The organism is Psychrobacter sp. Pi2-1, from assembly GCF_904846645.1.
In the GTDB taxonomy this organism is placed as follows: Bacteria; Pseudomonadota; Gammaproteobacteria; order Pseudomonadales; family Moraxellaceae; genus Psychrobacter.
In genome coordinates this window covers 57,672-115,342 of record NZ_CAJHBO010000008.1, presented here as the reverse complement: position 1 = coordinate 115,342, position 57,671 = coordinate 57,672, and the positions used below count along the sequence as shown (strand labels likewise).

The 57,671-nt window shown below is 43.1% G+C and carries 50 protein-coding genes and 1 tRNA gene (2 of these 51 cut by a window edge); 23 read left to right on the top strand and 28 right to left on the bottom strand.

Going from position 1 to position 57,671, the window contains the following annotated elements; all coding sequences use genetic code 11:
- Nucleotides 1–1,145, top strand: the 3' portion of a protein-coding gene (locus JMX91_RS06725) for an isocitrate lyase (RefSeq protein ID WP_201548219.1). The gene continues 442 nt to the left of window position 1, outside the view; 1,145 of the gene's 1,587 nt are visible here — the last part of the coding sequence; its start codon lies beyond the left edge, outside the window; the stop codon is at nucleotides 1,143–1,145.
- Between the two features lie 149 nt (nucleotides 1,146–1,294).
- A complete protein-coding gene (locus tag JMX91_RS06720; protein ID WP_201548218.1) occupies nucleotides 1,295–2,893 on the top strand; it encodes a CYTH and CHAD domain-containing protein in 1,599 nt (532 codons plus the stop codon).
- Between the two features lie 146 nt (nucleotides 2,894–3,039).
- On the opposite strand, the gene JMX91_RS06715 is transcribed toward JMX91_RS06720, so the two are convergent.
- Nucleotides 3,040–3,552, bottom strand: a complete 513-nt coding sequence (locus tag JMX91_RS06715) for a L,D-transpeptidase (protein ID WP_201548217.1) — start codon at nucleotides 3,550–3,552, stop codon at nucleotides 3,040–3,042.
- A 140-nt stretch (nucleotides 3,553–3,692) separates the two neighbouring features.
- Between JMX91_RS06715 and JMX91_RS06710 the strand changes: the two genes are divergently transcribed.
- Nucleotides 3,693–4,961: a hypothetical protein gene (locus JMX91_RS06710; protein ID WP_201548216.1), complete on the top strand. Its 1,269-nt coding sequence runs from the start codon at nucleotides 3,693–3,695 to the stop codon at nucleotides 4,959–4,961.
- A gap of 144 nt (nucleotides 4,962–5,105) precedes the next feature.
- Here the strand turns inward: JMX91_RS06710 and JMX91_RS06705 are convergent, their stop codons facing one another.
- Complete coding sequence (locus JMX91_RS06705) at nucleotides 5,106–6,344, bottom strand: argininosuccinate synthase (RefSeq protein WP_057761167.1); 1,239 nt, start codon at nucleotides 6,342–6,344, stop codon at nucleotides 5,106–5,108.
- 335 nt (nucleotides 6,345–6,679) lie between these two features.
- On the opposite strand from JMX91_RS06705, the gene pyrC reads away from it, so the two are divergent.
- The 4 genes from pyrC to JMX91_RS06685 all read left to right on the top strand — a co-directional run bounded on the left by pyrC (nucleotide 6,680) and on the right by JMX91_RS06685 (nucleotide 9,308).
- On the top strand, nucleotides 6,680–7,750 hold the full coding sequence (gene pyrC / locus JMX91_RS06700; RefSeq protein ID WP_201548215.1) for a dihydroorotase: 1,071 nt from the start codon (nucleotides 6,680–6,682) through the stop codon (nucleotides 7,748–7,750).
- 291 nt (nucleotides 7,751–8,041) lie between these two features.
- Nucleotides 8,042–8,701, top strand: a complete 660-nt coding sequence (gene rnt / locus JMX91_RS06695) for a ribonuclease T (RefSeq protein ID WP_227679316.1) — start codon at nucleotides 8,042–8,044, stop codon at nucleotides 8,699–8,701.
- Nucleotides 8,702–8,982: 281 nt separating this feature from the next.
- Nucleotides 8,983–9,180: a hypothetical protein gene (locus JMX91_RS06690; protein WP_134292217.1), complete on the top strand. Its 198-nt coding sequence runs from the start codon at nucleotides 8,983–8,985 to the stop codon at nucleotides 9,178–9,180.
- 52 nt (nucleotides 9,181–9,232) lie between these two features.
- A tRNA-Glu gene (locus JMX91_RS06685) sits at nucleotides 9,233–9,308 on the top strand.
- 240 nt (nucleotides 9,309–9,548) lie between these two features.
- Here the strand turns inward: JMX91_RS06685 and JMX91_RS06680 are convergent.
- The 11 genes from JMX91_RS06680 to JMX91_RS06630 all read right to left on the bottom strand — a co-directional run bounded on the left by JMX91_RS06680 (nucleotide 9,549) and on the right by JMX91_RS06630 (nucleotide 23,709).
- Nucleotides 9,549–10,157 carry a BLUF domain-containing protein gene (locus JMX91_RS06680; RefSeq protein WP_201548214.1) on the bottom strand — a complete coding sequence of 203 codons (609 nt, stop codon included), beginning with the start codon at nucleotides 10,155–10,157 and terminating at the stop codon, nucleotides 9,549–9,551.
- 431 nt (nucleotides 10,158–10,588) lie between these two features.
- Nucleotides 10,589–11,317, bottom strand: a complete 729-nt coding sequence (gene ispD / locus JMX91_RS06675; protein WP_227679312.1) for a 2-C-methyl-D-erythritol 4-phosphate cytidylyltransferase — start codon at nucleotides 11,315–11,317, stop codon at nucleotides 10,589–10,591.
- A 167-nt stretch (nucleotides 11,318–11,484) separates the two neighbouring features.
- Nucleotides 11,485–11,793, bottom strand: coding sequence for an FtsB family cell division protein (locus tag JMX91_RS06670; RefSeq protein ID WP_201548212.1), 309 nt, complete (start codon nucleotides 11,791–11,793; stop codon nucleotides 11,485–11,487).
- Between the two features lie 152 nt (nucleotides 11,794–11,945).
- On the bottom strand, nucleotides 11,946–13,262 hold the full coding sequence (gene eno / locus JMX91_RS06665) for a phosphopyruvate hydratase (RefSeq protein ID WP_201548211.1): 1,317 nt from the start codon (nucleotides 13,260–13,262) through the stop codon (nucleotides 11,946–11,948).
- A 326-nt stretch (nucleotides 13,263–13,588) separates the two neighbouring features.
- The gene (locus JMX91_RS06660) at nucleotides 13,589–15,946 is read right to left on the bottom strand and encodes a heavy metal translocating P-type ATPase (RefSeq protein WP_201548210.1); all 2,358 of its coding nucleotides are present in this window, start codon (nucleotides 15,944–15,946) and stop codon (nucleotides 13,589–13,591) included.
- A 236-nt stretch (nucleotides 15,947–16,182) separates the two neighbouring features.
- Entirely contained in the window at nucleotides 16,183–16,407 is a 225-nt protein-coding gene (locus JMX91_RS06655; protein WP_201548209.1) for a heavy-metal-associated domain-containing protein, read from the bottom strand.
- Between the two features lie 254 nt (nucleotides 16,408–16,661).
- Complete coding sequence (locus JMX91_RS06650; RefSeq protein WP_201548208.1) at nucleotides 16,662–16,919, bottom strand: heavy-metal-associated domain-containing protein; 258 nt, start codon at nucleotides 16,917–16,919, stop codon at nucleotides 16,662–16,664.
- A gap of 27 nt (nucleotides 16,920–16,946) precedes the next feature.
- Entirely contained in the window at nucleotides 16,947–17,822 is an 876-nt protein-coding gene (gene kdsA, locus JMX91_RS06645) for a 3-deoxy-8-phosphooctulonate synthase (RefSeq protein WP_201548207.1), read from the bottom strand.
- A 213-nt stretch (nucleotides 17,823–18,035) separates the two neighbouring features.
- Entirely contained in the window at nucleotides 18,036–19,670 is a 1,635-nt protein-coding gene (locus JMX91_RS06640) for a CTP synthase (RefSeq protein ID WP_201548206.1), read from the bottom strand.
- Nucleotides 19,671–19,856: 186 nt separating this feature from the next.
- The gene (locus JMX91_RS06635) at nucleotides 19,857–20,900 is read right to left on the bottom strand and encodes a porin (protein ID WP_201548205.1); all 1,044 of its coding nucleotides are present in this window, start codon (nucleotides 20,898–20,900) and stop codon (nucleotides 19,857–19,859) included.
- A gap of 610 nt (nucleotides 20,901–21,510) precedes the next feature.
- On the bottom strand, nucleotides 21,511–23,709 hold the full coding sequence (locus tag JMX91_RS06630) for a malate synthase G (protein WP_201548204.1): 2,199 nt from the start codon (nucleotides 23,707–23,709) through the stop codon (nucleotides 21,511–21,513).
- Between the two features lie 551 nt (nucleotides 23,710–24,260).
- On the opposite strand from JMX91_RS06630, the gene JMX91_RS06625 reads away from it, so the two are divergent.
- Entirely contained in the window at nucleotides 24,261–25,058 is a 798-nt protein-coding gene (locus tag JMX91_RS06625) for a tRNA-(ms[2]io[6]A)-hydroxylase (RefSeq protein ID WP_227679311.1), read from the top strand.
- 176 nt (nucleotides 25,059–25,234) lie between these two features.
- Here the strand turns inward: JMX91_RS06625 and JMX91_RS06620 are convergent, their stop codons facing one another.
- The 6 genes from JMX91_RS06620 to mtgA form a co-directional block, all read right to left on the bottom strand.
- Nucleotides 25,235–25,435, bottom strand: coding sequence for a hypothetical protein (locus tag JMX91_RS06620; RefSeq protein ID WP_057761189.1), 201 nt, complete (start codon nucleotides 25,433–25,435; stop codon nucleotides 25,235–25,237).
- 72 nt (nucleotides 25,436–25,507) lie between these two features.
- Nucleotides 25,508–25,834, bottom strand: a complete 327-nt coding sequence (locus JMX91_RS06615) for a hypothetical protein (protein WP_227679310.1) — start codon at nucleotides 25,832–25,834, stop codon at nucleotides 25,508–25,510.
- 65 nt (nucleotides 25,835–25,899) lie between these two features.
- The gene (locus JMX91_RS06610) at nucleotides 25,900–26,157 is read right to left on the bottom strand and encodes a hypothetical protein (protein ID WP_227677011.1); all 258 of its coding nucleotides are present in this window, start codon (nucleotides 26,155–26,157) and stop codon (nucleotides 25,900–25,902) included.
- 63 nt (nucleotides 26,158–26,220) lie between these two features.
- The gene (locus tag JMX91_RS06605) at nucleotides 26,221–26,391 is read right to left on the bottom strand and encodes a hypothetical protein (protein WP_185156594.1); all 171 of its coding nucleotides are present in this window, start codon (nucleotides 26,389–26,391) and stop codon (nucleotides 26,221–26,223) included.
- A gap of 299 nt (nucleotides 26,392–26,690) precedes the next feature.
- Nucleotides 26,691–28,889 (bottom strand): polyphosphate kinase 1, encoded by a 2,199-nt coding sequence (gene ppk1, locus JMX91_RS06600; RefSeq protein WP_413786781.1) that lies wholly within the window; start codon nucleotides 28,887–28,889, stop codon nucleotides 26,691–26,693.
- A 181-nt stretch (nucleotides 28,890–29,070) separates the two neighbouring features.
- Entirely contained in the window at nucleotides 29,071–29,760 is a 690-nt protein-coding gene (gene mtgA / locus JMX91_RS06595; RefSeq protein ID WP_201548202.1) for a monofunctional biosynthetic peptidoglycan transglycosylase, read from the bottom strand.
- Nucleotides 29,761–30,057: 297 nt separating this feature from the next.
- On the opposite strand from mtgA, the gene JMX91_RS06590 reads away from it, so the two are divergent.
- From JMX91_RS06590 to JMX91_RS06570, 5 genes are all read left to right on the top strand, one after another.
- Entirely contained in the window at nucleotides 30,058–30,366 is a 309-nt protein-coding gene (locus JMX91_RS06590) for a glutaredoxin family protein (RefSeq protein WP_201548201.1), read from the top strand.
- 56 nt (nucleotides 30,367–30,422) lie between these two features.
- Nucleotides 30,423–31,622, top strand: coding sequence for an alpha-hydroxy acid oxidase (locus tag JMX91_RS06585; protein WP_201548200.1), 1,200 nt, complete (start codon nucleotides 30,423–30,425; stop codon nucleotides 31,620–31,622).
- 167 nt (nucleotides 31,623–31,789) lie between these two features.
- Nucleotides 31,790–32,878, top strand: a complete 1,089-nt coding sequence (locus JMX91_RS06580; RefSeq protein ID WP_201548199.1) for a rhomboid family intramembrane serine protease — start codon at nucleotides 31,790–31,792, stop codon at nucleotides 32,876–32,878.
- A gap of 147 nt (nucleotides 32,879–33,025) precedes the next feature.
- Nucleotides 33,026–33,838: a MipA/OmpV family protein gene (locus JMX91_RS06575; RefSeq protein ID WP_201548198.1), complete on the top strand. Its 813-nt coding sequence runs from the start codon at nucleotides 33,026–33,028 to the stop codon at nucleotides 33,836–33,838.
- Between the two features lie 203 nt (nucleotides 33,839–34,041).
- Nucleotides 34,042–34,587, top strand: a complete 546-nt coding sequence (locus JMX91_RS06570; RefSeq protein ID WP_102093056.1) for a hypothetical protein — start codon at nucleotides 34,042–34,044, stop codon at nucleotides 34,585–34,587.
- 110 nt (nucleotides 34,588–34,697) lie between these two features.
- Here JMX91_RS06570 and fumC read toward each other — a convergent pair whose 3' ends face one another.
- Nucleotides 34,698–36,101 carry a class II fumarate hydratase gene (gene fumC, locus JMX91_RS06565; protein ID WP_102092240.1) on the bottom strand — a complete coding sequence of 468 codons (1,404 nt, stop codon included), beginning with the start codon at nucleotides 36,099–36,101 and terminating at the stop codon, nucleotides 34,698–34,700.
- A gap of 212 nt (nucleotides 36,102–36,313) precedes the next feature.
- Here fumC and JMX91_RS06560 point away from each other — a divergent pair, with 212 nt between their 5' ends.
- The 3 genes from JMX91_RS06560 (at nucleotide 36,314) to JMX91_RS06550 (ending at nucleotide 37,879) form a co-directional block, all read left to right on the top strand.
- Nucleotides 36,314–37,054 (top strand): 5-formyltetrahydrofolate cyclo-ligase, encoded by a 741-nt coding sequence (locus JMX91_RS06560; RefSeq protein ID WP_227679308.1) that lies wholly within the window; start codon nucleotides 36,314–36,316, stop codon nucleotides 37,052–37,054.
- The gene (locus tag JMX91_RS06555; protein WP_201548197.1) at nucleotides 37,054–37,305 is read left to right on the top strand and encodes a hypothetical protein; all 252 of its coding nucleotides are present in this window, start codon (nucleotides 37,054–37,056) and stop codon (nucleotides 37,303–37,305) included. Before JMX91_RS06560 ends, JMX91_RS06555 begins: the two co-directional genes overlap by 1 nt.
- Nucleotides 37,306–37,462: 157 nt before the next feature.
- Nucleotides 37,463–37,879, top strand: coding sequence for a hypothetical protein (locus JMX91_RS06550; RefSeq protein WP_201548196.1), 417 nt, complete (start codon nucleotides 37,463–37,465; stop codon nucleotides 37,877–37,879).
- Between the two features lie 119 nt (nucleotides 37,880–37,998).
- On the opposite strand, the gene JMX91_RS06545 is transcribed toward JMX91_RS06550, so the two are convergent.
- Nucleotides 37,999–39,360 (bottom strand): Na+/H+ antiporter family protein, encoded by a 1,362-nt coding sequence (locus JMX91_RS06545; protein ID WP_101205176.1) that lies wholly within the window; start codon nucleotides 39,358–39,360, stop codon nucleotides 37,999–38,001.
- A gap of 434 nt (nucleotides 39,361–39,794) precedes the next feature.
- Between JMX91_RS06545 and lon the strand changes: the two genes are divergently transcribed.
- Both lon and JMX91_RS06535 read left to right on the top strand, forming a co-directional pair.
- Nucleotides 39,795–42,398 carry an endopeptidase La gene (lon, locus tag JMX91_RS06540; RefSeq protein WP_227679307.1) on the top strand — a complete coding sequence of 868 codons (2,604 nt, stop codon included), beginning with the start codon at nucleotides 39,795–39,797 and terminating at the stop codon, nucleotides 42,396–42,398.
- A gap of 361 nt (nucleotides 42,399–42,759) precedes the next feature.
- The gene (locus tag JMX91_RS06535) at nucleotides 42,760–43,317 is read left to right on the top strand and encodes a superoxide dismutase family protein (protein WP_201548195.1); all 558 of its coding nucleotides are present in this window, start codon (nucleotides 42,760–42,762) and stop codon (nucleotides 43,315–43,317) included.
- 225 nt (nucleotides 43,318–43,542) lie between these two features.
- Here JMX91_RS06535 and topA read toward each other — a convergent pair whose 3' ends face one another.
- On the bottom strand, nucleotides 43,543–46,197 hold the full coding sequence (topA, locus tag JMX91_RS06530; RefSeq protein ID WP_201548194.1) for a type I DNA topoisomerase: 2,655 nt from the start codon (nucleotides 46,195–46,197) through the stop codon (nucleotides 43,543–43,545).
- Between the two features lie 283 nt (nucleotides 46,198–46,480).
- Nucleotides 46,481–47,077, bottom strand: a complete 597-nt coding sequence (locus tag JMX91_RS06525) for a hypothetical protein (RefSeq protein ID WP_165598520.1) — start codon at nucleotides 47,075–47,077, stop codon at nucleotides 46,481–46,483.
- A 357-nt stretch (nucleotides 47,078–47,434) separates the two neighbouring features.
- Between JMX91_RS06525 and JMX91_RS06520 the strand changes: the two genes are divergently transcribed.
- Nucleotides 47,435–47,974 carry a DUF2799 domain-containing protein gene (locus JMX91_RS06520; RefSeq protein ID WP_227679306.1) on the top strand — a complete coding sequence of 180 codons (540 nt, stop codon included), beginning with the start codon at nucleotides 47,435–47,437 and terminating at the stop codon, nucleotides 47,972–47,974.
- A 225-nt stretch (nucleotides 47,975–48,199) separates the two neighbouring features.
- Here JMX91_RS06520 and JMX91_RS06515 read toward each other — a convergent pair whose 3' ends face one another.
- The 3 genes from JMX91_RS06515 to JMX91_RS06505 all read right to left on the bottom strand — a co-directional run bounded on the left by JMX91_RS06515 (nucleotide 48,200) and on the right by JMX91_RS06505 (nucleotide 50,474).
- Complete coding sequence (locus tag JMX91_RS06515) at nucleotides 48,200–48,601, bottom strand: ExbD/TolR family protein (RefSeq protein ID WP_201548193.1); 402 nt, start codon at nucleotides 48,599–48,601, stop codon at nucleotides 48,200–48,202.
- Nucleotides 48,602–48,716: 115 nt separating this feature from the next.
- The gene (locus JMX91_RS06510) at nucleotides 48,717–49,406 is read right to left on the bottom strand and encodes a MotA/TolQ/ExbB proton channel family protein (RefSeq protein WP_057761226.1); all 690 of its coding nucleotides are present in this window, start codon (nucleotides 49,404–49,406) and stop codon (nucleotides 48,717–48,719) included.
- A 108-nt stretch (nucleotides 49,407–49,514) separates the two neighbouring features.
- A complete protein-coding gene (locus JMX91_RS06505) occupies nucleotides 49,515–50,474 on the bottom strand; it encodes an energy transducer TonB (RefSeq protein ID WP_201548192.1) in 960 nt (319 codons plus the stop codon).
- Nucleotides 50,475–50,960: 486 nt separating this feature from the next.
- Here JMX91_RS06505 and JMX91_RS06500 point away from each other — a divergent pair, with 486 nt between their 5' ends.
- From JMX91_RS06500 to JMX91_RS06485, 4 genes are all read left to right on the top strand, one after another.
- Entirely contained in the window at nucleotides 50,961–52,013 is a 1,053-nt protein-coding gene (locus tag JMX91_RS06500; protein WP_201548191.1) for a siderophore ABC transporter substrate-binding protein, read from the top strand.
- A 112-nt stretch (nucleotides 52,014–52,125) separates the two neighbouring features.
- On the top strand, nucleotides 52,126–53,220 hold the full coding sequence (locus JMX91_RS06495; protein ID WP_201548190.1) for an ABC transporter permease: 1,095 nt from the start codon (nucleotides 52,126–52,128) through the stop codon (nucleotides 53,218–53,220).
- A 93-nt stretch (nucleotides 53,221–53,313) separates the two neighbouring features.
- Nucleotides 53,314–54,399 carry an iron chelate uptake ABC transporter family permease subunit gene (locus tag JMX91_RS06490; protein WP_102090504.1) on the top strand — a complete coding sequence of 362 codons (1,086 nt, stop codon included), beginning with the start codon at nucleotides 53,314–53,316 and terminating at the stop codon, nucleotides 54,397–54,399.
- 76 nt (nucleotides 54,400–54,475) lie between these two features.
- On the top strand, nucleotides 54,476–55,246 hold the full coding sequence (locus JMX91_RS06485; RefSeq protein WP_201548189.1) for an ABC transporter ATP-binding protein: 771 nt from the start codon (nucleotides 54,476–54,478) through the stop codon (nucleotides 55,244–55,246).
- 99 nt (nucleotides 55,247–55,345) lie between these two features.
- Here JMX91_RS06485 and JMX91_RS06480 read toward each other — a convergent pair whose 3' ends face one another.
- Both JMX91_RS06480 and JMX91_RS06475 read right to left on the bottom strand, forming a co-directional pair.
- The gene (locus tag JMX91_RS06480) at nucleotides 55,346–56,620 is read right to left on the bottom strand and encodes a PepSY-associated TM helix domain-containing protein (protein WP_413786779.1); all 1,275 of its coding nucleotides are present in this window, start codon (nucleotides 56,618–56,620) and stop codon (nucleotides 55,346–55,348) included.
- A 220-nt stretch (nucleotides 56,621–56,840) separates the two neighbouring features.
- Nucleotides 56,841–57,671 carry the final stretch of a FepA family TonB-dependent siderophore receptor gene (locus JMX91_RS06475; RefSeq protein WP_201548187.1) on the bottom strand. The gene runs 1,467 nt beyond the window's last position, so 831 of the gene's 2,298 nt are visible here — the last part of the coding sequence; the start codon falls outside the window, past its right edge — the gene reads right to left on this strand; its stop codon occupies nucleotides 56,841–56,843.

Genomic DNA, 57,671 nt, shown 5'->3' with positions numbered 1-57,671 from the left:
ACTTCCGTGAGCTAAACGCTGCTGAAGAAGCTGGCCAAGACACTTCAGCTATCTTAGAAAAAATCGAAAACTTTGATTCACATGTTGTGCCAATCATCGCTGATATCGATGCAGGTTTCGGTAACGAAGAAGCTACTTACCTATTGACTAAGCAAATGATCGAAGCTGGTGCTTGTGCCATTCAGGTTGAAAACCAAGTATCTGATGCTAAGCAATGTGGTCACCAGGCTGGTAAAGTAACTGTACCGCATGAAGACTTCATCTCTAAGCTAAACGCTATCCGTTATGCATTCCTAGAGCTTGGTGTTGAAGACGGCGTTATCGTTGCTCGTACTGACTCTGAAGGCGCATCATTAACGCAAAAAATTCCAGTATCAAATGAGCCAGGCGATCTTGCTTCTAAATACATCGATTTCATCGAAATGGAAGAAGTAACGCTAGAAAATGCTCAAGAAAATGACAGCCTACTTAAGCACAACGGCAAACTAGTACGCCCAGTTCGTCTACCTAACGGTCTATATCAGTTCCGTGAAGAGACTAACATCGACCGTGTTGTACTTGACTGTGTAACTGCTCTAGAAAACGGCGCTGACCTACTATGGATCGAAACACCAACTCCAGACGTAGAACACATCAAAATGATGGTTGACCGTATTAAAGAGCAACAGCCTAAAGCCAAGCTTGTATACAACAACAGCCCATCATTCAACTGGACGCTTAACTTCCGTAAGCAAGTTATCGCTCAGTGGGAAACCGAGGGTAAAGACATCTCTGCATACAATAAAGATGACTTGATGAGTGCTGATTACGACGGTACTGAGCTTGATGCTGCCGCTGACGTAGCTGCTAAGAACTTCCAACGTGATGCGTCACGTGAAGCTGGTGTATTCCATCACTTAATCACGCTACCGACTTACCACACGACTGCTCTTAGCGTTCATGAACTTGCTAAAGGCTACTTCGGTGAAGAAGGCATGCTTGCTTATGCAGCTGGCGTACAGCGTAAAGAAATCCGCGAAGGCATCTCTTGTGTTAAACACCAAGCAATGGCTGGTTCTGACCTTGGCGATGACCACAAAGAAATCTTCTCAGGCGATAACGCTCTGAAAGCTGGCGGCGGCAAGAACACGATGAACCAGTTCTAATAACCGACAGATTAGCAGTATTTATCAAAAAACCGCCCTACATCATGTAGGGCGGTTTTTTTATTGCAGTTTAAATAATCAGAGAATGGTAGACTTATAGTAATAAAACCATCAATCAGAGCCGTCAGTCAGAATTATTAGGAGCTAATATGCAAGAGATAGAGCTGAAGTTTTTGGTACCAGAGTCGCGACTAAAGGGATTAATGCGTCAAGCAAAAGTTAAATCCTCACAAGTGACGCAACTGGCTGCACACTACTATGATACGCCTGACCAACAGCTTGCACAGGCAGGTATCGGTCTGCGTATTCGCAAAGAAGGTGATACATGGGTACAAACTATTAAAGCTGGTGGTGATGGTATCGCGGCACGCTTAGAGCACAATGCTGTACTCGATAATGAGCAAGTACAAGCGATGCTCGATAATAATGAGCTGATACCTGATTTAACGATATATGAAGACACTTCAGTCGCTGCAGCATTGGTTGACTTTAAACTCAAAAAGCTAGCAAAGACGCTAACACGACTTTATGTGACTGACGTCGAGCGCACTACGCGGTTGCTAACAGAAAGTAATGAGGATGAAACCGATAACTGTATCGAAATGGCTTATGATCAGGGAGAGATTATTCATGGTACTGATGACTCACTACGCAAGGCCATTCAAGAGATAGAGTTTGAACTGGTGTCAGGAGATTTAGATTTTCTATTTACGACTGCCAAAACATGGTGCAAGCGCTATAAGCTGTGTCTATCTACCGTTACCAAAGCTGAAAACGGTGGCCTACTTATTAACGGACAAAGTCACAGTCCAGCAGTCAACGCAAACCTAAGTCAATTGCAAATAGATAAAGACAGTAGTGCGCCTGCCTTTATACGTGCGGTCGTACACAATTGCTTATTACAGATACTACCAAATAGCAGTGCTATCGTCGCTGGCAGTATAGATGACGATCATATTCTACAGTTACGAATTGGTATTGATCGCTTGCGTACTGCGTTGAAAGCATTTGCTGACTTCTCTGATGAGATCAACCCTGAATGGCTGCCGATACTAAAGCAAACTGCAACTTTGCTTAGCGACTACTATCAACTTGCTTATATCAATGCACAAATCGAACCTGAGCTACAAGCATGTGGCGCGCCTGCCGTTGACTGGACGACAGATATCGAAAATATAAAAATCACACCTATCAATACGCTGCAAGCCAATGACTTTCAGATAACCTTGCTGGAGCTGATTGCCTTTACTATGAGCGACCCAAGCATTGAACCTCAGACTGATCAGCTTGCCCGCGATAAGCTAACGAAAGTCCTTTCTAAACAATATAAGAAATGTATTAAAACAAATAAAAAAGCTGACGAAGTAAATGACGAAATAAATGATAACGAGCTTGTGAACGATGACATAAATGTAAGCACAGACATTGCTGATAATGACCAATCTGAAAGCGAGCTGCTCAATCAGTTAAGAGATTTGCGTTACATCAGTGAATTTTCTACGCCTTTACTAAGTAAGAAAAAAGCTAAAAAGAAAACCAAACGTTGGCTAAAAAAGCTGACAAAAGCGCAAAAAGCGTTAGAACAACTGAACGATGATAATCAATATCAGCAGTTTTATGAATTGAAGTCAAAGACAAATGCTAATGCTTTATATGGTGCAGGTTGGTTTACGGCCATACTGACTGATGACCAGAGTCATATTGATGCACGTTTAGCAAAATTTGCGGACAGCTCAACGTTTTGGTAGAAGTAGGAATATTATGTTTATGACGGATACTGCTTTCATAAAGTAAAGCCACTCCATAAAAAAGACAGCTTGTTATATAACCAGCTGTCTTTTTTATTGTGTTCAAATAGTTTCCGTCAGCGCCATGGCTAAATGTGCAACATGTCCTAATTAGCCACAATCGTAACAGGCATACCCTCTTCTACTTGCTCAAATAATTCTACAATATCTTCATTACGCATACGGATACAGCCATGTGATAACGGGATACTCATTGGTTCAGTATCTGGTGTACCGTGAATATAGATATAGCGCTCATAAGTATCGCAACCACCTTGGCAATTGCTACCTTTGTTTAACCCTTCTTCAAGACCGCTTAACCAAAGAATACGGCTCAATATCCAGTCACGCTTGGGATGTAGTTCACCAAGATTTGCATCATATATCTCACCTGTCGGTACACGCCCAACAAATACCGCATTCATAGGCTCACTACCACCTATTTTTTGTTCAATGACATGCCTACCGAGCGGTGTGCAACCACTATCCTGCTGACTACCAATACCATTCTTTGCAGTGGAGACTACGTATCTAACCTCAGTTTGCTGCTGGTACATCGTTAATGTTTGCTCAGCGATATTAATCACGAGTTGTTTATCAAGCGTCTTATTATTGGTCATAAATGCTTCCGACTATTAGTCATTCATCAGATTACTATTAAGGTTATTAGTAAAATGATTGAAAATTTCTATTATCAAGGGATTGTATCAAGACATTTGGCACCGTAATATAGGGGCACACTTTTTGATGCTAGCAGATTATGACGACTATTTCACCGACACGTGTGTCGATGTATGATTTTTTATATCATGATACCCAGCCTATGCTGTCACTTTTGGCCGATGCGGCACAGCTCTCTCTACCGCAAGCTCGCTTAGGAATGGATGCCAGTCTACAAGCCATCGTAAGTGCGCTGCTCGCCTATCAGCAGCGTCATCAGGGACAGGCAGTCAGCAAAAAGCTGTTTAGTCGTAGTGCTGTCAAAGAGTTACGACAGTATAATTCAATGAACTTTGCCACCATTAGCGCCACACTCTACCATCGTCACGATGCAGCAGATGCTGTATTTAGCGATAATGCCCGTGTTATAAAGGCAAGCGAACATATCGCTGAGAAGATTGATGCAACGACGCAGCAGGCTCAAACTCTACTCACCTCTTTGTGCGTGATTGTGCTGCGTGAATTGGCTATTTTGACAGAATACAGTCAACTAGACAGTGATGAGATCAATAAATGGTTTGCACTACAACCACAGTTTTTATCAGCGGCCCGATTTAGCCCAGAGCACACGCATACCTTATCTGCTGAGACAGAAAGCAATAGTGACCTGCCCGAATCAACTACTGAAGCTGTTGAAGCGATAGAGAACAGCTCAGAGAATAATGCGGAGCGTACGTTATTAAATGCTGCTCAGTTATCAAGCACTCCACCTCCTTTTGATTCTTACTGGTATGAGCTGACCGGATTCAAACCTGAAAACTATGAACCTGTGCAAGATATGCAAATGGCAACAGGCAATTATCTAAAGGCCATTGGGCGTTCACCTGACAATCTACAGCAGGGTCGTCACAACGATATGTTGGTATTTACCGAGATGCATGCCGTTGCCTTACCACATCAACGCTGGCTGCTACAATTAGCCAAAATCTCAGATATCTATCTTAGCCGAAATCGACTGCGCGTTAACTCTGAACCAGCCAATCCGCCTAAACCGCCTTTAGTAAGTTTGGGGTTAATCGGCGGCAACAATGATAATACACCGACCACCACTAGTGAAAAGCCCATCGAATATGAGGCTTCCACACCGCTATGGAAAAACCCTGTCATTCTTATCATTATACTTGTCGTTGGTGTCCTTGGTGCACTCGCTACCTTAAAATACCAATCGCAAAAATCTGACGGTGCGATCCTGGCAACTGAAGAAGTATTAGAACAAGATGCCATTGATGAGCGTCAACAGCAAGATGTGGCCATTGTAATGGTAGACGAAGATGAATCTAACGTTGCAGAGACAGAAAAAGCTGAGTAAAGCGTTTTACTTTTGAAACAAATATTTTCGAAGCAACCGTTTGGCAATCATTTATTAACCATAAAAAAAGAGACCCTATCAACATAGAGTCTCTTTTTTGTTGTGCGATCTAGGTTACGAATTGGCTATAAGCAGCTCAAAAACTTACTTAGATAAATCACGACCACGGCTAGCTTCGATAGCTAGACGTAAGCCATTTAGACGGATAAAGCCTTCTGCGTCTTTTTGATCATAAGCGCCCGCATCATCTTCGAAAGTGGCGATTTTTTCATCAAACAATGAATCGTCAGACTTACGACCAACAACGCTCACGCTACCTTTATACAGTTTTACACGTACGGTACCGTTGACATACTCTTGTGATTTGTCAATCAATGCTTGTAGCATCATACGCTCAGGGCTGAACCAATAGCCATTGTAGATGATTTTTGCGTAGCGTGGCATTAGCTCATCTTTTAAATGGGCAGCTTCACGATCAAGCGTTAGCGACTCGATACCGCGATGCGCTTTTAGCATAATCGTGCCCGCTGGCGTCTCGTAGCAACCACGTGATTTCATACCGACGTAACGGTTTTCAACGATATCTAAACGGCCGATACCATGTTTGCCGCCGATTTCGTTCAGCTTAATCATGACTTCATAAGGCTTCAGCGCTTCGCCATCGATAGCAACGATGTCGCCTTTTTCGTATTCTAGTTCTAGATATTGCGCTTCATCAGGTGCTTCTTCTGGGCTGACAGACCAGCGCCACATGTCATCTTCTGCTTCAGTATACGGTTCTTCTAGGACACCGCCTTCATAAGAGATATGCAGTAAGTTTGCATCCATTGAGTAAGGAGATTTTTTCTTGTTGCCCGCATAATCAATGGCGATATCATGCTCTTCAGCATACTTCATCAGGCTTTCACGGCTTGATAGATCCCACTCGCGCCAAGGAGCAATGGTGACTACGTCTGGTGACAAAGCGACTGCACCTAGCTCAAAACGAACTTGGTCATTGCCTTTACCAGTCGCACCATGGCTGATAGCATCGGCGTTATGCTCTTTAGCAATCTCAACCAAGCGCTTGGCAATCAATGGACGAGCAATAGACGTACCTAGCAAGTACTCACCTTCGTAAATGGCGTTAGCACGGAACATAGGGAATACATAATCACGAGCGAACTCTTCGCGCAAATCTTCGATATGAATATGCTTGATACCCATTGCTTGAGCTTTGGCTCGTGCTGGCTCAACTTCTTCGCCTTGACCGATATCAGCGGTAAAGGTGATTACTTCCGCATCATAAGTTTCTTGTAGCCATTTAGCGATGATTGAGGTATCAAGACCACCTGAATAAGCCAAGACGATTTTATTGATATTTTTTGGATCAAGTTGAGCCATGAAGAACTCCCATTATGAAATATAGTTTTAGAAAAGGCGACGATCAAATCGAAAGCAAGTCGAACGATAATTACCTGCTCAGTGTACATCATATTTACTATGGGCAAAAGTCTAACTGCCATAAGGCGTGCGCTTTTGACTTAAATTGTAATCAACCTCATTTTTGCCACCAGAATTTAAACGTCATTTAACGACAAGATATTAATCTTAGCTCGATGAATTATGTACAGATATCTAGCCTTATATTTAGTCAAGTGGGCAAATCTGTTATGATAGTCCCACAATATCACTCCCTTTTGTTTCCTTTATTTGACGATATAGAGCGCTTTGACACTATGACTGATTCGATTAGAGAATTGACCATCCTTCAGCCAGATGACTGGCATATTCATTTGCGTGACGATCTAGCCTTGAGCACGACCGTCCCTCATGCAGCAAGCAGCTTCAACCGTGTCATCTGTATGCCAAACCTTGTGCCTCCAGTCAAAAATGCGCAGGATGCTATTGCCTACCGCGCACGTATCATGGAGCAATTAGCAGCAAGTAACTTAAGTCTTGAGCGCAAGTCAGCTTTTGATCCGCGTATGACTCTATATTTAACAGATAATACCACTGCCCAAGATATCGAGTTGGCAGCGCAGTCAGGTATCGTACAAGCTGTCAAACTCTACCCTGCAGGAGCAACTACCAATTCTGCAGATGGTGTCACCAATATTAATGCCTGCGTCGATGTCTTTGAAGCATTAGAGAAGTACAATTTGCCATTGCTAATTCATGGTGAAGTGACCCAAGACCATATAGATATTTTTGATCGCGAAAAGCGTTTCTTAGATGAAGTGTTGGCACAAATTATCGTGAAATTCCCTACATTAAAAATAGTGGTAGAGCACATCACTACCAGCGATGCGGCAGATTTTGTATTGTCACAAGGTAACCATGTTGCTGCGACTATTACGCCGCAGCATTTGATGTTTAACCGCAATCATCTATTGGTTGGTGGTATCAAACCGCATTTTTATTGCCTACCTATCTTAAAGCGTGAAAGCCACCAAAAAGTGCTATTAGATGTGGCCACTAGTGGTAATCCAAAGTTCTTCTTAGGTACTGACTCTGCGCCACATGCGACAGACAAAAAAGAAGCCGCTTGTGGCTGTGCAGGTTGCTATAGTGCAGCCACGGCGTTGCCTTTGTATGCGACCGCCTTTGACAGTGTTGGAAAGATAGATAAGTTAGAGGGTTTTGCCAGTCGTTTTGGCGCTCAGTTCTATGGCTTACCTCTCAATGAAAGCACTATCACGCTTGTCAACACGCCTATGCAAGTACCGACTGACTATCCTTATTTTGATGGTGCTTCATTGACCCCCTTAATGGCAGGTGAGACGCTACCTTGGTCAATTAAGGCTTAACGCCCGCAAAGCTTAACATTCAATAAACGACCTATTATTTTATCCTATGATATTAATGATACCTTTGTAGTAGATTTCTTTGTACTAAAGGTGCAGTTAGTATCATAGGATGCTTATTTCTTATTCAATATATTAGTACGACTGATAAAAGTGATTTAACTTTATATGACCAATCAAAACATAGCGACCTTGCCTGACGAAGACTTATCAAACCCTAAATCTGCTAGTCTTGATGCTACTCTAAGCACTTCCCCGAAAGATGCAGCTTCAGTGACAGATGAGCAAGCACCTATGGCCTTAAAAGACCGCTTTCGCAAGTTCTTGCCTGTCGTTGTCGACGTGGAAACAGCAGGCTTCAATGCCCAGACCGATGCCCTGTTAGAAATTGCCTGTATTCCCGTCTTACTGAATGAGCAAGGTGTATTTTATCCAGGTGAAGCTTTTAATGCTCATATCGAGCCTTTTGAAGGCGCAAACTTAGAGCCAAGTGCGCTTGCATTTACCGGCATTGACCCTAAAAATCCAATGCGTAAAGCCATTGCTGAAGATGAAAAAACAGCATTGCGCCGCATCTTTAAAGGGTTAAAAGACGTACGCCGTGACGAAGAATGTCGTCAATGTGTCTTAATTGGGCACAATGCCCATTTTGACTTGGCTTTTTTGAATGCAGCTGTGCTACGAACCAATAGCAAAAACCACAATCCATTTCATAACTTTTCAGTATTCGATACCGTAACCTTATCAGCATTGGCATTTGGTCAAACCGTCCTAGCACGCGCTTGTAAAGCAGCAGGATTGGAGTTTGATGGCAAGAATGCTCACTCAGCTTTGTATGACACTCAAAAGACTGCTGAACTATTCTGTCATATACTAAATAACTACCCTATGTTGGCCAATGCGCTGCATGATGAAGAGGCGAAAGAAGAGTCAGCTGATAGCGACAGTCAATAAATCACATATCCTATATTGCCAATCATACATAATAGTGCTATTTGTAATACTTGATGACTTTAACATCTTGATTTGGCAATCAATAGGGATATGATTGATATCACAATATATAGACGGAACTATTTTCATGATTACAGACATAGTTATTCTATTGGATATGAATAACTGTCTGATGATAAAATATCACTCTTAAGCGATGTAATTATATCCTATAGATGGTTTAAGTTGCTCACACTGTCTTGATAGTAAGCATTATCAAGATTAATAGGAGGGACTTTATTATGGATCCACAGCTCAAGTTATGGGGCACCATTCTCGGCTATATGCTACTCGCATTGACGATTAGTGCCTGTACTTCTTTATGGATTCGCTATCATTTAAAGCGAAATGACCTGCATCCACGTCGCGCAATTAAAAAAAGATATTTAATTTTAAAAAGACGTAGAAAAAGGCTTGACAGGAAGCGCCGACGCTATTAAAATACGCACCACTTCAGCATAAATGGTGAAAGCAGTTGAAGTGTTGTTACTAGTCCCCATCGTCTAGAGGCCTAGGACACCGCCCTTTCACGGCGGTAACGGGGGTTCGAATCCCCCTGGGGACGCCACTATTTGGCGTCACTTATTAGCACTTTTGCTTAGCATTAGATTAGACTAACAAGCGTACCACCAAAACCCAGTTCATAATTTATTATGAACTGGGTTTTTTTATGTCTCTCATTAAGAGCCAACTTATTCTTTCAAATAAAAAAGCCAGCATTCAATTGAATGCTGGCTTTTTCTATTTGGCTGTCTTATTAAGTATAAATATAACTTGGCTCAATGGGAACTTTATTCATATCTATCGATTACAGCAGTAACCATAGCAACGTAGCCACTATCATCAATCCCAATATCGTCTGGATTAAAAAGAACGCCTGATGCTGCCCTACAACTTTACTTAAAGTCACCCCTAGCGTACTGTATTTGACAGGAGGCGTATCGACGTTACCTGTTCTCGTTTGCTCTTCATAGTAGCCCTGCAACACGTCCAAGAACTTCTGCCACTCATTAGAATCCCACTCATACGGCTTAAATGGCATTAACTTTTTAAGCTCAGGCTCTTTAATCATCCAACGCTCAAGGGTAATCGAACGTAATGACCAACTGGCAAAACGACGTTTGGTAATTTCAGAAAAATCTAAAATCTTTAATTCTTTATGTCGATCATCTACCAACAAACGATTTTTTAGATTAGTTAGTGCCTGCTCTGAGCCTTCGACACACTGTAAAAAGTAGCCATTGCCATAGCAAAGAATACCCGTGACATTATCTATTTGATTGCGTTCAACCGCGGTCTCTGAGATATCATTAAGCGTACTAGGACTTGAAAGACCAGTAGAGGTAATCCGGCTTATATATACAAGCTGGCAGAGATCTGGCGTTACTGGATTTGTTGAATCGTTGATTGTTGACAATCAGCTTCTCCCTATTATCAGGTAAATGTCGCTAAAACAATCATACTAACTTCAGAAAAAATATAGAGACAACATAACTAAGCGTAATGAATCGGTCTGATATATTATTGATTTTATAAGTTTTTATATTAATTGTATTAAGTTAGTTACATCATAGGTTAGTTTGGTCATTAAAGCAACCTATTACTGGACATAGGCCCGCTCAGACACAAAAAACATATGTAATAACCATATTATATTCCAAAGTAGATTATATATATCCTCGGTATAGGTTTTAGTAATAGATTATTTTTGAATTCATTAATTTTTAAGAATAGTACAGAAAATTTTAACGAGGATATAGTGATTACTGAAGCCATAATTCTTATCATGGCCACCATTAAATATAAAAGGAGTAAAACTGATGCTCGTTAGCAGAAGCAGAGTTAAGGCTAAGACTGAAGCGCCATAATCGCTGTTAACAGTACCGCATCATCAGGATAGGTAAGTTTTATATTCTGGCGACTACCAGAGACTAAGCGTATTGGTAAACCTAGTTGTTCAAAAGCACTGGCTTCATCTGTGATGCTTAGCTGATGTTCAAACACATGATTTAGGACTTTTTTTAATTGACCTAAGCGGAATACTTGCGGGGTTTGTGCTTGCCACATGTTGCTACGATCAATGGTAGATTTGGCATAAGAGTGTGCACGACTCTCTTCTGTAGTTGTAGCTTGCTGATAAGAAGCTTTTAACGTATCGGCTACTGGTGTCGCTAGAATAGCGCCGTAAGGCTCCAGCATCGCGGCTTCAATCACTTGATCGATATCTGAACTTGGTACAGCGGGACGTGCTGCATCGTGAATAAGCACCAAATCTGAATCATCAGCACCTGTCTTACTAATTGCTTCAACGCCTGCTTGTACTGACTGCCAACGCTCTGCTCCGCCGACTGCATAGTGTACACGAAGGGCAAACTCTAATTGTTGAGCCGTGCTGTCATCGGCTGATATGACCAATAGACACCTATCGATGTAATCGCTACAAGCAAGTCGTGCCACGCTATGCTGCAATAGCGTCTGACCTTCTAGCATTGTATATTGCTTGGCGATAGACGCACCAAAACGGCTGCCGCGACCAGCTGCGACGATCATGGCATGTATATTAGGGGTTGTATTCATAGTAGTGTACTCATGGTTTGAGCCCATGACAGTATATGTAAAGAGGAATAAAGCAGGTGTTAAGTGTGATGAATGGTGTCAAATAACAACATTATGATGCTGCATCATGAAAATTAATTCATGTCGTAAAAATTAGTGTATTCGTGAAAGCTAGTGTATTTATAAAGCTAATAGTTGCTGTGCGTGGTTGGTGCGGTAGATACTTGGACAAAAGTCTCATTGGGTTTGATTAAACCCAAATCTAAGCGAGCATGCTCTTCTACGGCCTCAAGCCCCGTTTTTAAATCTTGAACATCGGTGCGTAATAGATTATTTGCCCCAACTTGATTGTCATTCAAGCGTTGTTGCTCTTCGATTTGAGCCGTCAACTTATTGTGTTCAAAACGGCCATTTTCACCCAACCAATACTGATATTGTAATCCTAAAAGCACTGCAACGGCTAAAGCAAGTAGTATAAATTGGCTAAAATATTTCATAAGATGATAACGCCAAACGGTATAAAAAAAGATAGTAAAATTTAAGCTGATTAGGCGATATACAAATGATTATATATCGCCCAAATATTGACTTCAGCTGATGAGCCTAGGCTTTTTAGCGTATAGTACGCGCCAAAGAGCCAGTCAAACTCTTAGCCACGTAGACCGATAAACTCTTCACGGCCACGATAGCTTGCGCGTACTTGCTGCTCGATACGTAGCAATTGGTTGTACTTCGCTACGCGGTCTGAACGGCATAGTGAGCCAGTTTTGATCTGACCTGCCGCTGTACCAACTGCCAAATCTGCAATGGTGCTGTCTTCAGTTTCACCTGAACGATGTGAAATGATAGTTGCATAGCCATTTTTCTTAGCCATATAAATCGCATCTAGCGTTTCTGACAAAGTACCAATTTGGTTAAATTTAATCAAAATAGCATTGGCAATATGCTTATCAATACCTTCTTGCAAGATTGTAGGATTGGTTACAAACAAATCATCACCAACCAATTGAACTTTATCGCCAATCTGCTCGGTCAGATATTTCCAGCCATCCCAATCCGACTCGTCAAGACCATCTTCGATAGAGATAATAGGATACTGACGTGCCAGCCCAACTAGGTAGTCTGAGAACCCTTGGCTATCAAAGGCTTTGTTGCCTTCGCCTGCCAAAACGTATTGACCGTTTTTGTAAAACTCACTAGCCGCACAATCTAGCGCAAGATGGATATCTTCGCCAGCTTTGTAGCCAACTTGTTCAATCGCTTGCATAATGACCGTGATGGCTTCTTCATTACTACGTAGGTTCGGTGCAAAACCACCTTCATCACCAACGGCAGTGTTGAGACCTTGAGACTTCAATACTGACTTTAAGCTATGGAAAATCTCTGTACCAGCACGTAGCGCTTCTGAGAAGCTTGTGAAGCCTACAGGCTCAATCATAAACTCTTGGATATCAACGGTGTTGTCCGCGTGCTCGCCACCGTTCAAGATGTTCATCATCGGCACAGGCATGGTCAACGACGTTTGATTACGTAGATTGGCAATGTATTGATGTAATGGCAAATTCTGTGACTTGGCTGCCGCTTTTGCTGTAGCAAGTGACACCGCTAGCATGGCATTAGCACCCAAGCTTTCTTTATTTTCTGTACCATCTAGTGCAATCATGGCATCATCAATAGCCTGTTGCTCAGTCACATCTTTGTCAATCAAGGCACTGCGGATTTGACTGTTGACATTAGAAACGGCTTTTTTGACGCCTTTACCCATAAAGCGGGTCTTGTCGCCATCACGTAGCTCAAGCGCTTCACGTGAGCCTGTTGATGCGCCACTTGGAGCAGCAGCACGGCCGACGGTACCGTCAGCTAAAATAACATCAGCTTCGATAGTTGGGTTGCCGCGCGAGTCTAAAATTTCACGAGCGCGAATGTCTTTAATTGCGGTGACGTTGTTGGTTTCTTCAGCGTACATAATGTCTGTTAATTCCTTTGGTCATGCCAAGTTTGTGAGATAAATAACGGCAGCTAGCATACAAAAAAGATAAAGCAAAATATCATATAGCGCGTAGTCCTAAAAACCCTTTATACCTTTCTATCTTGTGGCTATCGTTACCTAGCAATTAGAGGGATATAAAGCATATTAATAGTCGGCTATAGTGCTTGGCATCATAGCATATATTTTACCAAACTTCCCTTATCTTACACCGACTTGCCGTCATAAAAACAATCTTAGAGATACATATATGCGATGATTGCCTCTTTTATATTTGTAGAATACCTAAGCAAATATGATAGCTACTATTTCGCTATGCGCTTATTATCCGTATGAGAGGTGGATACCGTATTATCTAACTCAATCTCTGTCTTAAACCGTGTCAATCGTAGTGCATTCATGAGTACTGAGATGGAGCTAAGCGCCATAGCAGCGGCAGCAATCATCGGATTTAAAAACCCAAACGCAGCAAGCGGAATACCAAGACAGTTATAAATAAAGGCAAAAAACAGATTTTGCTTAATATTGCGTAGCGTTGCTTGAGCGATTTTTTGTGCCGCATCGATATGCATGAGCGACTCACCCATGAGACGTGCAGAGGCACTATGCTGCGCGACATCAGTCCCCTCAAACATCGCAAAACTGGCGTCGGCAGTGGCCATCGCTGGTGCATCGTTGACGCCGTCTCCTGCCATCGCTACCTTATGACCAGCAGTTTGCAATAGTGCAATTTGACTGGCCTTGTCACGTGGGCTCATTTTGCCATAAGCCTTATCAATACCCAACTGCCCTGCTACATGATCGACGACGGACTGCTTATCACCACTCATCAAAATGACATTGATACCCGCATCTTGTAGTGCAGCGATTGCTTGCGGCGTATCTGCTTTTAAGTCATCGGCTAGTGCAAATGCACCTAGTGGCTCATCATTGATACTAATCGCAACGGTACTGGCAATTTGCCATACTTTTGGCATAAATCTTGGCAACGTCAAGTTCGCAAACTCTGCCGTACCCACTTTTATCAGCCCAAGACCTTCGATATTTGCTTGTATACCAGCACCTTTTATCACACTGATGTCAGTCACATTAAATAGAGACAGTTGGCGGTCTTTAGCTGTATTGACGAGAGCCGTTGCTAATGGATGACTGGCGTGCGCTTCGACACTGGCTGCAATCCGCAGCACATCGTCCACAGCAAGCGACTTATCCACCATGACATGATCGACGATAGTAGGTTTACCAATCGTCAATGTACCCGTTTTATCGAGCACTACCGTATCGATATTGCCTGCTGCCTCAAGACTTTGTGCATCCTTGAACCACACACCGTGACGCGCAGCAACCCCCATACCTGCCATAATGGCTGCTGGCGTGGCTAGACCAAGCGCACAAGGACAAGCAATGACCAATACTGAGACGGCGTGCATCAAGGCAGTATCGATCATGCCTGTCAGCCACCATGTTAGCCCAAAAGTAACCAAAGCAATGGTCACTACAATTGGCACAAACACGGCGGTCACTCTATCAGCCAGCCGCGCCAAATTAGCTTTTGAGCCTTGCGCATCACTCAGGGCTTGCACCATATCACCAAGCTTGGTGTCATGACCCTTGGCACTAACGCGATAGAGCAAACTGCCATTCTCCACCAAAGCACCTGCAAGTAGTCCATCGCCCGCTTCTTTTTTGAGCGCTATTGACTCACCTGTTAAGTGACTCTCCACACACCAGCCGCTACCATCTGTGACGGTGCCATCGGTTGCGACACGGCTACCTTGTTTTGCACGCAAGATATCGCCTATTTGCACATCAGACAGTGCAATGTTATGAAAATCACCATTTAGTTGCTGCTGCTCGACTTCATCGGGCGTCAATGACAATAATAAATCAATGCTGTTGAGGCTATGCTTCTTGGTACGTTCCTCCAAGTATTTACCAGTTCGCACAAAAGCAATAACCATCACCCCTGCTTCAAAATATACGGCTGGGCTATTGCTAGCAACGTGTCCGACCATGTGTCCGTTTTGCAAGAGGCTCCCCAAAGTGCCATCGCCATGCGTGAGCCACAGATAAGTCGAATATGCCCATATCGTCACGGTACCAATCACTACCAGTACATCCATATTGGCAAGACCGCCTTTTATAGATGCCCATGCGCTCTTATAGAATGGTAACGCAAAACCGAACTGTACAACCGTCGCTAAAATAAACTGAATCCAAATGGGCGGCATCCACGCCATCCCAGCACCCACCAACATGCCTGCCATACCTACCAAAAACGGCACCAAGCACAACCATAAACCAATCAATCGCCATGGGTATTGGGTGGCTGTGTCTTCATCTGTTTTTGCAAATAAACTGTCGCTGGCCTGTAGATTGGCAACAAAACCCGTCTTGTTTACCCATTCTGTCACTTGTTCTGGCGTCGCTTGCGTTGGATCATAATCTACATTTGCCGTCTCACCAGCAAAACTCACACTTACCTCGTACACCGAAGGCTTTTTTTTAAGCACCTTCTCGATTCTTGAGGCGCAGGCCTGACAAGTCATGCCATCAATTGCCAATTGCAAATGCGCGCGTTGCGGTGTCAGTGGCGTGTTGGACTCAACATCAGTTTCGACATCATAAGACTCATCTTTGGTAGTACGGGTGGTATCGTTCATAAATAAAACTCGTCATGGTGCCTATAAATTTGTAGGAACCACGATAAAATATCAGTGGGTGGGCAAAAAATTCAAATAAAGGAATTGAGTAATATCGTATTCAGTATTAGTGTTTTAGACAAAGTAGCAATGTATCAAAATATTGAGACTGAATGCTCATAATCGTTAATCATTAAAAAACCAGCTATCATGCTTGTAATAACACGTTAGCTGGTTCTGTAAGTAAGTGATGAGATTTATGAGTTAGCAACTGTCGCCTCAAATCCCGCATCGTCAATAGCTGAAGCAATAGCCTCTGCACTGGTTTTGCTATCATCAAAGGTTATCGTCGCTAAGTTATCAGCAAGGTCAACGGTAATAGTCTCTAATCCATCAATATCGGCTGTTGCTGTATGTACGCTTGCTACGCATCCGCCACAAGTCATACCGTTAATTTTAATAATACGTGTTTGATCTGCCATATTAGGCTCCTTATTTTTATTAGTAACAGGCAGCTCTAATAGTGATTCTGTTAATGCTTACTTTAATATTTTTTAAATTATCAAAGTAAGAGCAACTATCAAAGCTACATTAAATAAGCATAAGCCCTATTATCCTCGACAACAAGGCCGTTTGGTTGTTGCTTTATTAACGAGATGCTATTAACGAGACAGTAACTTATTAATAAAAACGTAAAAGAGCGCATCAACAAATTTATAGCAATAGCTATTTGTAATTATAAATCGTTATGGTGCGGGTTCTGCGGTGAATCAATCGGAAATGGCTGAGTCACATAGTCAACCATACTAATCGCTGCTGTTAAGGCATGGATACTAGTATCTGTATCATCATAGCTTACCGTTGCGACATTATGCTTAGGATCCAAACTAATAGCCGTCACGCCTGAGATATTCTTAAGCACAGTCATTACGCTATCTAAGCCCTCTGCATCATCGATATTTTCGATGCTTACTTGCGCCATCTGAATTGCCATTGTATAGCCCTCTTATTACGTACCGTATCAATGAGTATCCAATACTTCAAAACCTTTGACCAAATCATCAATTTGCTTAAGCTGACGTAAGAACGGCTCTAGTTGACTCATACGCAGCGCACATGGACCATCACATTTTGCAGTTTCTGGGTTTGGATGCGCTTCTAAAAATAACCCTGCCAACCCTGTAGCCATACCTGCACGGGCAAGCGTTGTAATCTGCTCACGACGTCCACCAGCACTATCACTACGTGCACCTGGCTGTTGTAAGCTATGCGTCACGTCAAAGAATACCGGTATATCCATCTGCTTCATGGTATCAAAACCAAGCATATCAACGACCAAGTTATTATAGCCAAAGGCACTACCACGCTCACAAAGTATGAGCTTATCATTACCACCTTCTAGGCACTTATTGACGATATGACGCATCTCGTGAGGGGCCAAAAACTGCGCCTTCTTGATATTAATAATGGCATCTGTTTTTGCCATCGCATGCACTAGATCTGTCTGACGCGACAAAAATGCAGGTAGCTGAATAATATCAGCCACTTCAGCGACTGGTGCTGCTTGATGTGGCTCATGCACATCAGTGATAATCGGTACTTGGAATTTTTCTTTGATCTGACCTAGCCAATCGATACCCTCCTCTAAACCGGGCCCACGATACGAATGCAAACTTGAGCGGTTGGCTTTATCAAAGCTTGCTTTAAAAACATAGCCGATACCCAAGCGCTGGCAAATATCAACATACTGCTCAGCAATCTCAAATGCCAATTCTTTAGACTCTAAAACATTCATACCGCCGAACAATACAAAAGGCTGGTCGTTACCAATGTTAATCGTATCGTTGTTAGGAGTGTTGAGCGTGATATGTGATTGTGCGGTCAATAAGTTTTCCATGAAGCCATTACCTCTTATTTTGTTATAAATATCTCTGTTCCATATTGTAACCGATAGGCTGATTAAAAAAAGTATGCAAGCGTAATTAGACGTCATTAGTAAAAATGATTTTGGCTAATAACTACTAGCAGCCTGAATTAAACAAAAAAAGACCAATCCGGAGATTAGTCTTTTTTATAATAAACGCTTTCAATATACATTACATTCTGAGAGCTATTTTGATTCGTTGTGGTTCTTAGCCGCTTTTACAAAGCTATTAAACAATGGATGACCACCGCGTGGTGAGCTAGTGAACTCTGGATGGAACTGTACAGCAACAAACCACGGATGCTCAGAGATCTCTACCGACTCTACCAAATGCTGCTTGGCAGAATAACCAGAGATGGTCATACCTGCTTGCTCTAGTGGCTCGATATAACGGTTATTCATCTCATAGCGATGGCGATGACGCTCAGTGATATTGCTTGCACCGTAAATTTGGCTTAGCTTACTACCAGAAACCAGCTCTGCTTGCTGTGCGCCTAGACGCATCGTGCCACCCAAATCTGAATCATCACTACGAATCTGTAGCTCGCCGCGCTCATCTAACCACTCAGTGATCAGACCAATGATAGGCTCAGCTGTCTTACGATCAAACTCAGAAGAGTTGGCATTAATATTAAGTACGTTACGTGCATACTCAATCACAGCCAACTGCATACCAAGACAAATGCCTAAATACGGAACGTTGTTTTCACGAGCATAAGTGATGGCTTTTATTTTACCCATCGTACCGCGCTCACCGAAACCGCCTGGTACTAAGATAGCATCAGCATCGTTTAGCTGCGCAAGCAAAGTATCATCATCTTCTAGACGTTCAGCGTCGATGTAGTCAATTTTCACGTCTACTTTATGAGTGATACCTGCGTGTAGCAATGCTTCATTAATAGACTTGTAAGCATCTGGAAGCTCGACATATTTGCCGACCATCGCAACAGTCACTGTTCCTTCTGGATTCAACTGAGCTTCAACTACTTTGTCCCAATCGCTCAAATCAGCTTCAGGCACATCAAGACCGAAACGCTCACAGATGAGATCATCAAGATCTTGCTCGTGTAGCGTGCGCGGTATTTGATAGATACTTTGAGCATCTTCACACATAATGACCGCACGCTCTTCAACGTTGGTAAATAGCGCAATCTTGCGACGGTTGTCTTGTGAGATATGATGGTCAGAGCGACAAATTAGGATATCAGGCTGTAGGCCAATAGAGCGCAGCTCTTTTACTGAATGCTGCGTTGGCTTAGTTTTGGTCTCACCAGCACTAGCAATATACGGTACTAAAGTAAGATGCATTAGCATGGCTCTATTACGGCCAAGCTCTACTTGCATCTGACGTACGGCTTCCATAAACGGAAGCGATTCGATATCACCAACGGTACCGCCAATTTCGATAATAGCGATATCATACCCTTCGCCACTGGCAAGGATTTTGTTTTTGATTTCATCAGTAATATGCGGAATAACCTGTACAGTACCGCCTAGATATTCACCACGGCGTTCTTTATTCAAAACGTTCTGATAAATACGGCCACTGGTAAAGTTATTACTTTTACTCATTTTTGAGTGACGCAAAAAGCGCTCGTAATAACCCAAATCTAAGTCTGTCTCTGCGCCATCTTCGGTGACAAACACCTCACCATGCTGAAATGGGCTCATCGTACCTGGATCGACGTTGATATACGGATCCATCTTGGTCATCGTGACAGTCACGCCACGCGCTTCTAAGACCGCAGCAAGAGAAGCGGCGGTGATACCTTTTCCTAGTGAGGACACTACCCCACCGGTCACAAATATAAACTTGGTCATAGTACTCATCAACAATTGGTAAAGAAGGATTTTACTAAAAATACGCCATAAAATATAGGGCAAAAATGCAAACTGTCTGAAACTCTTGTTTTCTACCTCAGCGGTAGACTTTTGTCACAAATAATACATACAACAAAAAAACCCACCCCGAAGGATGAGTTTTTTATTTAGATTCTAATGGTTAGATTAGAATAAGTACTCTAGACCACCACCGATAGCTAGTACGTCAGCATCAGTATTGCCAAGGTCAGCTGAGTTATTACCAGCATAAGCATGTACAATCATATTATCTTGATAGTAGTATTTACCACCAACAACGATTTGATCTGAGTCAAAGTTGTCAACACCATCTAGGTTGTCAGTTTTGTTGTACTGAACATAAACAGTTGCTGGACGAGCAAAGTTAGATAAGCCTAATGCACCACTAACTACTAGACCTTTCTCTTTTTCGGTATCACCCTCATAGTCAAAATCAGCTACTTGATATAGAGCACCTAATGTTACAGGAGCTGCCATGTATTTACCTAGATCAACAGTTGCTGTACCACGGATGATATCACCATTGATGTTTTGGTCTTTATCGTACGCAACACCAGCAGTGAAGCCAGTACCTTGGTCAAACATTAGCGCAGCACCAAAGCCACTATTACGATCATCACTATCCTCTACAAAGCTTTCGTCAGCACTATACATAACAGAAAGTTGTAATGGTAGGTTGTTGTATTTTGGAGACATCCAAATAACTGAGCTGTTGATACGGCTACTATCAGCCATATTCAAACCACCATAGTTTTCGTTATCTTCAAGTTTATTGCCACCTAGGTTATCCCAATAACCATCGTTAACGACTACGTTGTTGATTTTATCTAAAGTAGATTGGTTTTTACCAGCACGGAATTCACCGAACTGCTTGTTTACAACACCAAGATACGTATCACGGTTAGAGAAACCATCGCTATCACCGTCAACACGAGTACCATACTCTAAGCGATAGATGACGTCAGTATTTGCCGTCATCGCTTCAGAACCTTTGATACCGATACGTGAAGAGTTGGAGTTGATCTGTACTGAGTCAGACTCTCTGTCTGCACGAGCATCACCATTTGGGTAATCAACTTCGGCATTTACATAATCAGCAGTAACAAACGCTTTACCATATAAGGTAGGAGCGGCATTGGCTGCAGAAACAGATAGAGCAGCAACGGCTGTAGCTAAAAGTAGTTTTTTCATGGGGTATCTCCACTTTACAATTGTAGTAATGAGCAAGCTATTATTAGCTGGCGCCCATAATGGTATCGTCACAAATCCTCAAAGATATAATGTGTAACTGGCTACCGAGATTAGTCAGAAACAAGTGTGGCGAAGTTCTATTACAGTAAGATGAAAAAAACCATGATTTACATAACTGGGATTAAAAAAGTAACTGCCATGTAATCTTTAGTTTTTATCCTTCCATTGCGTAACATCGGTTACCAAACTCATACTTCGAGTACAAGCATAACAACTTTGACATAATTTGCAACATATTTTTTTGCCTTTTCGATACATCCATTATCAAATAACAAATACTTTATTTTATTTGAACGATTGTTAAAAAACTTTCGCTTACTCAATTAGATACGAATAATATTGGTTAATATGATTACTAATATTCTTAAATTTTTATAATAAACATCGAATAATAGTCCAAAATAAAGCGCTATTTACTAAAAAATAAATAGCGCTAATTAAGAAATTAATAATCTATTTGAGCAAATTCATCAGTTACAAATGAGCAAGACTGTCTAGCATACTTGCTCATCAAGTATGCTCAAATACCTGTCATATTTAGTCTATTGTTCTAAGCGTTGGCTTTAAGATCTAAACGTGCTTGATGCAACAATGGCTCAGTATAACCGCTAGGCTGTGCGCGTCCTTTGAATACTAGATCACAGGCTGCTTTGAATGCATAAGAGCTATCAAAGTTATCTGCCATTGATTGATAGTCATCATCGCCTGCATTTTGCTCATCAACGACCTTGGCCATGCGTTTCATCGTATCCATCACTTGCTGCTCACTAACCACGCCATGATGTAACCAGTTAGCAATATGTTGGCTTGAGATACGCAAAGTAGCACGATCTTCCATGAGACCGACATCGTTGATATCAGGTACCTTGGAGCAACCAACGCCTTGATTTACCCAGCGTACGACATAACCCAAGATACCTTGAGCATTGTTTTCAAGCTCTTGCTGCTTTTCTTCGTCAGTCCAGTCAGTATTTTTCGCCAATGGAATGGTCAAGATATCATCCAAGCTAGCACGCTCGCGTGATTTTAGCGTGTCTTGTACATCAGCCACGCTCACTTGATGATAGTGTATGCTATGCAAGGTAGCACCCGTTGGTGAAGGTACCCACGCAGTGCTAGCACCAGACTTAGGATGAGCAGCCTTAGTATCCATCATCTCTTTCATTTCATCAGGCTTAGCCCACATACCCTTACCGATTTGCGCACGACCTTGTAGGCCTGTCTCTAGACCGATATCGACGTTCCACTGCTCGTAAGCAGGCTGCCATGCTTGCGACTTCATCTCGCCTTTTGGTACAAATGGACCTGCATTCATGCTGGTATGCATCTCGTCACCAGTACGGTCTAAGAAACCTGTGTTAATAAAGATAACGCGCTCTTTGGCTTGGCGGATTGCTTCTTTTAAGTTGACCGTCATACGGCGCTCTTCATCCATGATGCCGATTTTGAGCGTATTGCGTTCTAGACCTAACAGATCCTCTGATGCATTAAATAAGTCATTGGCCATTTTCACTTCTTCAGGGCCATGCATTTTTGGCTTCACGATATACATTGAGCCTTGACGCGAGTTTGATAGCTCGTTTTTACCTTTAATATCATTAAGTGACAATAGCGGCGTGATTAAACCATCCATTAAGCCTTCAAATATTTGCTCTTGACCCTCGCCCAAATCGACTAAGATGGCAGGGTTCTGCATTAAGTGACCAACGTTACGGATTAATAATAGCGAACGGCCTGGCAAGATCAGCTTGCCACCATCTGGCGTATTATATTCACGATCTGGATTTTGCTTACGTGTACGCGTTTTGCCACCCTTTTCAAAGGTTTCCTGTAGGTCGCTATTCATTAAGCCAAGCCAGTTACGATAGACTTCAACTTTTTCTTCTGCATCTACAGCAGCAACAGAGTCTTCACAATCCTGAATGGCTGTCATAGCCGACTCAAGCAGTACATCCTTTATGTTTGCTGGATCGTCTTTACCTACTGGATGGTTGCTATCGATTTGAATCTCAGCATGCAAGCCGTTGTTCTTCAACAGTACACCTGTAGGAGCTTCAGCCTCACCGACAAAACCGACAAACTTAGCCGTATCTTTTAGCTCAGTACTGCTATTACCTTGTACAACTTCTAGCTTGCCATCGACTACTTTAAAACCAGTTACATCATTGTAAGAGCCTGATGCTAGTGTAAAGTGCTCATCTAAGAACGCTTTGGCATACGCGACAACAGCAGCGCCGCGAGTAGGATTATAACTACCACCCGCTTCTTGGCCATTGTCACTACTGATAACATCGGTGCCATACAACGCATCGTATAAGCTACCCCAACGTGCGTTGGTCGCGTTGAGCGCATAACGAGCATTACGAACTGGTACGACTAGCTGTGGCCCTGCGATGTGCGCGATTTCATCATCGACGTTTTTGGTATCAACCGTAAATGCTTCGCCTTCAGGTAGCAAATAACCAATTTCTTGTAGAAATGTCTTATAAGCTGGATAATCGATTTCGCCATCTTTTGCAGGATTATCTAAGTGCCACTGGTCAATCTGCGCTTGAATCTTGTCACGAGTCGCAAGCAACGCTTTATTACGCGGGGTAAATTCTTTAATAACCTTTTCGAAACCTGACCAATAATCGTCTGAATCCACACCGACTTTCGGTAGTACTTCGTTTTCAATAAAGTCATATAACTGCTGATCGATGGCAAGACTGCCTTTTTGAATACGATTGGTGTTAGAAGACTGGCTCATATTGTTATCCTTATCTGTTCGTGAGGGGTACTAATACTGAGTTGTGACAGTAACTATTTAAGAGTTTTTAAGCTTGTGAGGTTTTAAACGTTCATATCTCATTCATTGTGGAATCTTTGATTCTCTAATTTTTCTGAGAAGATATATCTACAAAGTTTATGTTCTAGTAAAAGGTAACCTATTAATATTAGACTTACTCTTTACTAAGAGCGAATCATAAAAGTAAGACGAAATGCTTAAATAGCAAAATCTCATCCTACTATCAAATAATAAAATTAACAAGGAAACACCATTCACTAAATAAATACTTAGGCTGTTTAATAATGATAACGTATAAGTGGCCTACTCTAGAAGCTATAGTCACCATCTAGAAATTATATACAGCAAAATTAATATAAACAGTAAGTAATCATTAACACCTTTAATTATGCTTAAACGTTATCTATTAATAAATACCTATTGATGACTGTCAGTTATTTAACATCGTATCTAGGTCAGACTAACGATATAATTACTCGTATTACCATTCATAAATAAAGCTTCCTTAAACTATGACTATCATTCAACAAGACCTCGCAACATTACAATCAACAACAAATACGATAGATAGCGATAGTATCGAGAAAAAATCTATCGAAGAAAATGTTTCTCAAACTGTAAATAATAGTGCCGACACAGATCTAATCGAAGAAGAGCTGTCTGAAGAAGACAGTGTCGATATTACGCATCTGCGCACTCCTATAAAGGTAGACCTATCTCCTGTCTATAACTTTTTGGGTGCTCGAACTACGCAAGCTTGGGTAAATGCTGCGATTGAAAACCTACCTATGATCATTCAAGACCATGCCAACTGCGAAAAAAAGGCCGCTGGTACTGCGATGAATTTAATATTTCGTTATGAGTTCTCTTATGACTTGCAACGTAAACTCGCACAGCTGATACGTGAAGAGATGCTGCACTACGAGCAAGTACTGGGCATCATGAATGAGCGTGGGCAGGAATGGAAATATCTAAGTGCTGGACGCTATGCTAAGGGTATGTTGAAGCACAAACGCACTTACGAGCCAGCAGCAATGGTTGATGTATTGATAATTGGGGCATTTATTGAAGCGCGCTCTTGTGAGCGTTTTGCAGCGTTGGCCGAGGTCATCGACGATGAACGCTTAGCGAAGTATTATCGTTATCTACTCAAGTCAGAGAGTCGTCATTTCGAAGATTATCTTGCACTCGCTCAATCGTTATCAGACGAGAATATTGATGAGCGTGTCGCTTTCTTTAAGGAAGTAGAGGCTGAATTAATAAGTAGCCCAGATGCTGAGCTACGTTTTCACAGTGGTACACCTGCTTAAAACCCACGCCTTACCTAAACCTGTTACCTAAATAATGTAGAAAGTAAAAATATAGTAAGCAAAAAAGGCACTGTGTTTGATACGAGTTATATACTCTTACCAAACACAGTGCCTTTCTGTTTATGTACAAATGCCTATTTATGTACAAATACTAATAGCTACCGATATAGTTAATCTTACTTTTTATCTTCCATCAGTGGACTATCATACTGTTTGTTGCTCTTAGCGACATTATGCGGATCATGATCTTCCGTAGCTTTTTCTGCTGCGGCTGGATTTGCTTTTTGTAATGCATCATCAGGGACAATACCATTATTATCATCTGCATCTTTTAAGTTATGATCGCTATTGACGCTTTCATTATGTGAGTTATTCATTGGTACTCCCTACTATAATAATTACTGGTCTAATCCAAGAAACGCTATATATCTTTCAAGATTTAAACCTATCTAATCTTTTTCATCAGGATTTAAAATACGAGTTTGTGCATTATCAATATTGGCATAACGATTTAAATCATTAATACCCTCACTCTTTGGTGCTGCACTACCAACAGTATCTTCATTGATATTGTCATCAAATGCGGTACTGCCCTCTTGATCACGGCGATCTGGTTGGCGTGCTGGGTTGTCATTATCATTTACGTGTTCTGAGTCGACCACAGATTCATCAAAAGTATCAGTTCCTTTGTTCTCAGTGGTATTTTTCTCAATTGCATTATGATCGTCAGATCCTAGTATCTTTGCCTTGTCTATTGCTGAGTCTTTGGCTTGCATTATCATATCCTCTTTTATATTTATAATTTTATCAATTTGGTTAGCCCGCTGTTATCTATAGTCCTTTACTCGTTACCTTTTTGGCTCAAGTCGTAGGCACTTAGTTCTGCTGCGTTCTTGCCACCAGCTGGAAGATTCTCTTCTTTACGTGGATCAGCATAAACTTCGTCGGTCTCTTGTGAGTCTTGCTCAGGGCCATCGATTTCAGGCTTGTGCTTGCGCCCTGCATAGCTATCTTTAGGGTTTTCTAACTCATTAGCAGCAGGGTCATCCACGATTACCTTTTCTTCTGTGTCTGTTACTACTGGTTCTTGCATAGTCATGGCGTATCCCTCGCTTTATTATTTGTTATTATTAATTCGATGTTTGATGTTTGATGTCGTAGATTACTTATCAGTACGTAGATCATCATCGATAAAAGGCGTTTGCTCTTCTTCGCTTAATGATTCAGGAGCATCAACCTTTTTATTCTCTGCTAAGTTCTTCTCAACTTCCTGACCATTTACCTGTTCTGCAGCTTGCTTGATATCTGAATTGTCATCGTTAGTAGTACTCATGATTTACTTCCTATTCTTATGATTTGATTACATGGTTTTGAACTTGTACCAACGCTCAAATAAGTAGCCAATACTTATCAAGTAGCGTCAGAATTGATATTAATTATAGGTATGACCTTGGGTAATGCACCAGTGTACTGCCGTATCAATATGTGAATAATTGTGAGGTTGCAAGTCAGTTTGTAACTTTTGCAATTGATGAGCATAAAAAAACCAAGCACCAGTATTTACCAGTGCTTGGTCAGATAGATAACTGAATAGTCGAATAGCTGATTATTGCCTAAAGGTATCTTTGCAAATTAGCTAGATTCCTCGACACGATTAATCGTTTTTAATAAATGCTCTTGTGCGACGTGTGGCTCTTCACCTGCTGCTGGCTGTAATTGCTGCCAAACGCCAGTGCCATCAAGTGTCCACGCTTGCGTATTATCCTGTAAGTAGTTAATTAAGCCATCCTGATAAATCTGCTTAAATAGCTTTTTATTCTCAATCGGGAACGCCACTTCTACACGATGGAATAGGTTACGATCCATCCAGTCTGCACTACCGCAGTATAGACGCTCATCACCATTGTTATAGAAATAATAAACGCGCGTATGCTCCAAAAACCGTCCGATAACAGAGCGCACAGTGATGTTTTCAGACAGCCCTTTTACTTGTGGACGTAGACAACACATAGACCGCAAAATAAGCTCAATCTTAACGCCTGCCTGCGAGGCATCATATAATTTATCAATGAGGCGGCGCTCAGTTAACGCATTGGCTTTAATAATGATATGAGAACGTTTACCCGCTTTGGCATGAGCGATTTCATCATCGATAAAGCTCATCAATTTCTCATGCAAAGTAAACGGTGCATGTAATAGTTTTTTGAGGTTGGCAGGTTTGCCCATGCCGGTTAGCTCTTGGAATATTTTGTGAACGTCTTCTGAGATATCAGGATCTGCACTAAACAGACCATAATCCGTATAAACCTTAGCATTGGCCGCGTGATAGTTACCGGTGCCCAGATGCACATAACGGCGGATTCGGTCTTCCTCGCGGCGTACGATTAGCATGAGCTTGGCATGGGTCTTGTAACCGACGATACCGTAGACCACGACCGCGCCTGCTTCTTGTAGATAGTTGGCAACTGCGATATTAGATGCTTCATCAAAACGCGCACGCAGCTCGATAACAGCCGTGACTTCTTTGCCATTGCGAGCGGCGGCGGCAAGTGCTTTGACGATTTCTGAATTGGTGCCTGAGCGATATAGCGTTTGTTTAATCGCCAATACTTTGGGATCGCTTGCTGCTTGCCAAAGTAAATTGATAATCGGTGAGAACGCATGAAAAGGATGATGAACCAACACATCGCTCTTACGCATGGCGGCGAACATACTGGTCGATTTATCTGACTTATCCATTTCTCGGCGAAATGCCTTTGGCACAACATGAGTAAATGGCTGATAGCGTAGTGCAGGAATATTAAAGTCAAACAGCAAACGCGTTAGGTTGACTGGGCCATTGACACGGTATAGCTGATTGTCATGCAACTCAAACTCATTGAGCAGATACTCACTGATATGCGTTGGGCAATCGGTTGTTACTTCAAGACGTACTTTATCGCCGAAGCGGCGGTTTTCAAGCTCGCCTTCTAGTGCTTTGGCAATATCTTCGACATCATCAGCCAAGTCTAAATCGGCATTACGTGTCAGCCTAAATTGATGACAGCCTGTCACACTCATCCCAGGGAACAGCTCACCGATATGCTCATGAATGATAGCGGATAGCATCACATGATGCTCTTTACCACCAGTTAGCTCATCTGGCAGACGAATCACACGCGGTAGACTACGCGGCGCAGGCACAATCGCCAAGTTAATATCACGTCCAAACGCATCTTTGCCTTCCAATGTGGCGATAAAGTTTAAGCTTTTATTTACAAGACGCGGGAATGGATGCGCCGGATCAATGCTAATCGGTGTCAGTACGGGTACGACTTGCTCCGTAAAATAGCGCTTCATCCATGCAGACTGATCAGCGTTTAGCTCATCACGCTTTAGGTAGCGGATATCTTCGAGCGCAAGCGCTGGCAAGATATCCTCATTGAGAATACGATACTGCTCACTGATTGCGGCATGAGTGATAATAGATATCTCGTTTAACACTTCGCTCGGACGCATGCCATGAGCACTGGTCGATACATCACCGATGTTAAGCTTTTGCATGATGCCAGCGACACGAATCTCAAAAAACTCATCGAGATTGGATGAAAAAATAATCAAGAAAAATAAGCGTTCAAGCAGTGGGTGACGCGAACTAGATGCCTGCGCCAATACCCGCAGATGAAACTGTAGTAAAGACAAATCACGATTGATATAACTGCTCGGTGAATAGCTGCCATCTTCTGAGCGTTGCCATTCAATTTCGGCCAAGTTATTTGGGCTATTATCTACACTAATGTCTTTATCAATATTGTCATTAGCGCCCTCGTTGACCTTATTAACGTCAATCATATTGTTAACATCACCGCCGCCCTGATTACTAGTCATCTCTACCACGTCACTACTCCTTTTGCGTTATCGATACGCCATCATCTTTTATCGTTCTGTCTTTTCTAGGGCATGTCCTAGTCTTATTCGAAATAGCCGAGCCTACAACAATCCGAGCCTATAACTTAGCCCTCATGCTCTACATTTATGAAGAAGCTTGCGGTAATACAGCATTTTTCATGCGTTTTTTGATAATACGTTGCTTGTTACGTAAACGCTTATCGCCTTGATTGTCTTCGTAGTACTTTGGATTGGTAAGCATCGCAATCAGAAGTGCTGACTCATCTCGGTTTAGATTGGCCGCAGACTTATCGAAATAATGATGCGCTGCTGCATCAATACCATAGATACCATTACCAAACTCCGCCACATTTAGGTAAGCGGTCATAATGCGCTGCTTGTCCCATAGCGTCTCAATCATCACAGTGATGACAGCCTCTTCCGCTTTACGCACATAAGAGCGATGCGAGGTGAGGAACAAGTTCTTTGCCAATTGCTGAGTAATCGTTGAGCCACCAGCAGACATTTTGCCTGTCTCTTCATTCTTCTTTTGTGCGGCCTTAATTCCTTTAAAATCAAAACCACTGTGCTGACTAAACGTTGAGTCTTCACTCACAATCGCTGCTTGCTTGGCAGATTTGGCAATCGCATCATATTCAGCCCATGTCTGAGTGACCGTGCCGCCCGTTAGGCGATGCGTCAACATAAACATGCTGTTATTGATTGGCTGCGTTTTCCAAATTAATAATAGCCCGACGACCAATATATGGAATGCGACAACCAATAGCATAATTGCCAATAACAGACGTTTAATAAATGTGCCAAAACTTGCCATGCGCGATATCCGAGTGGTTAAAAAAGTAATAAGATAAGGTTGATACTCTATCAATGACTATGAGACATCAACTAAGCATCAATGATTGTAAACGGGCTATATATAGCCAATCATTAACTGTTGAGCATTAGTCATTAATAACGATCAATAGCAGGTCATCTTACCTAATCTCACAATCGCTGTCATTATTTACCCCACTTCTTTATGATGTAATGACCGTTAAAGTATTTTATGTTTTAAATAAGCGCGTGCTGAGCATCAGCGCTTTGCAATCAGTATGAAGATAAGAGACTAACCATGCACGATGATAATATAGAAGTATTACGAGCGCGTGTTATTGCAGCAAATCCAAGCCTCAACAGCGCTGAAAATAACAATCAATGGTGGCTACTGGGCACCTCGGGCTGCCATTTATGTGATATTGCTGAGCAAATAATCACTCAGTTTCAGGCGGTACAACCGATTAGTTACCAACATGTCGATATTGCAGACTTTGATGAGGCGCTGATGATGGAATTTGCCACCACTATTCCTGTGATTTTGACGCCATCCAAACGATTAAACTATCCGTTTTCGGTGATGGATTTGCAGCAGCTGCTTGCTTAATAGTATTAGACCTATAACAAAGACGCCCTATTACGACGATAAAGTGGTGAGAAATCATGAAAGATTTAAAACCAGTACTAAAGAAAATAACAGAAATTGAAGACCTGCGCCGTGTCGCCGAGCGTAAAGTGCCGCGCATGTTTTATGACTATGTTGATTCAGGCTCATGGACTGAGACCACGTATCGTAGTAATGAAACTGACTTTGACCGTATTAAACTGCGCCAGCGAGTATTGGTCGATATGGACAATCGCAGTCTAGCGACACAAATGATTGGTGAGTCCGTCAATATGCCTGTTGCCATCGCTCCGACTGGGTTCACTGGCATGATGTGGGCAGATGGCGAGATTCATGCCGCGCGTGCCGCCGAAAAATTTGGCGTGCCCTTCTCGCTCTCGACCATGAGCATCTGCTCTATCGAAGATATCGCTACTCATACCAGCAAACCGTTTTGGTTTCAGTTATATGTCATGCGCGATCAAGATTATATGGCCAATCTGATTCAACGGGCCAAAAATGCCAATTGTTCAGCCCTAATATTAACTGCCGACTTGCAGGTCATGGGTCAACGCCATAAAGACATCAAAAACGGCTTGTCTGCACCGCCTAAACCGACCCTTACCAACATCATCAACCTAATGACTAAGCCGCAATGGTGTATGAATATGCTAGGCACCAAACGTCGTAGCTTTGGCAATATCGTCGGTCATGCCAAAGGCGTTGAAGACTTGTCATCATTGAGCTCATGGACAGAAGAGCAATTTGATCCACGTTTGAGCTGGGATGATGTGGCGCGTATCAAAGATATGTGGGGCGGCAAGCTCATCATCAAAGGTATCATGGAGCCTGAAGATGCCATCATGGCGGCCCGTAGCGGTGCCGATGCACTGGTCGTCTCAAACCATGGAGGCCGTCAGTTAGATGGCGCACTGTCTTCTATTTCTGCGCTGTCTGACATCGTACAAGCTGTCCATGCTGAAGATAGTGATATCGAGGTATGGTTAGACAGTGGCATTCGCTCTGGTCAAGATGTGCTAAAAGCGATTGCGCTAGGTGCGAAAGGCACGATGATTGGGCGCGCTTTCCTCTATGGATTGGGCGCTTATGGTGAAGATGGGGTACGCCGCGCGCTCGAAATTATCTATAAAGAGTGTGATATCTCAATGGCATTCTGCGGTCATACCGATATCAATAAAGTTACGGATGATATCTTGGTAAAAGGTACTTATGAAAATCTTAAAGTTGGTCACTTTTAGAGCTATCCGTTTTTAAGAATTTTCGACTTCTAAGAACTGTCTAGTTTTAAAAGCTATCAGCCATCAAGACTATGAAAACTTGTACCATGATGACCTGCGGATACATAACATTATCTGACCATACCCTTTATACTATATATACAACATTTTGATGATATCTCGCTTTTATGACCATTCAACAGCTATTAAAAACAGCGCCCGTCACTACCCTGCTCCTAGCCAGCTTTATCGGGCTATTCATTATGCAGATATTGACAGGTGTCGATGCCAACAACCCTTCAACTGAGGCACTGCTCAAATGGGGTGCTAATGCGTTGCCATTTACCATGGGTGACGATCCTTGGCGCTTGATCAGCAGTGCGTTTTTGCACATTGGTTTGATGCATTTATTGTTTAATGGGTTTGCTATATATTTCTTTGGGCAGATTGCCGAGCCTATGTTTGGCTCAGCCAAATTTTTGGCGTTGTTTTTGCTGGCGGCCATCGGTGGTAACTTGCTCAACAGCTATGTGACATGGCAAAGTATCTTGGATGGTACGGGACAGCCTGGACTATCAGCTGGCGCATCAGGCGGTATCATGGGTATTGGCGCGGCACTATTAATCGCGGCACTATTTAAAATATCGGTCAATGGCATGGTACTCAATCTTAAAAGCCTGATATTTATTATGGGCATCAACCTCGTCTATGGGTTTGCTGTACCGGGTATTGATAATGCTGGTCATATCGGTGGCGCAATCACAGGACTAATAATTGCATTGGCTTTTGCGATTGGCTACCGTCAGCGTCTGGCAGTCGCTATACAAAACGCAGCGATTCAGCAGCAGCGCACATTAAACGCTTATCAAACCAACTACTCATACAGTACTCACGACACCCCATCATATAACAGTCAGTATAGTGGCCAATCTCATGACCAACACGATAATCACAGCTCGTATGACGCCACTCCTATCGAACAGTCACCTCATTTTGAGATGAATTCGAAGGAGCAAGATACCACTTTTGCTAACAATGAAACGAATGTGTCTGATATAAATGCTAACAATAGTGCTGAAAGCGTTACTGCTATCAATTCATCGTTAAGTCACGAAGCTGTTCATCATAATAGTATTGAACCCGAAGCACTTAAAAAACCTTCCATTATTTGGCAACTATTACCATGGTTGGCGATGTTACTTATTAGCATTGGTTTTGTCTGGTGGTGGCAAGATATTCACCAGCAATTACTACAAGTACTAAAAGCCATTGAGTAAATGCTCATACTTATCTATCATTGCTATATAGCTCCCAAAAACAGCATACTGACCAACATTACTGATTCGTTTTATAGCTTGCCCTTTTGAACACGTTTTGCTTAATCGCACCACTCAGTTATTTATACTCACTTACGAGATCCAATTATGTTAAAACTTGCAGCGCTACCTAATATCTCTACACGTACTATGTTTAGCGCGTTCACCGCTACTGCACTATTTAGCGTGGCTAGCCTGTCTAACGCCGCACTTTTTAATGACAACTTGCCGACTGACAAAGATGCTGAGCTTAGCGTTGGGGTCAATGTCATGGCGGTCAAATCAGCCTACGATCTCGAAGACAGCACTGAAGTGCGCGTGCTACCAGGTGCATTTTATGACAACAACAAAGTCTATGTACGCGGTGCGCAAGCTGGTGCGTATCTGATCAACGATGGTGTCAATCAGCTGTCTGCCTATGCCAAGCTTGCGGGTTCTGAGTTTGAACCTGATGATGCCAATGGCGCACTGCAAGGCTTGGATGAGCGTAAATCATCAGCAGAAGCAGGTCTAAGCTACCAGCGTCGTACCGCTATCGGTGGCATCCGCGCGCAGATAGGTGCTGATGTATTAGATCGTAGTGGCGGTAACACGGCTCGCTTGACTTACCTTTCTAGAATTACTAAAGGCAAGCTAACGGTCTATCCAAGCATTGGCTTTGAATATCATGATGCTGACTATAACGAATACTACTATGGTGTCAGTGAAAAAGAGTCAGCAGAGACAGGCGTTGATGCGTATAAATCTAACTCAAGCCTGAACCCGTATATCAATATCAGTGCCAACTATGATTTCAATGAGCGCTGGGCAGGGTTTGCCAATCAAAGCGTGAGCTATGTACCAAATGAGCAATACGATAGCCCAATGGTCGACTCACGTACTGAAGCAGCGACGACACTTGGTTTACTTTATAAGTTTTAATTGAGCTTAGATTTTTGATATGGAAAAGACCTTGCCGCGTAATGTGGTAAGGTCTTTTTATTGAATGATTTTAGATGTAGTGCAAACACAACATGCCGATAAATTGCATAATTATTGAAATGGATGCGTGGCAAGAAAAATGAGAACTCGATCTCTTTAAATGTATACTATTAAATACATCATATTCAAGGTAGTAAATTATCGTGAGTCAGAAAGAACTAAAGAGTTTAGAAAATCGGTTCAACCATATGATGGAAAATGATCCGAGTACTGAGTTTTATAGTCATTATCAACAGTTGAAACCTCATCTTGACGAGCTTGAAAGAGATATGGCTAGACGGAATAGTCTAGTAAAAGAAAAAGACTACGAATGGATGAAGTGGATTGTCGCTATAGCAGCTGGTGTATTTTCGGTGATCGTCACGCAAATATCTAAAATGTCATTACTATCAATAGAACAATTGGTTTTACTTAAAATTGCTATATCAGCAAACGCACTTGGGATTGTACTTGGCGCTATTTACCTATACACGGATGTAAAGCACGAAAAAGATTTGGTTCGCAAGCTGCAAATTCAGCGCTATTCTTTGCTACTAGAGAATAAAAAAAGATACGAGAACGTCATAATCTCTGATAAGTTATGGTTTTCGGGCCTTTGTAAACCACTCAGTTTAACTTGCTTTTTGATCTTTATTTCTATTTGGGTTGGTTTTGTCTGGCAGATAAATATTTCAATTCCAGTACCATAGTAATTTTTTCAATATCTACAAAATCAAAAATATATATATTCTGACGCGAAAAGACCTTGCCACATTCCATGACAAGGTCTTTTTACTATTTTAAAAAACTATTAGATAGCTTACTTAGGATGTACCATATCAGCAGGAATGACCCACTCATCAAACTGAGCTTCAGTTAATAGCTCTAGCTCAACCGCCACTTGCTTCAAAGTTTTGTTTTCTTTATAAGCCGTCTTAGCGATTTTTGCGGCATTTTCATAACCAACATGACGGTTCAATGACGTGACTAGCATCAATGAATTATGCAAGAAATCATCGATTTTGTCTTTTACTGGCTCGATACCAACGGCACAGTTTTCGTTGAAGCTGTTGCAAGCATCGCCAAGCAGTTTGATAGACTGTAACAAGTTAAACGCGATAACTGGCTTATACACGTTTAGCTCAAAGTTACCTGATGCGCCAGCCATGCTGATAGTCGTGTCGTTACCCATGACCTGAGCGACAACCATAGTCATTGCTTCTGACTGAGTTGGGTTTACTTTGCCTGGCATGATAGAAGAACCTGGCTCATTTTCAGGAATCGTCAACTCACCAAGACCACAACGAGGACCTGAAGCCAACCAACGTACGTCGTTAGCGATTTTGTTTAAGCTGCCCGCTAATGTTTTTAGTGCGCCTGACGCAAATACTTCTGCATCACGAGCTGCTAATGCTTCAAATTTGTTTGGTGACGTAACGAATGGCAAGCCAGTCAAAGTCGCTAGTTGCTCAGCTGATTTTACCGCATAATCAGGGTGGGCATTTAGACCAGTACCAACCGCAGTACCGCCTAGTGGCAATTCATATAGACCTTGTAGCGCGTTGTCGATACGAGTCAATGAATGGTCAAGTTGGCTGACATAGCCGCTGAACTCTTGGCCTAAGGTCAAAGGCGTCGCGTCTTGTAAATGCGTACGACCGATTTTTACAATGCTATCAAATTCTTTGGCTTTTGCCGCTAGCGTATCGCGTAGTGCTTTTACCGCTGGAATCAACAAGCTGTTGATTTGACGCGCAGCAGCCACACGAATCGCCGTTGGGAAGCTATCGTTGGTAGACTGTGCATGGTTTACATGGTCATTTGGGTGAATTGGCGTATAGCTGCCACGCTCAGAACCAGCGATTTCGTTAGCACGGTTGGCCAATACTTCGTTCATGTTCATGTTTGACTGGGTGCCAGAACCTGTCTGCCATACAACCAACGGAAACTGATCGACCAGACCACCATTGATGATTTCGTCAGCGGCTTGTACGATGAGATCACGCTTGTCGCCTTCGATACGCTCTAGGCTTGCATTAGTAATCGCAGCGGCTTTTTTGACCAATGCCATTGCTTCAATCATCGGACGTGGCAAAGTTTCGCCACCGATTTTGAAGTTTTCGCGGCTACGCTGAGTTTGCGCACCCCAATAAGCGTCAGCTGGGACTTCCACGTTGCCCATGGTGTCTTTTTCGGTACGAGTTGCCTGATTCTGTGTCGACATAACTACCCTCTTTGATGGTTTGTTGTTTTATGACTGCTTCGTAAAAAGTGCAACAGCTGCTGCACATAAAGGAGAATACGATGTAAAGTGGCGTTATGATAGCATGACTAGGGCGTGTTGAATATTCACAAATAGCCTTGAGCGATGCCTAAAAACGAATGTCTAAAAACGCCTGTCATCATCAATCTAATACTTCATTGGATGGGATACCTATGCACTCTAAAATTATGCACTCTGAAACCATGAACCCTAAACCAATACGACCTGAGCCAAATAACTTTGATTCAAACAACCTTGATCCAAATAATTCGGATTCAAAAAATGCTGAACCATCCGAAGCTGTCATCAGTAATCCGCCTAGACGGCACTTTACTCGCCAACGTCGCCAGTTAACTGATGGCGAACGTAGACAACTTGCTCAGTCTGCGAGCTTACATTTGACCAAACTACAGCAGCGATTGCCTACACATGCACGTATTGGGCTTTATTATGATGGATTTGGTGAGCTACCTACTCAGCTAATATTAGACTGGTGTCAACGCTTAGGCTATTTACCTTATTTACCAGTCGTCGGATCACTTGGTCGTGCTAGCAATGGCAGCGATGATAAACGATTGCGCTTTGTACCTGTTTATCATTCAAAACTGGTCAATGTCCCCACTCGCATTCATCAATTAGGTATGAAGCAAAACCACAGCCGCGCTCTATTATGGGCCTCAGAACTAGACGTGATTATTTGTCCACTGGTGGCAGTAGACCTAAACGGCAACCGTATGGGCATGGGTGGCGGGTTCTATGATACAACGCTTGGTAACAGCTATCGTTCAGGGGCTTCAAGGCCGTTAAAAATTGGCTGGTGCTATGATTTTCAAGTGGTTGAACAATTAGCGCGTCAACCGTGGGATGTGCCTTTAGACAGCTTAATTACCCCAAGCGGCATAAGGTGGTTTTGATGAAAAATAACAATAAAAAATTTGAAAAAGACTCTAGCGCTGCTGATTCCAGTGCAGACAGTGTGGATGAATATTTGCAAACATTAGGCAATGAGGACGCTAGAGAGCAACGCTACTACAGTCAAGAGCAACCGTTTAGCGCTGATGAGATGACACGGCTCGTCAATGAAGAACGCTTAAACGAACTACTGGCGCAAAGTGATGCGTTTTTGAGTAGTTTGAATGGTGAGATAAAAGATTTTGATGAATAACACATATATAACTGATAGAGCACAATTTGAAGAGACGCGGTTATAGGGTGTTTTGATTTGATTGACGTTTTCTTTTTATTGCCAAACTATTGTTTCTATATGGCCTATAAACTATACTTATCGAAAATAATTATCATTACAGTATAGGTCGTTGATCGTGGACAAAGTAAAAAAAGAGTTTATGTCGCCCGCTTCGCTACAAGTTTGTTTTTATCTGTTCATGCTATTACTCTTGGCCACGCCTGCGGCTTATATTTATGATTACGACGGCTTTGATTTTGCTGAACTAAGAACCTTTTTGCTAGCGCTTGCAGCATTTTATACCTTCGCACTTAGCACCCATATTGAAATACGTCATATAAAGCCCTCTAGCAGCACATCTTTTCTACGTTTTTTGGTTCCTATATCTCAATGCTTTTCTTTTATTCTGCTGTCTTTGTTTGCGTTGGCTATTGTTGAATACATCAATGGCGATTTGAGACTAGATCATGTTTATGACCCCTTCATTACGCTGTTTTTCGTATATCTGTTGCGCAAAAATATAGAAAGTATAAAGCAAGATATCGGTACTTAAGAGAACCGTTTAATTTAATTACTCTAACAGTCCTATAACTAATGCAAAAAAAAGACGCTTACCGATAAGCGTCTTTTTTGTTAGATACTTGGATTGAGTTAAAGGGCTGACCAAATCACTTATAACACCATCGCTGCAATCCAACCAAATGCGAGTAGCGGAATGTTGTAGTGTAAGAAAGTCGGTATCACACTATCTTTGATATGGTCATGCTGTCCATCAATGTTTAGACCAGAGGTTGGCCCTAATGTCGAATCTGACGCAGGCGAACCCGCATCACCCAGCGCGCCAGCCGTACCGATAATCGCCACAGTAGCCAACGGCGAAAACCCTAAAGAGATACACAGCGGCACATAAATCGCAGCCAAAATAGGAATGGTCGAAAATGACGAGCCGATACCCATGGTCACAATCAAACCGATGAGTAGCATAATAAATGCCGCCATCGCTTTGTTACCAGCGAACAGTGATGCTGCCCCATCGACCAATGGCTGAATCTGCTCAGTCGCTTTCATTACTTCAGCAAAGCCCTGCGCGGTAATCATAATAAAGCCAATCATCGCCATCAGTTTGATACCATCATTAAAGACGCCATCAGCATCACGCCACTTCACTACGCCAGTCGCCATAAATACACCGAAGCCAAACATCGAGCCGAGAAGTAGCGAGTCAGTATATAACTGCACCACAAAAGCAGTCACGATAGCAGCCAGTGCAACCAGTGTCTTTAGCTTGCTTTGCGACTGTGCGCCAGCAGCAGTTTTGCTTAATGCATCGCCTTCTACTACGGCATCATGCGCTTGCTGATCTATCGCAATCTGCTGATATGCGCGTGGCTTACGGTAGCTGATAAATACAGCAACCAGCAAACCAATTAGCATACCCAATGCAGGAATCGCCATGGCTTGCACCACAGAAATATTGGCAACATCAATGCCCGCTTCACCCACGTTTTTTAGCATAATCTGATTGAGATAGATATCACCAAAGCCATAAGGAATAAACATATAGGTGGTGACCAGTCCAAACGTAATCAGACAAGCAATCAGGCGTCTATCAATCTGCATGCGATTGAATGCTAACAATAGTGGCGGTACCAGTAGCGGAATAAAGGCAATATGAATAGGGATTAAGTTTTGGCTAAAGCAGCTCATGGTAATGAGGCCTGCAAACAGCATGTACTTAATCATGCCACTCGTGCCAGCAGCATCAATACGCTTGATGACCGCGCCTGCCAACGATTGCGGCAAGCCCGAATGAGCAATCGCTACCGCAAACGCCCCAAGCAGTGCATACGACAGCGCAATTTCTGCGCCATTACGGATGCCTTCTTGAAAAGCATTAAGCGTATCAGTAATACCAAGCCCTGCTAGCAGTCCACCTGCCAGCGCCCCGATTAATAAACTGAGCACCACGTGCACTCGCGAAAGTGACAGTCCTAGCATAATAATAACTGCTAGCAATACTGCATTGATGGCCATGTGTTGCCCCTTGTTCTTTATACTTTGGTCTTAGTGAGACCTATGAATATTGAAACTAATGAATATCGCCCTGTTGTCTAAAACGTCTCAATATGAGAGCCTGTTTTAGACGCGCGCCAGTTTACCTTATTTTGGGTATAAAGCCTACGCATAGAACCGATTAGACATCATCATAGCTAGCCAAATATCACCTATACATCTAAACCCTCTTCTATAATTTCTGACTGTCTTTATCCTTCACAGACCAGTCACACTAAGGACAACACATCGTTACCCATATTAATTGCATTAATAACTGGACGCTCAGACAACTATTTAACAAAGATAAGCAGACGACTTCACCATTCAGCCTTGCAATTTTTTTCGTGAGCACCATTTATCTAAACATGAACCACGAACTTGACTTTACAAGTCTGGGGAACGAGGAAAAACATATGAGTGAACATAATATTGATAAAGACAACATCGACATCGATGTATCATCTGCCCTGAACACTGACACGACGTCTGACGCAAATACTGACACTGACGCTAACATCAGTGCTGACGCGAATAATGAGACAGAAAGCTCATCTACGGATGCGTTAAATGCCTCATCCAACGTTGTCAAAGACAATGAAGATGAAAGCTATCTGCCACTGCTGGCATTACGCGACGTCGTCGTCTATCCACATATGCAGATTGCATTGTTTGTGGGACGCGCGCCATCGGTGAAAGCGGTTGAGTTGGCACAAGCTGAGTATGGCAACAAAGTACTGGTAGTCGCGCAAAAAGACTCACTGACCGAAGATATTGATCAAGATAACTTGTATCAGTACGGTACGGTGTGTCGCATCGTCAGCACTATGCCACACGACAGCGATGAGAACTGCATTAAAGTATTGATCGAAGGTCAATACCGCGCTCGTGTCGATAACATAGAAGGCCATGATGATTTATTGATGGCGAGATTTGAACGTGCCGACCTCGATGTCAGCATGGATGAGAGCCAACAGAAAAACACCATTCAAGCGTTAACTACATTGTTCGAAAGCTATGCAGATGCGCGACTTCGCAATGCACGTGAGCTGACTCGTGTGGCTAAGCGTATCGACGACTTGCTTGAGTTGGTTTATTTCATCTCAACTCGTGTATCGATGGACCTTGATATCAAACAGTCTTTCTTAGAAGAAGACGATATCAAAACGCATATCAATACCTTGACTGAATATCTAGTCAAGCAAAGTGCTGAGCAAAACATCGAACAAGATATCCAAGATGCTGTCCGTCAGCAGATGGAAGACAATCAGCGCGAATACTTCTTGAATGAGAAGATGAAAGCCATTAAAAATGAGCTGTCAGATATGAATGACGGCGCGTTCGATGGTGAAGATGATGTGGCTGAGCTAGAGCAGCGTTTAGAAGATGCTGACTTGCCAGAAGACGTGCGCAAAAAAGCTGAGCAAGAGTTCAAAAAACTCAAAATGATGCCACCTGCATCAAGTGAATCGTCAGTGGTACGCAACTATATTGAATGGATTTTGGACACACCGTGGAATGCGACGACCAAAGTATCTATCAATCTAGACAAAGCTAAGACGGTATTAGACGAAGACCATTACGGTCTACAAGATGTAAAAGACCGCATCTTAGAATATCTCGCCGTGCAATCACGCGTGAAAAAGCTTCGTGGCCCGATTCTATGTCTTGTCGGTCCTCCGGGTGTCGGTAAAACCTCATTGGGTGAATCAATTGCCCGTGCCACTGGTCGTAAGTTTGTGCGTATGGCGCTTGGTGGCGTACGTGATGAAGCAGAGATTCGTGGTCATCGCCGTACCTATATCGGTGCGATGCCAGGTAAAATCGTTCAGTCATTGGCAAAAGTAGAAGTCAAAAACCCGCTGTTTTTATTGGATGAAATCGATAAGATGGCGCAAGACTTCCGCGGTGATCCAGCATCAGCGTTGCTTGAAGTATTGGATCCATCACAGAACGATACATTTAACGACCATTATTTGGATATGGACTTAGATTTGTCGCAAGTGATGTTCATCTGTACTGCCAACAGTATGGATATTCCACCTGCACTGCTTGACCGCATGGAAGTTATTCGTCTGCCGGGTTATACCGAAGAAGAAAAGGTCAATATCGCACAGAAATACCTAGTGCCAAAAGCGATTAAGCAAAACGGTCTTAAAGAAGGTGAAATTGAGATTGTTGAAGCAGCATTGCATAGCATCGTGCGTAGCTATACGCGTGAAGCAGGTGTGCGTAACCTTGAGCGTGAAGTGAATAAAATTTGCCGTAAAGTGGTTCGCGGTTCGGTTGAAACTCATGGCGCGCGTGCTCCGAAAAAAGCAGAGCGTCAGCTAGTGACAGTCGATGACAAAAACATCGATGACTATCTAGGTGTGCATCAGTATGACTACGGTCTGGCTGAAGAAGAGCCTGAGATTGGTCGTATTACTGGCCTTGCTTGGACACAAGTCGGTGGCGAGCTACTGACCATCGAAGCGGTCGGTATGAAAGGTAAAGGCGAGCTTAGCTTTACCGGTTCACTAGGCGATGTGATGAAAGAGTCAATTCGCGCAGCCATGAGCGTGGTTCGTGCTCGCGGTGATAGTTTAGGTATCGACTACGAAACGTTTAAAACTACAGACGTCCATGTCCATATGCCAGAAGGTGCCACGCCAAAAGACGGCCCATCGGCTGGTGGTGCACTGACGACAGCGCTCGTCTCTGCGTTGACAGGTATTGCTATTCGTCCAGATATTGCGATGACAGGTGAGATTACCTTACGCGGTAAAATCCTACGTATCGGCGGCCTTAAAGAGAAGTTGCTGGCGGCACATCGCGGCGGTATCAAGCACGTCTTGATCCCAGCGACCAATGAGCGAGATTTGGCTGATATCCCTGATAACGTGAAAGAAGGCCTAACCATTCAGCCAGTTGCCACAATTGAGGAAATCTTAAAGGTTGCTTTGGTGAGTATGCCAACACCAATCAAACCTGCCAAAGTGACTGTTGATAAAACCTCTGGTAAAGCACTGCACAATTAATTAAACCTTTATTAAACTCGTCCTATAGATTAAGAAGCCGCTCATCACAATGATGGGCGGCTTTTTTTATGCCTGTTTATTGTTCATTTGCTTGCAGTTCGTAGCCTTCTTAATAGGGTTCTCACACATTTAAAGCCATTTAATTTCAAAATTATTTATCCTACTTCGTTTTTCAAACCCATACGATACTTACATTTATTAACTGATTGTTGCGCATTTGATGAATAACTATAGAGTTAGCTTGGCTATACTGACTCCGATGTTAACGAATATTGACACCGATTTTTATAGAACAATAACGATAGATATTCGTGGCTTTGATGAAGATTAAAGATAACAACTCAAACAATTGGAGATAATAATGAATAAGACATTACTTGCAAGTACCCTATTATGCGGTTCAGCGTTAGCAATGACTGGTTGCCAAACGGTAGAAAGTCAAATGCAAACAGGCAATCCTTTAGCACAGCCAACGCTAAAATCAACCATACAAACAGTAGATGGCAAGAAGAAAGAAGTTGGTCAAGTTTTCTTACGTCCAGTTGATGGTGGCGTCCAAGTTTACGGTAAACTTACTAATCTACAGCCAGGCAGAACTGTCTCATTGCATATCCACGAAACAGGCAGCTGTGACGTCATGGGTAAAGCAGCAGGCGGTCACTTCAACCCTGACAACAAGCCACACTCTAATCCAGATGATATGAATGGTCATGCTGGTGACTTGCCAAACTTAACTGCTAATGAAGATGGTGTTGCTACTATTAACTATGTGAATAAGAAAATCGCAGCGACTGAAGCAGGCAAATACAGCGTAAATCGTTTGGCCTTTATTGTACATGCTGGCATTGACGACTATACCAGTCAGCCTTCAGGTAATGCAGGCGATCGTATTGGTTGTGGTATCATCGTAAAAAACTAATACTGTCCAAACCTATGGACTTAGGCTAAGTCTGCAAACGTCGAAATGGCTTAAAAGAAATATTATGAGCACAAAAAAACCCTCTTAAACTATAAGAGGGTTTTTTGTTGGAAGTAATTATTAGGTTTGTTTAAGCCAATAAAAGAAAGACCAATGCAAATTGTACCTGTAGTACATTGAATAAGTCTGACGCTATAAAAGCACTGTATTGGACTTAACTAATAGTTACTCCTCTACCCATTCACCTTTACGCCAGTAAACACCCCAACGTGTGGCCTTGCCATTTTTTTCAGAGCCGATGTACTGCTCTTTTTTCTTACGCGACCAGCGCAAGATAGTTGGGTTGCCTTCAGGATCTTCATCTGGCCCTGCAAATAAGTACTGGAACTTGTCTTCCATTTTATCTTTGATTTCTCGTAGCTCAGCGAGCTTTGGTGGACGCGTTTCTCTAACCTTTGGAAACTTAGATGCCGCGAGGAACATACCAGCTGCGCCTTCACGCAAGATGAAGTAATCATCATGCTTGGTCGACTTGAGCTCTGGCAGATGGATTGGATCCATACGTGGCGGCGCTGCTTCGCCAGTTTTTAGTACCTTGCGCGTGTTATCACAGTTCTGGCAAGCAAAGTACGGACCAAAGCGTCCTGTCTTAAGCTCCATCTGCCCATCACACTTATCACAGTCAATGGTTGGTGCATCTGAGCCCGGTACTTCAAATTTGCCTTCTTCTAGGATATAACCATCGCAATCAGGGTTGTTACCGCAAATATGTAGTTTGAGTCCACCATCTACGATGTAACCATTCATCGCCGTACCACATTTCGGACAGCGTTTTTTCTCCATCAAATCTTTGACTTCTGCCGCTTCGTCATCACCTTCCGCATCATCTAGATTGGCAAATGCTTCGACTGGCATTAGATTTTTGGTACCTTTACAGCGCTCTTTCGGCGGTAGATTGTAGCCAGTACAGCCCAAGAATACACCTGTTGACCCTGTGCGCAGCTGCATAGGACGATCACAGATATCGCAATGGACATCTGGCACGTCGGTCGGATCATTTGGACGCATACCGTCTTTTTCTTTGGCACGCTCTAGAGTAGTTTTGAACTCGCCATAGAAGTTATCAAGCACATCTTTCCAATCTTGATCACCTTCTGCCACATGATCGAGCTTATCTTCAAGCGCAGCGGTAAAGGTATAATCCATTAAGTCTGGGAAACTAGCCGTCAATCTATCAGTAACGATATCGCCCATTTTTTCGGCAAATAGACGCTTATTTTCAAGCTTCACATAACCACGATCTTGAATGGTTGAGATAATTGAGGCATACGTCGATGGACGACCGATGCCTTTTTTCTCAAGCTCTTTGACTAGGCTTGCTTCAGTATAGCGAGGCGCAGGCTTAGTGAAGTGCTGACTTGGATCTAGCTTATCTAGGTTTAACTTATCGCCTTTTTTGACATCAGGCAGTAAGGTATCGTCAGTCTTAGCTGGTGGCATCACTCTTGTGTAGCCATCAAACACCATGGTACGACCGCGCGCTTTTAACTCGATATCGTCTGCGCCTACAAATAGGTTCACTGATAGGTATTTGGCAGGTAACATCTGACACGCCACAAATTGACGCCAGATTAGCTCGTATAGACGTATTGCATCACGCTCAACACCTTTGAGCTGCGTTGACTTCATATTGACATTAGAAGGACGAATCGCTTCATGCGCTTCTTGTGCGCCTTGCTTGTTACCATAGAAATTTGGTTTTTCTGGTACGTATTTTGCGCCATAGTTGTCTTCGATATGACCACGGACAGCAGCAAGCGCATCGCCTGATAAGAATGTCGAATCGGTACGCATATAAGTAATATGACCCGCTTCGTATAGACGCTGCGCCAAAATCATGGTTTTCTTAACAGAGAAACCTAAGCGCGTACTAGCAGCCTGTTGCAAGGTCGAAGTAATAAATGGTGCGCTTGGACGTGATTGCGTTGGTTTTTCTTCACGCTCTTTAACGATAAAATCGCTTGCCTTGAGCACTTCTAGAACTTTATCGGTCTGCTCTTTATTACCAAGCTTTAGGGTTTTGCCGCCTTGTTTGGTCGCCTCTAAGCGTATACCGATTTGCTCAGCGTCTTTTTTTCCATTAGCAATGTGCGTATCAGCATGAATCTGCCAGTACTCTTCTGGAATGAACGCGCGAATTTCATGCTCACGCTCAACGACCAAGCGCATGGCAACTGACTGTACACGGCCTGCCGACAGTCCACGGGCAATCTTTTGCCATAATAATGGCGATACCATAAAGCCGACTACACGGTCCAAGAATCGACGGGCTTGCTGCGCGTTCACGCGGTCAATGTCTAATTTCGAAGGTTGTTTAAACGCACTTTGAATAGCTGACTTGGTAATCTCGTTAAAGACCACACGTTGATACTTACTATCAGGGCCACCGATGACTTCTTTGAGATGCCAAGCAATCGCTTCCCCTTCTCTATCCATATCCGTTGCTAGATAGATTTTGTCAGCGTCTTTGGCGAGTGCTTTAAGCTCTTTGATGACTTTGGTTTTGTTTGGTAGTACTTCATAGACGGCCGCCCAGTCATGCTCTGGATCTACGCCCATACGGCGCACCAGTGCTTGCTGTGCTTTTTCTTCTTTGGTCAGACTGTCATCTTTTTTAGCGGTCGTTGCTTTCTTTGCGCTTTTACTCGCACTGACTGGCAAATCACGGACGTGACCGATACTTGAGCGTACGATAAAGTCATCACCAAGGTATTTATTAATCGTTTTTGCCTTGGCTGGTGATTCTACGATCACCAAAGACTTACCCTTTGGGCTGTCCGCAGCTGGTGCTGGACTTTTTTTGGTTGTGGTTTTTGCCATGTTTGACGACACCATAATATAAGTAAATTAAAAGTAAGGTTAAATTCAGCAGCACGGCAATTTATGGAAGCGGATACTCATGGTTTGACCATGGTTCAGCTATTTATAGTAATAATCGCTGCTGATAAAAAAGGTTATAAAACAAATAATAACCATAAAATAAAGATATAGTTATAAAGACGTTACACTGCTAAGCGTTAAACTGTCAACTTTAAATAATTTGAATATGACAAACCGCTTGCATATTGCCCTTTAATGGAGACGAAAAAACGCTTTACTAGGTTTATGCTTGTTTTTGCATCTGTAGCGCCCACTTCTCAAGGTTTTCTTTGAGCACTAATAAGTCCGCTTCGATCCGTTTTTGATGATACGTTGGGTTAGATGCTGGACGTACATAAGCAATATCTTCCCAATAAATAATAATGCTATTTGCCTTGGTCAATAGACCTTTAACAAACGGTTCAATACTTACCGGCAAATCTAACGGCACTTGATCCAAGCTAAAATCAGTTTTTTTGACCGTCGGATTATTGCTGATTTGACTAGAACGAATCGCACTGGGAATAGTAAGCGTCTTATCATCTGTACTGGTATCAACAAAACTACTGTCTGGTCGCCACTGTCCATCAATCACTTGATAACGGGTATGCGGCAGTTTAGTGTCTTCAAATATTAGGCAGTATTGTCCAAGCATACCGCGGCCATACTCATTGTCACGGCCTTTGATCCAATCAGGGCACGAAACGAGCTTTGGATTGAGCTGTAGACGACGCGCGGTCATACGCAGCTTATCCAAACGCTGATCGATACCGTTCGGTTTGAGCGCCATCATACTCCCTAATACGAATAGTACAATGATAACGCCAATCAATGTTCCCATGATGGTCTGGCCTTTTGACTAAATGAAAAAGATACTAAGAGAGAGATAGATAAATATCGCTAATGAACCGTTATTTATAAATAGTACATATAGATTTGCGATTAGCAGGATAATAAACAACGATATATAAGGGCTTATAATGAGCACGAACCATTAAAAATCAAGCGTTGTCGTCCAATCGCGGTGCAACAGGTGCTTTTAAAGCATATGACAATTTAGCAAGTTACGCTATTAAATCAATTATTTAGCGTATATAAACTTACCGAGTACAGTACGCTATAAAAACCAGATACGAAAAGTGGTCAGCGCAAAAAAGTGCTATGATAAACCATAATTTTAAACGCGCGCAGGTTTATTATGAATTATCTTATTGAGTCAAACTCATCGGGCGCTTATCACGCTCGCAAGCTGACAAGTAAAGTCATGAGCAAAGCAGGCATGAGCTTATCGCTACTTGGCGCGGTCGTACTGACATTATCGGGCTGTGCCACGACTCAGAGCCTAACGCCGCAGCAGTGTCAAAGCAGTAACTGGCAAGAAGTCGGCTATGCTGATGGCTCGCAAGGACGTTCAGGTGCCTACTTCGGTCACTATACCAATAGCTGCGCCAGTGTCGGCGGTGCTAGCCCTAACCGTATCCAATGGGAGCAAGGCCGTCAACAGGGTCTCAAAAACTACTGTACCGAGCTGAATGCTTATAAGCTCGGCCGCGAAGGCTATGACTGGCAACCTGTCTGTTCGTTAGAGGGTATTGATAAGTTAGAAGAAGCCTACTCCCAAGGGCGCTACTACTATATCCGTCAGCGCGATCTCGACTACTTACGCTCACCTTACCCATTTGGCTACAGACATGCAGGCTTCGGTTACGGCTATCGCCCATTTGGCTATGGCTGGTAAAAAAAGAAAACCTCACTAACGACTTAATTTGAGGTTTAAGTAGTTAATGAGGTTGGAGAAAATTTTATTATTTTAATTGTTTTTATTATAATGGTGCTAATTGTCTTGCTGGTTGGGCTATTGATTTATCTAGCCAGTTTTCTAATATAAAGTCAAAGCTACTAGCACTGACTCACAGTGCTTAAACTATTCAGTGCCTAAGTTCTTAAAGATTTAGCTACTAAACTACTCATTCACAAATGCGATTTTGGTCAGTCCAGCGTTACTTGCCGCTGCTAAGACTTGAGCGACCGTATCGTACCTGCCTTCTTTATCCGCACGTAACTGTACCGCTGGATTCTTACCAGTCGCGCCTTGTTGCTGCAAGCGATTCTCTAACTCTTCCATACTGATTGGATCGCTATCCCAGAATATACCCGCGTCTTTATCAATGCTAACTTGAATCGCTTCTGGCGGCGTTTCATTGAGCGCGGCACTAGTCTCTGGCAAATCTAAAGGCACCGTCGGATTCAGCACGGTCGCTGTCAATAAAAATATAATCATCAATACCAGCATGATATCGATAAGCGGAATGAGGTTCATCTCATCCATGCTTCGTACGTCATCATCACCCAATTGAAATGCCATAGTTACTCTCAATGCTTTTGGTTATTTTCACACAGCCAAGCCGTTTTTTGACTTGTCGTTTTAGCCTTTATAGACTTAGCGCTTTCAGAATTAATGCTTGCAAAATAAACAATATCTATAGTTGCTTTGGCACAGAATTACTGTAGTTGCTAGTATGCTGCGTCTCGCTCGTCGTTGAACGACTGCTTGTTGCAGCGTGCACTTGCGAAGCACTAGTAGCATGGCTCGCAGTTACCTTGGTCGTATCCACAAGACCCGTTGATTGCGCCAATAGATCATGCGCTCTGTCATTGGCTTGATACATTATGCGGCGATTGATACGTACTGCAAGGTTGTAAAACACCACGGCTGGAATCGCTACTGCAATACCAAGACCTGTCATAATCAGTGCTTCACCGACTGGCCCTGCAACCTGCCCCAATCCTGCCTGACCACTCATACCGATGTTGTGCAAGGCATGGAAAATACCCCATACCGTACCAAACAAGCCGATGAACGGTGCAATCGCTGCCGTCGTACCAAGAATCGGCAGACCGCGCTCACTAGCAAAGCGATAGCGACCGATATGCTTGAGCAAAGTCTGCTCAGTCACCAAACGGCGTGTGGCAGCATCAGTACCAGCCAAATCAGACTGTCTGGCTTGTAATTGCTGACTTAAATCATCTGCTACATTGGTCGCCAGTTTGCGGCTTTGCAATACGCGGACGATACCTGTCACCCAAGAGAGAATAGATAACGCAAGCAACAAAAAGAACAACGTTTTTGTCACCATGTCGCTGATCTGCCAGTATTGCATAAAGTCCATGTCAGACTCCTTAATGTGTAATGCCATTACATGATACTGAGGTAAATATCATGTTTAGTTTTATAATGAAAGATTATCAATAAATACGTTGTTATAAAGTATGAACTATCAAGGAACCGCGTAACTGATCGGTAGAGTTACATCACCTACCACGGGTACGCCATTCTTAGTAAAGGGTTTGAACTTGCCAGATCGCACTTGACGTCGGGCTTCTTTGTCTAGTAGCGGATTACCTGATGATTGAGCAACTCGCACGTTATCGATGCCGCCTTGTTTGTTGACTCGTAATACTAAGACAACGTTGAGCGTATCACCAGAACGAGCTCTACGTGCGGCGCGCTCAGGGAAACTAAAGTTTGGCGCAGATGCCCAGTTGGCTGAGCTAGCAGTAAAGCTCACAGGCTCATTACTCTGTGCTAAAGCAGCTGCTGCTTCTGCCTCAGCTCTTGCTTGTGCAGCGGCGGCCTCTGCGGCAGCCTTCGCTTGAGCGGCAGCTTTGGCATCAGCAACCCTTTTGGCTTCTTGCTCTGCCCTAGCTTGTGCCTCTTGCTCAGACTTTTTGGCTTGTCGCTCTGATTCAGCTTGGGCAGCTGCTTGACGTTGTGCTTCAGCTGCTGAGTTATCAACCTTTGGTTTCGGTAGCGGCTCTTTTGGGGCTACTTTTTGACTGGTATCAGGACGAGGCTTTTCTGACGCTATCACAGGCGTCACTTTCGGCTCTGTATTTTTTACAACAGGCTCTTTTGGTTTTACGGGTGTCTCTGTTGGTTGTTTAACCGGCTCTTTAGGCTTTGGTTCAGGTTGCGGCGCTGGCTGAACTTGCACCTCAGGCTGTACTTCTTTTTTGGCTGTGACTGTTTGCTTTTCTACTTCAGTTGAGACCGTTTTTGCCGGTAATGACACAAACTTTATCTCAAGTGGTGACATCTCTTTTTTTGGCTCAGGTTTGAGTTCAGGCGTTTTTATTGCCACTAGTGCAATTGCGGCAAGCACATGGAGTCCTAGTACTGCAACAATAGCTAGCAATAACGACTTAAGTGGTGGCGCGTCTAAATCCGTTGAACTCATAAAAGCCTAATGTTTATTACTCAGAGTAGAATGGCGTAGATAATAATGCAAACGATAATTATTATCAATAATAATTTACAATATTTTCGCTATTTAATACATCTCTGACACGTGACATTGCTTAGTAGCCTTACTTATCAGAACGCTTATTTCTATGAACGTTACCTACTTTTATACCTCACTACTATGAACCTTATCTTTTCATCAAATGATACGTTGCGTTTAATATAACAAGCACTGTTAATAAAAACCATTATCATTTATATTGATAATGAGTCTCAACTACTTTATTATAACCGCTGTATTGTCTACCCATACTATTTTTATAAAAACTATTCGTATAAAAAGTTAGTAATTGGTACTAAGTAGACTATTTATTTTATGCTTTTTATTTCAAGCATCGTTCAGACTTAATATTTTTAGCGTCATTCATTTGCAATTATTTTAGACAATTGCTTAAACATTTTTTGATAGACCGAGTTCATTATGCCGACATCTTTATTATCTAGCAGACCTACCGCCTCTTTTTTCAAACGTCCATTATTGACTGCTGCCATGACAGCGTTGTTAGCTACGGTAGTGGCAGGATGTAGCTCGCCTGAATCTAATGATTCTGAGCCAGCAGACGCCAAAACCGAAAACCCAACGGCTGATGAATCACAGAACGTTGCTAATAACGACGCTGTATCTGCTGAGAAAATCATGGTCAATACTGTAAAAGGTGATGTTGAGCTCGCTATGAACCCATCGCCACTTGTCGTTTATGATATGACGTTGATGCAAGACTTGGCCGCGCTAGATGTGGCAGTCGATGGTATGCCTGGTGGTTTATTACTAAAGAATCTACACTCAGAGACGCAACCTGATCCAAAATCGGTAGGTACTGTGTTTGAGCCGGATCTTGAAGCGTTAAATGCAATGCAGCCGCAAGCTATTTTGGTCGGTTCACGCATGGCAGAAAAATACGACGAGCTATCAAGTATCGCGCCGACATTGGACATGAGTATTGATACAGCCAATATCTATGAGTCAAGCAAGCAGCGCCTGCATGATCTAGGTGCATTGTTTGGTAAAAGCGATCAAGCAGCTAAGCTACAACAGAATATCGATGACCTCATCGACGAGACCAATAGCCTCACCGAAGAAAACAAAGGTACTGGTCTGGTCGTTATGGTCAATGGCAATAAAATGTCAGCATATGGCGACAAATCTCGTTACGGGTTTATCCATACGGTGCTAGATGTACCAATGGCAGATAAGCAAATTGCCGATGCCCCTCATGGACAGCCGGTCTCTTTTGAATATATCCAAAAAGCCAACCCAGACTGGTTGTTTGTTATCGATCGCAGCGCCGCAATTGGTGAAGATGGTATTGGTGCCAAAGCCGTATTGGAAAATCCGCTGGTCGCGCAGACCAATGCGTGGAGCAAGCAGCAAGTGGTTTATCTGAGCCCAGACTCTTACCTAGCGTTTGGTGGCTATTACCAATGGATGCAGGATCTCACAACGATTAAAGATGCCTTTGCTAACGCTAAGTAACTATGCTTATTGTTGAATAAGCGCCCTACTAGGTCGTTGCGTAAATAATTTCACACAACGTAGGCAGCTATTACTACCGTTATCACTGCTCATTTTTAAGCCAATAAAGATTATGTCGTTATTTTCACACCGTGCTCGTGCTAGGCTCAAACCTAACGCTTCTTTGCCAGTATCAAATTGGCAAGGAAGCGCTAGCCATACTTTAGGCTCGAAATATCGACGTGCCGCCATACCACCGTGGTTAATCAACACCGCAAGCCTCATTATCATGGGGCTTTTGGTGTTATTGAGCTTATCTATTGGTGTGGCTGACTTTTCGTGGTCAGGTATCTTGCAGAGCCTGCTGACCCAGAGTGCCAACTCCGACAGCTCATTGTTATTGGTTAGCCGTATCCCGCGTACCGTTGCGATTATTCTGACTGGCATTGCAATGGCGGTGGCGGGAATGATCATCCAAGTGGTGCTCAAAAATCGCTTTGTAGAGCCGTCAATGGTCGGCGCAACTCAGAGTGCCGCGCTCGGTTTGCTAGTGGTCAGTCTGCTGTTCCCTGCCAGTGCGCTCATTGTGAAGATGAGCGTAGCGACCATCGCCGCCGTATTCGGCATGATGCTCTTTATGCTATTGATTCATCGTATTCCGCCAACTGATTTTTTGATGGTTCCACTGATTGGTATTGTCTTCGGCGGCATTATCGAAGCAGTTACTACCTTTATCGCCTATCAAACTGAGTCGCTACAGATGCTGAGCGTGTGGCAGTTTGGGGATTTCTCAGGCGTACTAGCCGGGCGCTATGAGCTGTTGTGGCTCACGGGCGCGCTGTGTGTGCTAGCTTATATTATTGCTGACAAGTTGACCATCGTCGGTCTGGGTGACAATATCGCCTTGAACTTGGGTATTAGTAAGCGCCAAGTCACGTGGATTGGCGTCGGTATGGTGGCCATGATGAGTGCCGTCGTGGTCGTGACGGTCGGTATGATTCCTTTTATCGGGCTGGTCGTGCCAAATATTGTGAGCCGTCTAATGGGAGATAAGTTGCGGCGTAGCTTGCCCGCAGTCGCGCTACTCGGCGCTTCGGCAGTATTGCTATGCGATATTATCGGTCGCTCAATTCGCTATCCATTCGAAGTGCCTGTTGCCACTGTCTTTGGCGTGGTCGGTACAGTGCTGTTTTTGTGGTTGTTATTACGTGCGCCATCTGAGAGATAGCGGATTTAATACTCAGTGTTCAACGCCTTAAAAGATGGATGACCATCGCTCATTTTTTATTACTAGATAAGCTTGGCACCATAGGATTTTTGTATGTTCTCATCAACTAAGCTTACTTCTACCAAGACTGATGCTACCAAAACCAGCACAGCGATAGATAACTCATCTTCAGCAGATGGTCAGTATTCAGCCGCTGCCCAAAGTCAGTTGGCAAAGCTTTGGACATGGATAGCTGCCCATCCAAAATCCATAGCAGCTATTATTCTACTTATCTCGATGACCTTGTTTATGACACTCAATGTCAATGGCTATTGGGACTTTGCGCTACCATTACGCGGCAAAAAACTGCTAGCACTGATGGTGGTTGGCTATGCGATTGGCGTGTCGACGTTGCTGTTTCAGACGTTGACTCACAATCCAATTCTAACGCCCTCCCTACTCGGGTTTGATTCACTCTATGTTCTGTTGCAGAGCTTACTGGTTTTCTTTTTAGGTGCGATTAGCTTTACCAGTCTCGATCCTATTGCCAAGTTCACGCTAGAGATTGTCCTGATGTTTGGGGCATCTTTATTATTATTTAAGTTATTATTTTCTAAAAGCAGTCAGGATCTGACGCGGCTAATATTGGTGGGTGTTATTTTTGGCGTGTTGTTTCGCAGTTTATCAGCACTCATTGCACGGCTGATAAACCCTGATGATTTTGTGGTCGTACAGTCCGCTAGCTACGCGCAGTTTAATACAGTCAACCCTCAGCTACTAGGTATCAGCTTATTTATCTGTGCCATCACTGCGATATTTGTGTGGCGCTGGCGTTACCAATGCGATGTGTTGATGCTCGGACAAGCACAGGCCGTCAACCTTGGTATCAACTATCAGCGTCTAGCATTTGGTCTATTAACTGTCATCGCTGTACTGGTTGCCACGGCCACCGCCCTGGTCGGTCCAGTGACTTTCTTTGGTCTATTGGTTTGCGCATTGACCAATCGTATCGCGCGACATATGTATCACACTGAGCGGCTGATATTGGTCAGCTTGGTCGCTATGATTTGCTTAGTACTGGGTCAGACTATCTTTGAGCAAGTGCTAGATATGGCAGGCGTATTGTCAGTGGTGATAGAGCTAGCGGGCGGATTGATGTTCTTAGCATTGATATTTATGTCTCAACGTCGTTCTTTATGATTACTTAGCCGACATTGTTTATTTAGCTGATTCTGTTGATAGAGAAAACCCTAAGACTTTTTAAATAAGACTGACTATGATTAAACTGAATAATATCTCTCACCATATTGGCAAACAAAAAATCTTGCATGACATTACGTTGTCCCTACCAACGGCGCAGGTGATTGCTTTGATTGGGCCTAATGGCGCTGGGAAGTCTACGTTGTTTTCTGTCATGGCTCGCTTGCAGCCGCTACAATCTGGGCAGGTGAGCTTCTCTGTAGATAATGAAGAGCGTGATATTGTCAGCTGTCAGGCGCGCACACTGGCCAAAACTGTCGCTATGCTCGGACAAGACAATCATGTACAAGGACGACTGCGCGTACATGAGCTACTGATGTTTGGTCGTTATCCCTATCATCAAGGACAACCGACCGCTGACGATCAGCAAAAAGTACAGGAAATCCTCGAACGCTTTGAGCTTGAGCCACTTGCCGAGCGCTTCTTGTCAACGCTATCAGGCGGACAGCGTCAACGCGTGCTGATTGCTATGATTGTCTGCCAGGATACGCCCTATCTATTGCTCGATGAGCCACTGAACAACTTAGATATGTATCATGCTGGTCGCCTCATGCGTGAGCTACGTCAGCTTAGCCATAATCAGCAAAAAACCGTGGTAATAGTCCTGCATGACATCAACCAAGCGGCACAGTTTGCAGATACAGTGGTTACGATGAAAGCAGGAGAAGTGACGGCTGTTGGTCGTCCTGCTGATGTTATTACCAAAGAGACGATGAAAGATTTATACAACGTCGATGTCACTGTCCTAAGTCATCAGGGCCGTCCAGTGATTGTTGATACGGTTTAGTGACTAAACCGTATTCAAGTACGCAATAAAAAACTTAATATAATGCCAGTACATTGGTACTAGCACTATATTGAGCACATTAGTTTTATGTCTTAATATCTATTTAAGTTTTTGCGCTGCTTTAAGTCGCTGCTGTCGACCTTTCCACCATAGATAGACGCCCGTAATGGACAACACTGTCACAGCCAAACCTACCAATGCTAAAAACATTTGATACAGTAAGTGGCCGATGCCATGGCCAATATGACCCATATGTAGGGTCAACAACCAATTGTTAGTCTTACTGCCAAATGATGAGTTTTGATAGCCAAAGTTCACCTGTTCAACGCTACCTGTTTTTGCATTAACCGTGATGGATGATGCACCGCCTTTTTTACCAATATCCTTATCTGTCTTAAAGCGCAGCTGCCATTGGCCCTCGTCCTCAATCCAACGTATGCCTAAAAACTCTCGTACTAGCATACCCTTGCTTTGGGCAGCGGTGTTTGCCTGCTTACTTAAATAAGCAATGCTATTGGCTTTGTTGACCACATCAACAGCTTCGACATCGATAACTTCATTGCTTACAGCTTCAACTCTAGCCGCTGTTTCTGCACCAGACATCTGCTCCGCTTTTCCAGGTGGTTTTCTTGAGTTCTCCTGTCTTTCACCTCTTCCCTCAAGTCCTACGACAGCGTGCATCACAGGTTGATAGACCTCTCTTAGGTTAAAACCAACACTCGACCACGCGATGACAAACAAGATCCCCCAAAGCCATAACCCAAAGGCATGGTGTAGATCATAATTCAACTTAAACATATTACTTTTGGTACGAATTTTCCACGCTGGTAACCAACGTTTAAAAAAGGAGGCACGTTTTTTAGGCGAGGTTTGGTTCTGTGCTTTTTTCTTAATCGCTCTAGGAAACGTTAAGTAAAAGCCAATAAAGCAATTAATCGTCCACACGAGCGCGACAATCCCTAATAGCAATTTCCCAATATCACCCAGTAATAAATCGCGATGTAGCCAAAACACTTTCCACATGGTGTTGTGCCATGCCCACTCATCTCTATCACGAGTACCAATGATATCGCCAGTATAAGGGTGGACATAAACTTGTTGAAACGGTGCTTTTGGTTGGTTTTGGGCGGATTTTCCTCGTGCTCTATCCACCGAAAATACAGCCGACCTCTCTGCTGCTATCGAGGTTGGCATGCTAGAAAAAGCATATTGAGGGTACGCACTGATGACCTTATCATGAAGCTCTGCAATAGGCAGATGTGATGCGTTTTGCTTCTCAACCTGAGCCAGTTTATGGTTGAAGACATCGTCTAGCTCGTCATGAAATGCCAATAATGTGCCAGTAATACCAGTGATAATTAAAAAAGCTGCCATGGCAAGCCCAGTATAACGGTGAATCCAAAGACAGCTATAGCGAAAATTAAATGACATAAATAAATCTGCTGTTATATTGTGATAGTAAGTTATTGAATCATTAAAAATATTTACGGGGGCATGGGCTTATTTTGAAAATAAGAACCTGTCCTAACAACACAAAAGGTCTAAGCAAATAGCTCAGACCCTTTTCTAATTTAACAAACCCTGTGTCTACCTCCTAAAAATCAACGCTAACGTCGAACACATAAGTACGACCAGGTTCATTGAACGTACGTGCACCTGCGTTCGTAGCGGTACCCTCACGATAAACACCCTCATCAAATAAGTTTTTGATACCAGCACCAACAGTAATCGCTTTTGTCAGATCATAACGAGTGCTCACATTGGCAATGGCATACGGTTCGCGATCAAGCAACGGGTCACCACTATCTTCTCCAGTCGTAACTGAAATCGTAGGGGCTTCAATCGTGCCGTAGTAGCTCACATCAAAGTCGGCATTCCAGCGAGGCGTAATATCCCAATCCACACCCGTGTTCACAGTGAACTTAGGAATGAGTGATAATGGCTCGCCATTGTCTTTTCGCTCTGAGCGGATGTTACTGGTGATATTGGTAGACCACGAAACATTGTCAGTGACTGGTACTTGTACAAAACCTTCTAAACCTTCGACAATTGCTTCACCTTGATTGTCCCATTGAAAGATAGAACGATTTGTCGCTGTATCTACCGCCACTCGATCCGTACCAGCACCAATACGGTTATCATAGGCATTATGGTAATAAGTCAAGCCTGCATTCAGTCCAGTGCCATCATCATAAGTAAAGGTGATCTCTTTATTCCAAGATGTCTCATTTTCTAGGTCAGGGTTCCCTAATACATGGCAACCTCTTTCATCAGCAGGTACCCAAGATGGACAACCATTGCCACCAGTATAGTAAATATAGTTTGGATCAAGCTGATATAATGAAGGGGCTTTAAACGCACGACTGACGCCGCCTTTCACTGACCAATCAGGACTAAAGTGCCAAGTAGTATTGATACTAGGCGA

Coding starts and splice junctions, on each gene's coding strand:
- JMX91_RS06720 (WP_201548218.1), top strand. CDS start 1,295: ATGCAAGAGATAGAGCTGAAGTTTTTGGTACCAGAGTCGCGACTAAAG.
- JMX91_RS06715 (WP_201548217.1), bottom strand. CDS start 3,552: ATGACCAATAATAAGACGCTTGATAAACAACTCGTGATTAATATCGCT.
- JMX91_RS06710 (WP_201548216.1), top strand. CDS start 3,693: ATGACGACTATTTCACCGACACGTGTGTCGATGTATGATTTTTTATAT.
- JMX91_RS06705 (WP_057761167.1), bottom strand. CDS start 6,344: ATGGCTCAACTTGATCCAAAAAATATCAATAAAATCGTCTTGGCTTAT.
- pyrC (WP_201548215.1), top strand. CDS start 6,680: ATGACTGATTCGATTAGAGAATTGACCATCCTTCAGCCAGATGACTGG.
- rnt (WP_227679316.1), top strand. CDS start 8,042: ATGGCCTTAAAAGACCGCTTTCGCAAGTTCTTGCCTGTCGTTGTCGAC.
- JMX91_RS06690 (WP_134292217.1), top strand. CDS start 8,983: ATGGATCCACAGCTCAAGTTATGGGGCACCATTCTCGGCTATATGCTA.
- ispD (WP_227679312.1), bottom strand. CDS start 11,317: ATGAATACAACCCCTAATATACATGCCATGATCGTCGCAGCTGGTCGC.
- JMX91_RS06670 (WP_201548212.1), bottom strand. CDS start 11,793: ATGAAATATTTTAGCCAATTTATACTACTTGCTTTAGCCGTTGCAGTG.
- eno (WP_201548211.1), bottom strand. CDS start 13,262: ATGTACGCTGAAGAAACCAACAACGTCACCGCAATTAAAGACATTCGC.
- JMX91_RS06660 (WP_201548210.1), bottom strand. CDS start 15,946: ATGAACGATACCACCCGTACTACCAAAGATGAGTCTTATGATGTCGAA.
- JMX91_RS06655 (WP_201548209.1), bottom strand. CDS start 16,407: ATGGCAGATCAAACACGTATTATTAAAATTAACGGTATGACTTGTGGC.
- JMX91_RS06650 (WP_201548208.1), bottom strand. CDS start 16,919: ATGGCAATTCAGATGGCGCAAGTAAGCATCGAAAATATCGATGATGCA.
- kdsA (WP_201548207.1), bottom strand. CDS start 17,822: ATGGAAAACTTATTGACCGCACAATCACATATCACGCTCAACACTCCT.
- JMX91_RS06640 (WP_201548206.1), bottom strand. CDS start 19,670: ATGACCAAGTTTATATTTGTGACCGGTGGGGTAGTGTCCTCACTAGGA.
- JMX91_RS06635 (WP_201548205.1), bottom strand. CDS start 20,900: ATGAAAAAACTACTTTTAGCTACAGCCGTTGCTGCTCTATCTGTTTCT.
- JMX91_RS06630 (WP_201548204.1), bottom strand. CDS start 23,709: ATGAGCCAGTCTTCTAACACCAATCGTATTCAAAAAGGCAGTCTTGCC.
- JMX91_RS06625 (WP_227679311.1), top strand. CDS start 24,261: ATGACTATCATTCAACAAGACCTCGCAACATTACAATCAACAACAAAT.
- JMX91_RS06620 (WP_057761189.1), bottom strand. CDS start 25,435: ATGAATAACTCACATAATGAAAGCGTCAATAGCGATCATAACTTAAAA.
- JMX91_RS06615 (WP_227679310.1), bottom strand. CDS start 25,834: ATGCAAGCCAAAGACTCAGCAATAGACAAGGCAAAGATACTAGGATCT.
- JMX91_RS06610 (WP_227677011.1), bottom strand. CDS start 26,157: ATGACTATGCAAGAACCAGTAGTAACAGACACAGAAGAAAAGGTAATC.
- JMX91_RS06605 (WP_185156594.1), bottom strand. CDS start 26,391: ATGAGTACTACTAACGATGACAATTCAGATATCAAGCAAGCTGCAGAA.
- ppk1 (WP_413786781.1), bottom strand. CDS start 28,889: ATGATTGACGTTAATAAGGTCAACGAGGGCGCTAATGACAATATTGAT.
- mtgA (WP_201548202.1), bottom strand. CDS start 29,760: ATGGCAAGTTTTGGCACATTTATTAAACGTCTGTTATTGGCAATTATG.
- JMX91_RS06590 (WP_201548201.1), top strand. CDS start 30,058: ATGCACGATGATAATATAGAAGTATTACGAGCGCGTGTTATTGCAGCA.
- JMX91_RS06585 (WP_201548200.1), top strand. CDS start 30,423: ATGAAAGATTTAAAACCAGTACTAAAGAAAATAACAGAAATTGAAGAC.
- JMX91_RS06580 (WP_201548199.1), top strand. CDS start 31,790: ATGACCATTCAACAGCTATTAAAAACAGCGCCCGTCACTACCCTGCTC.
- JMX91_RS06575 (WP_201548198.1), top strand. CDS start 33,026: ATGTTAAAACTTGCAGCGCTACCTAATATCTCTACACGTACTATGTTT.
- fumC (WP_102092240.1), bottom strand. CDS start 36,101: ATGTCGACACAGAATCAGGCAACTCGTACCGAAAAAGACACCATGGGC.
- JMX91_RS06560 (WP_227679308.1), top strand. CDS start 36,314: ATGCACTCTAAAATTATGCACTCTGAAACCATGAACCCTAAACCAATA.
- JMX91_RS06555 (WP_201548197.1), top strand. CDS start 37,054: ATGAAAAATAACAATAAAAAATTTGAAAAAGACTCTAGCGCTGCTGAT.
- JMX91_RS06545 (WP_101205176.1), bottom strand. CDS start 39,360: ATGGCCATCAATGCAGTATTGCTAGCAGTTATTATTATGCTAGGACTG.
- lon (WP_227679307.1), top strand. CDS start 39,795: ATGAGTGAACATAATATTGATAAAGACAACATCGACATCGATGTATCA.
- JMX91_RS06535 (WP_201548195.1), top strand. CDS start 42,760: ATGAATAAGACATTACTTGCAAGTACCCTATTATGCGGTTCAGCGTTA.
- topA (WP_201548194.1), bottom strand. CDS start 46,197: ATGGCAAAAACCACAACCAAAAAAAGTCCAGCACCAGCTGCGGACAGC.
- JMX91_RS06525 (WP_165598520.1), bottom strand. CDS start 47,077: ATGGGAACATTGATTGGCGTTATCATTGTACTATTCGTATTAGGGAGT.
- JMX91_RS06520 (WP_227679306.1), top strand. CDS start 47,435: ATGAATTATCTTATTGAGTCAAACTCATCGGGCGCTTATCACGCTCGC.
- JMX91_RS06515 (WP_201548193.1), bottom strand. CDS start 48,601: ATGGCATTTCAATTGGGTGATGATGACGTACGAAGCATGGATGAGATG.
- JMX91_RS06510 (WP_057761226.1), bottom strand. CDS start 49,406: ATGGACTTTATGCAATACTGGCAGATCAGCGACATGGTGACAAAAACG.
- JMX91_RS06505 (WP_201548192.1), bottom strand. CDS start 50,474: ATGAGTTCAACGGATTTAGACGCGCCACCACTTAAGTCGTTATTGCTA.
- JMX91_RS06500 (WP_201548191.1), top strand. CDS start 50,961: ATGCCGACATCTTTATTATCTAGCAGACCTACCGCCTCTTTTTTCAAA.
- JMX91_RS06495 (WP_201548190.1), top strand. CDS start 52,126: ATGTCGTTATTTTCACACCGTGCTCGTGCTAGGCTCAAACCTAACGCT.
- JMX91_RS06490 (WP_102090504.1), top strand. CDS start 53,314: ATGTTCTCATCAACTAAGCTTACTTCTACCAAGACTGATGCTACCAAA.
- JMX91_RS06485 (WP_201548189.1), top strand. CDS start 54,476: ATGATTAAACTGAATAATATCTCTCACCATATTGGCAAACAAAAAATC.
- JMX91_RS06480 (WP_413786779.1), bottom strand. CDS start 56,620: ATGGCAGCTTTTTTAATTATCACTGGTATTACTGGCACATTATTGGCA.